Below are 56837 nucleotides of genomic sequence, written 5' to 3' on the forward strand. Positions count from 1 at the left end.
ATGCCGTTTGAATTGCTTGGCATGGGCGTAGCGGGAAGCCATCATGGCCGCGGTCTTGGCAATGCGAAGATAGGACTGCCGCAGCCTGATCCCGTGCTTCCTCGCCAGACGGTTGAGCCCCTTGATCGCCGCGTGCAGCAGCTTGGCATCGGTCGGGAAGGTGATGGCCTTTGGCTGCACCGTGGTATCGACTGTGACCCGCTTGAGGTCTTGGCCGCGTAACGCGCCGGCCTCGTGCGCCACCCGCAGGCTCTCGGCCAGCAGCAGTTCCAGCTTGTCGCCGAGCCGCTTGCGCCAGTGGCTCAGGTCCGAGCGCTCGTGCGGGAAGGCGTGCTGGAAGAACTCTTCGCCGGTGAAGTACTGGAAATATGGGTCGTGGACCCAGCGCTCGCAGACCCCTCATCGGACAGGCCGTAAATGTGCTTGAGCAGCAGCAGCCCGATCACGAAGCGGGTCGCGATGCCGGGCCGGCCGTTCTCGCTGTAGAGCGGCGCGATCTCGCCGTCGATCCAGTCCCAATCGACCTTGCCAGCGAGCTGAACCAGCTCGTGCTTCATGTTGATGATCTGGTCCAGCCTGGCCCGGAACAGATCGCCCGATCCCGTCGTCCTGTGCTTCTTCGGTCGCATCGCCACCTCCGATGCGGCCACCGAATCATGTCTGGCGATCGACGGAATCCTGAAAATGAAATTGCAAGGTTCCGATGCCCGAAGCATCAAAACCCTGCAATCCTAAAACACCCCGCAACCACAAATGCGATTCCAGCTCAATCGCTTAGCCGCTCTTCACGGATGACTATACCTGCGCGATCCGCGCCGGCCAGCTCGGCATCGATACGATCATCGTCGAAGCCGCAAAGCCGGGCGGCACCTGTCTCAACGTCGGCTGCATTCCCTCCAAGGCTCTGATCCATGCCGCCGGCGAGTATGAAACGATCGCAGCTGCCGCCGACGACAAGAGTGCGCTCGGAATTTCCACGGCAAAGCCGTCGCTCGACTTCGCCAAGACCATCGCCTGGAAGGACGGCATCGTCCGGCGCCTCAATGGCGGCGTGGCCGGCCTCCTGAAGAAAGCGAGCGTCAGGCTCATCGCCGGGCATGCTCGTTTTCGTGATGGCAAGTCCGTCAAGGTCGAAACGCAATCCGGCGCGCAGACGATCCATGCCGAAACGGTGGTAATCGCGACCGGATCCGAGCCCGTCGCGCTTCCGCACATGCCATTCGGAGGCCGCGTGATCTCGTCGACCGAGGCGCTGGCGCTCACCGAGATCCCGGGCAAGCTCGTCGTGGTCGGCGGCGGCTACATTGGCCTCGAGCTCGGTACGGCCTTTGCGAAACTGGGCGCGGCCGTCACGGTCGTCGAGGCCGAGCCACGCATTCTGCCGCAATATGATGGGGAACTGAGCGCGCCTGTCGAAAGGCGCCTGAGCGCGCTCGGAGTGACGGTCCTGACAGGTGCGAAGGCGAAAGCGCTGGTCGCTGACGGTACCAAGCTCACGATCGAGACCACCGGCGGCGAGCAGAGGACGCTGGATGCCGACAAGATCCTCGTTACGGTCGGCCGAAGACCGGCGACTTCCGGCTTCGGCCTCGAGAGTCTCGATCTCGACATGGCCGGACCTTTCATCCGGATCGACGACCGCTGCCGCAGCTCGATGCACGGCATCTTCGCGATCGGCGACGTCACGGGAGAGCCGATGCTGGCCCATCGCGCGATGGCGCAGGGCGAAATGGTCGCGGAGATCGTTGCCGGTCACCGCCGCGGCTGGGACCGGGTTTCGATCCCGGCGATCTGCTTCACCGATCCCGAGATCGTCACGGTCGGCCTGTCAGCCAGCGAGGCGAGCGGCAAAGGCTTCGGTGTCAAGACGGATCTCTTTCCGTTCAAGGCCAATGGTCGCGCACTGACACTGGAGCGCGAGGACGGCTTCATCCGGACCGTGGCGCGGGCTGACAACCATGTTCTGCTGGGAATTCAGGGGGTCGGAGCCGGCATCGCCGAACTTTCAGCGGCATTCAGCCTTGCGCTGGAGATGGGGGCACGCCTCGAGGACATCGCGATGACCATCCACGCGCATCCGACCCAAAGCGAAGCCTTTCACGAGGCATCGCTGAAATCGCTGGGACACGCAATTCATATCTAAAATAAAGGGGGGGAGAACCATGAGCCAGACCACGATCATCGCCAGTCCCGCGAGCGGGGCGAAAATGGCAATCGAAAACTCGACCATCCGCGCCATCTCCTGGCGCCTGATTCCGTTCCTGGTGCTGGCCTACTTCTTCTCCTATCTCGACCGCGTCAATCTCGGCTTCGCCGCGCTGACCATGAACGCCGAGCTGAAATTCACGCCGCTGATCTTCTCCTGGGGCGCCGGCATCTTCTTCATCGGCTATTTCATCTTCGAGGTGCCGAGCAACCTCGCGCTGGAAAGATTCGGCGCGAGCCGCTGGATCGCCCGCATCATGGTGACCTGGGGCATCATCTCGGCGCTGATGGCGGTGGTGAGCGGCGTCACCAGCTTCTACGTGCTGCGCTTCCTGCTCGGCGTCGCCGAGGCCGGCTTCTTCCCCGGCATCATCCTCTATCTCACTTATTGGTATCCGGCCGAATATCGCGCCCGCTTCCTCGCGGCCTTCGCCATCGCGGTGCCGGTCTCGACCGTGATCGGCGCGCCGATCTCGGGCCTCTTGCTCGGGCTCGACGGCATGATGGGGCTGAAGGGCTGGCAGTGGCTGTTCATCATCGAGGGCATCCCCTCGGTGCTGCTCGGCATCGTCACCTGGTTCTATCTCACCGACAAGCCGGAGAAGGCGGACTGGCTCTCTTCCGAGCAGAAGGCCTGGCTCAAGGCGAAGCTCGATGCCGAGATCGCCATCAAGCAGGCCGTGAAGCATCCCTCGCTGGGCGAAGCCTTGTCCTCGCCGAAGGTGATCGCGCTCAGCCTGATCTATTTCGGCTTTGTCGGTGCGCTCTATGGCATGCAGTTCTGGCTGCCGCAGATCGTCAAGGCGTTCGGCCTCACCAACGCGCAGACCGGCTTCGTCACCGCGATCCCCTATCTGTTCGGCACCATCGCCATGATCCTGTGGGCGCGGCATTCGGATGCGAGCCGCGAGCGCGTCATGCATGTCGGCGCCCCGCTGCTGCTCACCGCCGTCGCGCTCGGCGTCTCCTCCTATCTCACCGATCCCACCCTCACGATGGTGGTGCTGACGGTGGCCGCGGTCGGCGTGTTCTGCTGCTTCGGCGTGTTCTGGACCCTGCCGACCGCCTGGCTGTCCGGCACGGCGGCCGCCGGCGCCATCGCCCTGATCAACTCGATCGGCAATCTCGCCGGCTTCGGCGGTCCCTATCTGATCGGCTGGGTCAAGGAGGCCACCGGCCAGACCTCGACCGGCCTCCTGGTGCTCGCGGTGCTGCCGTTGATCGCCGGGATCCTCGCCTTCGTCGGCGGCCACGACAGCAAGCACGAGTTCAGCGAACAGAAGCGGTGAGGTCTTTCCGGCCTCGCCCGGGCGCATGCTGAGATTCTGTAGTTGCAGTGATCGAGCGACGGATCCGGCTCGATCTTCAGATGGCGGCGATGTCCAGCTTGGAGCCATCGACCAGACGCGACAGCCGGAACGGTGTGGGATCGACGCAAGGCGTGTCGTTGACGACAAGCTCTGCGGCCAGATAGCCGAGCCCCGGACCCAAACCGAAGCCGTGACCCGAGCAGCCCGCCGCGAGAACCAGGCCTTTCACCCGGTCCACCTGCGATACCACGGGCACGGCGTCCGGCGTGCAATCGACGAAGCCGCCCCAGGCGCTATCGATCTTCATCTCGCCGAGCTGGGGGAATGTTTTCCGGACACTCTCCACCACTTGGCTCACCAGCCATTTCAAGGGTGGAGGATCCAGCACGCGATTCTGTTCGAAGATCCGATCGTCGTTGGTCAGCAGCGCCGGCATCGAATCCGGCCCCGAAACGAACGATCGGCCGACGCCGAGCCTGACGTTCTTCAGGCGCCGCAAGAACTGCGGCATGAATTCCCGGCTGTACCGGATCGCCTGAGGCGTGATTTCGAGGTTCGCCTTACCGCTGATCGCAAGCGTATAGCTGCCGTCCAGTCGGCGCGTGATCGTGCAGTAGGGTGTGGAGACCGCCTCGCCTATGTTGATTGTCGGGGTAGAACGCAGCGCGGTCTGACGGATGCTTGCTTGGGGGAAACTGATCCCGAGCGGCCGAAGGAAGCGCGAGGACCAGGCGCCCGCGGCGCACAGCACCGCGCTGGTCCTGATATAGCCCTTTTCCGTGTGCACGCCCGCGATCTTGCCATTGGCCAGGTCGAGCGCCCGCGCGGCGCATTCCTGGTGAATTGTGGCGCCCAGGACTCTGGCCGCATCGGCGATAGCCGGCGCGGCGAGCCCAGGTTCGGCCTTGCCGTCCCGCTCCGAATAGGTCCCGCCGACCCATTTATCGCGCGCTTCGGGGACGCGCTCGGCCACCTCTGCCCGGCTCAGCACGCGGGTGTCGACGTCGTACTCCCTGGCGACCTCGCGCCACTTTTCCCAGCCGGCGAGCACAGCCTCGTCGTGGGTCGCATAGACGAGACCGCAGCGACGAAATCCGAGGTCCCGATTGATATCGCGCGTGAGCTCGTCCCACAGCCGCATGGAGAGCACCGAAAGCGGCAGTTCGCGCCGGTCGCGGTTCTGCTGGCGGCACCAACCCCAGTTTCGGCTCGATTGTTCACAGGCGACGTGGCCCTTCTCGAGGAGCGCCACGGAGAGGCCGCGCTTCGCCAGGTAATAGGCGGCCGTAGAGCCGATGATGCCGCCGCCGACGATGACGACGTCGGCCTCGGCCGGGAGACGCTCATCGCTGTGAATGCGCTCGACGTGGGGCGACATGTTCCAACGAACCTCGGCTGCCAAGAACGCGAAAGCAAAGTTCCGATCAGCCCTTCATCGCACCGTCCGCGCGATACAATGTGCTGAAATCATCCAGGACTTCGCAAGATGTTCGGGTTTTTGAGCGCTTGAGTGATACGAGCTGCTCAAGTGCGATCGGGTCCCAGTTCGGCGGAGCCCCTGTCGGTTTCGATCCTGACGAAAGCCATTACGGGCTCATCTGGACCGGAGAACCCGAACTGTCAGGGACAGCACACCATCTTGCTCAATGGCTGCAAGAGCAGTGCAAGAGCTTCATTTAAAGCGCGATGCCGCAGCTTCTCGGAACCGATATTGAGCTATCAGTAGAATCCGAGAACCGCCTTCGTCTCAAGATACTCCTCCATGCCCTCGATGCCGTATTCGCGACCGTTTCCGGAACGCTTGTAGCCGCCAAAGGGAGCATTGGGGTCCCAGTCGGGATGGTTGAGATGAACTTGACCAGACTGGATCTGACGGGCGACTGCGCGCACCATCTCCATGTCGGTGCCCTGCACATGGGCGCCCAGTCCGTAGACGGTGTCGTTGGCGATCGCGATCGCTTCGTCCACGGAGTCGTAGGGAATGATCGACAGCACCGGACCGAAGATCTCCTCCTGCGCGATCCTCATGTCGCGACGAACGTTCGAGAAGATGGTCGGCCGTACATAGAAGCCAACCTGAAGGTCGCCGGGCCGCCCGGGGCCGCCGATGACGAGCTTGGCGCCTTCATCCAGGCCGACACCGATCATGGTCTGCACACGCTCGAACTGCGGCCGGTTGGCGATCGGGCCATGGGTCGTGCTTTCCGCAAGGGGATCGCCGACCACCAGTTCTGAAGCAGCCGCTGCCGCCAAGGTCTCGACCTCTTCCATGTGCGCGCGAGACACGAGCATGCGCGTCGGTGCGCTGCAGGATTGGCCGAGATTGCGGAAGGCGGCGCCGACGCCGAGCGGAACAGCACGGCCGAGATCGGCGTCCGGCAAGATGATATTCGGCGACTTGCCACCCAGCTCCTGGGCAACGCGCTTGACGGTGGGCGCCGCCACTTGCGCGACGAGAACGCCGGCCCGCGTCGAGCCGGTGATCGAGATCATGTCCACCTTCGGATGCGACGCCAGAGCGGCGCCCACGATTGGACCTGTCCCATTGACGAGGTTGAAGACGCCGGGCGGACAATCGGCATCGTCCATCAGCTCCGCGAACAGCAAGGCGCTCAGCGGCGACAATTCACTCGGCTTCAACACCACCGTGCAGCCAGCTGCTATCGCCGGGCCCACCTTGGCAGTGATCTGATAAAGTGGCCAGTTCCATGGCGTGATGAGGCCGCAGACGCCAATGGCCTCGCGCATGATCGCGGTGCTGCCGCGCGCGGCGACGAATCGATAATTCGCGAGATTGTCGCGGGCGACGCGGATATGTTCGGCGGCCAACGGCACCTGAGCGCGACGTGCGTAGGTGATCGCAGCTCCCATCTCGCACGTAAGCGCCTGCGCGAACAGCTCCAGCCGCTCCAGAAGCAAAGCATGAATCCGGTCGAGCAGCGCCGCTCTCTCAGCAGGCGCTGTCGTGGACCAGCCGCCGAAGGCTCGTCTGGCGGCTGCGATGGCGCAGTCCACGTCATCGTCATCGCCGAGCGCGACCTCGGCGATCGGCTGCTCCGTCGCCGGATTGACGACGGTTGCTGCTGCCGTGACTGATCCGATCGGCTTCCGCCATTCTCCGTCGATGTAGAATTTTCCAAGGAAACCGGCTTCCGTCAGGTGTCGAAGAGGCGAGGTCATTGGAACCGATCCTTTCGACGGCCTACCAGCCGCGCATCCGGGGCCATTGTGCTTCGATCGCGTCGCTGTCGGCGGAGACGACGCTGTACGACTCGTGTTGCGACGCGGTCGCACAGGCGTGATTGGGGAGAATCCTGACCTTCGCGCCGATCGGAAGATTGGGCAAAGCGTGCGCCGAGCCGGGCCTGACGGCGAGGATCCCGTGCTCCTGGCTTGCTTGCGAAACGATCAGGTCGGGATAGATCTTGCCGACCACGTCGCAGACCAGACCGTATCCCTGGTCGACCGGCTGCGCCGCGGTGCCGCGGTCGCGCGACAGCGCCATCCACCCCGCATCGACCAAAATCCAGCCCTTCTCGGGTTTCTTGCCGATCACGGTGGCGAGCACCGATATGGCAATGTCGTCAGTCGTGCAGACACCGACGCCGTGCATGACCAGATCGAAGAACATGTAGACGCCGGCGCGCATTTCCGTGACGCCGGTCAGGTCTTCGGCGAAATGCGCCGTCGGAGTGGAGCCGACGCTCACGACCGGGCATTCGTGCCCCGTCGCCCGCAACGCCTTCGCCGCGGCGACCGCGACCGCCCTCTCATTCTCCGCGGCGGCGATGAGGGCCTCGGGCGTGAAGAGGCTGTAGGATTCGCCGGCATGGGTCAGGATCCCGGCGAGCTTGACGCCGGCCTCGCCCAGCGCGACCCCGACTGCAATGAGCTTTGGATCGTCAGCAGTCAGCCCGCCGCGGTGACCATCGCAGTCGATCTCGATGAAAGCGGACGGTATCACACCAGCGGCACGACCGGCCGCGCCAAGCATTCTTGCCTGCTCCGGCGAATCGAGCAGCACCTTAAGGTCGACGCCTGCTTTGCGCAGACGCATCGCCCTCGCGGCGGTGTGAGGTGCAAGTCCCACGGCATAGGTGATGTCCCGGAAGCCATGCTGCGCGAAGTACTCCGCCTCCGCCAGGGTTGAGACAGTGATTGGTCCCGCCCCCGACGGATAGGCACGTTGGGCGACGTCAATAGATTTCGCCGTCTTCATATGAGGACGCAGCACGACGCCCTGCTCGGCCATGCGGGAGGACAGACGGGCGAGATTGCGATCGAGCCGATTCTTGTCGAGCAGGAGGGCCGGCGTTGCCAATGTGCCGATCGTTGCGGCCGCCTCGCCGTTCTGGTGATCCGTCCTGTTCATCTCCTCGCGCAGCACGTCGATATCTCCTAGCCGAAAGACTGGTTGGGTATCGCAAAGACACGCGCGGGCCCGCTCGATGGTGCCGGCGTGCCCAAAATCATTGTGGTGGCATCGCCGACCTGCTCCAGGCCGATGCCTTCGAACCAATCCCCGAGTTGCGATGTGGCAGAGGTGTCGATGCGGACAAAAACACTGCCGAGCCGCGCGAGCGCAGCCTCGATCAGCGCCTGTGCATCGGTCGCAGTTTCGGCGACGACAGGACCGATGACATGCCCCCGGCCGAAAAGCCGGGAGATAGCGTAGCCGCGGGCCAAGCCGTCACGCTGCAGGACATAGCCATCACCGCTGTGGAGCAGCTTTTCGAGCATCTGTCGTCTCTCCAAGCCCGTAGCCTCGCGATCGAGTCGCATGGTCGCCTCGAAATCCGAGGCAGCCATTGGCCTGACGAGCCCCGGCGGCGGCGGCTCATGGCGCCCTCTGGGAATTCCCTGATGCTGGTGGATGACCCCGATCGGCACAAAGCCGCGACGCCGGTAAAGTATGGCGCCTTCGGCTGTCGAATTCAGCGCGATGGTCCGCGGGCGCGCGGACGTCAGCAACGCATCCATGAGCCGGGCCCCATAGCCGCGGCCCTGAGCATCCTTCGCGACGATGATCATTCCGGCGGAAGCATATGTGTCGCCGTACGGCCACCAGGCTGCAGTCCCGATCACCGTCCCAGCGCGCTCCAGAACAAAGCCTTGGCCCAACTGCAGCGCGACATTCCAGTCTTCGAGCCGATAAGGCCAGGACATCTCCTGCGAGAGCTTTAAGGCGCCTTCCAGATGTTCCTTGGCGAAAGGAAGCAGGACCACGTCTTCATTGACAAGATCTCCGATTGGATAAGCTGCGGTTGTCATGCTGGGTCGACGTCTCTCGTTGGATTGCCTATCGCTGCACTTGCGATACATGGAGCCTCAGATGATCCTCGCACGTTCCGCAGCGTACCTTCGGCTCGACAGCATTACGCAATCAGATTGGAGCGGAGTTCGGCATAGTATTCCGTTCATGATCCGGCAGAGGGGCCAGTCTGCTGCCGGCCGCTGATCGCCACAGCGCGATCCGGACACTGATCCGGTAGCCCGCAATACTCGTAAGTGTGGATCACGGATTGCGCAGATCGCGGCGACCCATCAACAACTCTGCAGATACCGCCATGCGAAACAGTTCATGATCCGAAAGCGGGCTTTCTGCTGGTCGTACCCTGCATGATCTCGGCGATATAGTTCTTGACCGCGCGTGCATCCGCAGGAAGGACTTTAACCCGGCGCGGCAACTCTTCGATGCCCTCGAAACGTCTCGGACGATCCGGCTCGCGTCCCAACGCTTCCTTGATGGTGGCAGCAAATTTGATTGGCTGAGCAGTTTCGAGCACGATCATCGGCACCTCGGGCGACATGTGCATGCGCGCGACCGTCACGCCATCGGCGGTGTGCGGGTCGATTGTGGTGTCGTAGCGCTCCCAAATGTCACGGATCGCCGCCAACCGGTCAGCATGGGTGCTCTTGCCGCTGCGAAGCCCGAACCGTGCGGCCGCCTTTGCGAAGTCGGGATCTCCACTCAGGTCGAAGAGGCCTCGCTCGCTGAGCTGATCATCAAATAGCGCCTTCGTCCGGCGTGCATCGCGCCCGAGCAAATCGAATACAAAGCGCTCGAGATTCGATGCCTTGGAAATGTCCATCGAGGGGCTCGATGTTTCAAGCGTGTCAGCCCGGCTTCGGACGCGATACATGCCCGTGCGGAAAAACTCATCAAGCACGTCGTTTTCGTTGGTTGCAAGAACGAGACGAGAGATCGGAAGCCCCATCATGCGCGCAACATGACCGGCGCAGATGTTGCCGAAGTTTCCTGAAGGCACGGCAACGCTCACGCCTTCGGGCGCCGTTTCGGATGCTTGCAGGTAACCGGAAAAGTAATAGACGACCTGCGCGACCAACCTCGCCCAGTTGATCGAATTGACAGCCCCGACGTTGTACCGTCGCTTGAATTCCAGGTCGCCTGACACGCGCTTGACGATGTCCTGGCAGTCGTCGAACACGCCGTCTATCGCGATGTTGTAGATGTTGTCGTCCTGAAGGCTGAACATCTGAGCTTGTTGAAAGGCGCTCATCCGCCCGCGGGGCGACAACATGAAGACCCGCACCCCATTCTTTCCGCGCATGGCATATTCCGCCGCGCTCCCGGTGTCGCCACTGGTCGCGCCAAGAACATTCAAGTCCTCGTGCCGGCGCGCCAGCTCGTACTCGAGCAGATTGCCGAGCAACTGCATGGCCATGTCCTTGAACGCCAGCGTGGGACCGTTCGACAGACCTTGCAGGTAAAGCCCTGGCTCCAGCCTTCGCAGCGGCGCGATATCAGGACTACCGAAGACCTCCGAGGTATAGGTCTTTTCACAGATCGCCTTCAGGTCGGCAGGCGGGATGTCGCTGACATAGAGCGACAGGATTTCGAAAGCCAGGCTTGCGTACGGCAAGTTGCGCCACGCCTTCAGCGTAGCGTCGTCCACGCGAGGGTAGCTCTCGGGAACGTAGAGCCCGCCATCCTGCGCGAGCCCCTCAAGCAATATCTCGCAGAACTGCTTGCGGCCCGAATGGCCGCGTGTGGAGACGTAGTGCATCGATTCTCTTCTTTCGAGAGGCGGCGGTGCCGCTAATTGGACGCCATGCCGCCAGCCATCAGCGGCTGGCACGCCACAACGCGATCCGATCACGCATGCGATAGGTCCGCGTCATGTCCCATGAGCTTGCGCGCCGCATGCATGCCGGGCGGCTTCCCACCAATAGGGCGTCGCCTTCTCGACAACTCTCGGCGCGTGCATGGGGTTTGCTCTCACGTGTTACGGGTGGCCTGGCCTTGCGCTCGGATCGCATTCAGGTCGAATGATCAGATATGGTCGTTTCGGACGTCGAGCGCGTCGCGCAGGCCGTCGCCGATGAAGTTGAAACTCGTCACCGCTATCGTGATTGCGGCACCGGGAATGATGGCGAGCCATGGAGCGCTCGCCAGATATTGCTGTGCCCCGTTGAGCATGTTGCCCCAGCTGGGCAGCGGCGGCTGGATGCCGTAGCCGAGGAAGCTGATATAGGCTTCAAGAAGGATCGCGCGGGCGACCGCCAGGCTTGCGGCGACGATGATCGGGCCCACCGCATTGGGCAGGACCTCGCGAAACATGATGTGGCCTCTGCGTAAGCCCACCATACGCGCAGCTTGGACAAACTCGCGCTCACGCAGTGAGCGGACCTCGGCTTCCACGATACGCGCAGTCTCCATCCAGCTGGTGACGGCAATGATCACGGTAATCATCACCGGGCTCGGCCGCAGCGTTGCCGCCAGCGCCAGCACGAGAAAGATCGAGGGATAAGAGAGGAAGCCGTCCACCATGCGCATCAGCGCTGCCCCGACCCAGCCGCCGCGATAGCCGGCCGTCACGCCGACGAGCGTTCCGATCAGCGTTGACAATAGCATCGCCGAGAATCCCACCAGCAGCGAAACCCGCCCAGCCATTAGCAGTCGCACAGCCAGATCACGCCCCAACGGATCCGTTCCGAAGTAGTGCTGACCGGTGAGAGGCGGAGCAAAGCGGGCACGCAAATCTATGTGCAGCGAGTCGTAGGGCAGAGCATGGGGCCCAATGGCGCACGCGAGCACGAGCAGGGTGATCATTGCGATCCCAACAAGCGCCAGATGATGACGCATGAAGCGGTTTACTGCACGGCTGCGCCACCAGCGAACGGGAGCTGCATGGACGACGATGGCGGTCATATCTGCTGCCTCCTGTTACCGGCCGTCCGCGGACTCAGCCCAGGCGAATGCGCGGGTCGACGGTGGCGATGACGATGTCTGCGATCAGATTGCCCAACACGACCAGGATGGCCGAGAAGATCAACAGCCCCATCACGACCGGATAGTCGCTATAGCCGAGGCTATCGAGAAACAGCCGGCCCATTCCCGGCCAGGTAAACACGGTCTCTGTGACCAATGCGCCGGTCAGAATGCTGGGCAATTGCATCCCTGCCAGCGTGATCATCGGCAACAGCGCATTGCCGACGACATGCTTCAGCAGGATGCGGCGTTCGCTCACGCCCTTGGCGCGGGCCGTCTTGACGAAATCCTGACTGAGCGCATCGAGCGTCGCCGTGCGCATGTAACGACTCCAGATAGCGACATGAACGAGCGACAGCACCAGGCTCGGCAGGATCAGGTGATGCAGATAGTCCAGCACCGAGCCGTCGCCGATCGTGTACATGTTGCCTGCGGGCACCCAGCCGAGCTTCAGGGTGAAGATGTAGATGCCGATCAGGCCGAACCAGAAAGTCGGAACCGACAGCGCGACCATGGCGCCGATCGTCGCGCAATAGTCGAACAGGGAATAGCGATGAGTTGCCCCGCGGATGCCGATCCAGGTGCCGACCGCGATCGCCAAGGCTGTGGACGTGCCCATCAGCAGCAGCGTCGCCAGCAGATGGCGACCGATCACCGCAAGCACGGAAGAGCCATCGCGGAATGAGTGTCCCCAATCGCCCTGGAGCAGCCGCCAGGCCCAATCCAGATACTGAATCCATAGCGGCCGGTTCAACCCGAGCTGCGTTGCGAGTCGTTCCACATCCTTCTGGGTCATGCCCGGATCGAGCCCGAACTGCGCGAGAGGACCACCCGGCATGAGGTTGAGAACCGTGAAGCCGATGATCGAGACGATCACCAGCAGCACGATGCTCTGCGAGAGACGATTGAGCAGGAACCCGGACATTCGAGTCACCATGTTGATGTTGACGTTGCAGCATCACTCCAGCGCCGACCTCGCCACAGGGCCTCGGCCGGCAGCACGTCAGCTCGCCCAATACCAGGCCAGCGCATTCCAGGATTCCGTGCGCGTATTGCCGTTCGGCACGAAACCGTTGATCCCCTTCTTGAGACCTTCGACCGCGTTGCTTTGATACAGCGGCAGGAAAGGCAGGTCGCGACGCACGAGTTCCTGTACCCGGAAGTAGATCGCGCGCCGCGCTTCCGGATCGAAGGTGCGTGCGCCCTTGTCGAGCAAAGCATCAACCTCCGGATTGGCGTATTGTGCATTGTTCGAGCCGCGGCCGCCCTTGGCTGCGATCGAGCGGGAGTGCAGGCGATTGGTGACGTCCGGGTCGGCGCCGATCAGATACGAGCTCCCGACGATTACGGAATCGAACTGCGATTGCATCCAGAACTCGCCCCACATCACGGCGGCAGGCAGGTTCGATATCTTCATCTCGACGCCCAGTTGCGCAAACGTCTGCTGCAGGAACTGCTGTACCTGCTCGCGGAGGGGATCGCCGGACGTGGTCGAATTGGTAAAGGACAGACGAACGCCATTCTTGGTGCGAATGCCGTCCCCGCCCTTTGCCCAGCCGGCCTGATCGAGGATCTTGCCCGCGCGATTCACGTCAAATTGGTGAAGCGGCAGATTGGCGTTGAAGAAGAAGGACTGCCGGGGCATGAAGGTCTCCGTCGGGCTCGGCACGCCGTAATAGAGCCCCTGGATGATCGCCTCCTTGTCGATCGCCGCGTACAGCGCCTCGCGAACCGCCAGCTCCTTGAACTGCGGGCGCTCGAGGTTCAGGTAAAAGGACTCGAACGAGGTCCTTGGAACCAGGGTCACCACCCGGTTCGGCAGCGTCTTGGCTTCCGCATAGTGATCAGGCGTGATGTAGGGTTGACCCACGAGGTCAATGTCGCCGCTCTTGAACTGGGTGTAGAGGACGGTGAGGTCAGGGATGTATTTGAAGACCAGCCTCTCGATATGAGGGCCTTCGCCGAAGTAATCGAGGTTCGCCACGAGTTCGAGATGATCGCCGGCGACCCGCTGTCCCCACTTGAACGGCCCGGTGCCGATCGGCGCCTGGTTGAAGGCGGCGCTGTTCGGATTGGCCTCTTTCTCGAGAACGTGCTTGGGCACGATGAAGGTTTCGGTCAGGAACGACAAATATGGCGCAAAGGCCTCTTCCATCCGCCACGAGATCTCCGTGGGCGAGATCACCGTGATGTCGCGCACGAGAGCATGGCCGGCCGTGCGCCAACTGCGGAAGTTGGGATTCATGATGAGTTCGAGAGTGAACTTCACGTCCTCGGCGGTGAAAGGCTTGCCGTCGTGCCAGCGGACATCGTCACGCAAACGAATGCGCCATTTGAGACCGTCCTCCGTAATGCCGCCGTTCTTTTGGTCCGGCACTTCCAGGGCTAGATTGGGTTGAATGACGCCTTGAGGATCGATGCGGAACAGCGCATCGAAAACCGAGAAATGCACACCATCATCGACCTCAATGTGCACCATCAGCGGATTCAAGACGGTCGGCTCTTGACCAAGGCCGACGATCACGCGGCCGGTTGGCTTTGCTGGAGAAGTGCGCGCGAGCGCAGGTTTGTCCAGCAGATTTGATCCGGCAAGGCCGGCCGCGCCGGCGATCATCAGCTGGAGTGCGCTACGCCGCGAATAGATCGATGCAGTCTTTGCTTCAGTCATGACCCCTCCTCATTTGTGGCTATGTCCGGCCAGTGTCGATTGGCTTCCAACGGCGCGGGCGCTGCTTTGCTGCTCGCCGGGGATGGCAGCGACGAGTTCTCGCGTGTAGGCGGATTTCGGATTCAGGAAGATCTGCGATGGCGGTCCGTGCTCGACGATCTGCCCTCGATGCATGACCGCGATTTCATCGCAGATCTGGCTGGCCACGCGCAGATCGTGCGTGATGAAGATCATCGATACGCCGGTCTCCCGCTGAATCTGGTCCAGAAGCTTCAAGATCTGCGCCTGGATCGATACGTCGAGCGCGGAGACCGCTTCGTCAGCGATCAGCAGCTTCGGCTTGAACATCAGCGCCCGAGCGATTCCGATGCGCTGACGTTGGCCGCCCGAGAACTCGTGGGGATAACGATCGAAGGTTCCCGCATCCAGGCCGACATGGGCCAACAGCTCTCGCGCCTGCTCACATGCCGCCTTGTGAGGCACTCCGTGCGCGATCGGGCCGACCGTCAGAATTTGGCCGACCGTTGATCGCGGATTGAGCGAGGCAAATGGATCCTGGAAAATCATCTGGATCTTTGGCCGAACCGGCCGAAACTCGGCTTCGGAGAGCCGGGCAACGTCCCGTCCCTCGAACAGGATAGAGCCGCTGTCGCTGTCGAGGAGCTTGATCAACAATCGACCGAGCGAGGATTTGCCGGAGCCGCTTTCTCCAACAACGCCCAAGGTGCGCCCCGGCGAAAGGTCGAACGACACGCCATTGACCGCTGGTACGATCCGGCGCCTACCGAACAGCGCACTGCCGCTGCGGTAGGTCTTGACCAGACATTCGACCTTCAGAATGGAGGCCGCGGCCGCAGCTTCCGCCGGGACGCGGTCCTTGCCCGTCAGATGCGGCACGGCCGCGATCAGGCGGCGCGTATAGAGATGGCTCGGGGACTTCAACACCTGCTCGGCGCTCCCCTGCTCCACGCAATGACCCTTCTCCATCACCACAACGGAATCGGCAATCTCCGCCACGACTCCGAAGTCATGGGTAATGAACATCACGCTCATTTCCTTGCGGCGTTGAATGTCGCGGATCAGTTGCAGAATCTGTGCCTGGGTCGTCACGTCGAGTGCGGTGGTCGGCTCGTCGGCGATCAGGATCGCAGGCTCCAGAGCCAGAGCCATGGCGATCATCACCCGCTGTCGCTGCCCGCCCGAGAGCCGGAACGGATACTGATGATACATGAGCGGCGGATCCGGCAGGCCCACCTCGGTCAACAGTTCTATGGCGCGGCTACGGCGGGATTTCGGCGTTCCCATGCGGTGCGCCGCCATCACTTCCTCGATCTGCGCGCCCACTGTCATCAGCGGGTTGAGAGCGGATAGCGGGTCTTGGAAGATCATGGAGACAACACGGCCACGGAGGTCGCGCAGACTCTCCGGCGAGAGTCCTACGAGGTCCATGCCTTGCAGACGGATTGCTCCGGAGGACACGCGGATCGACTTGGGCAAGAGGCCCATGATCGCGTTGGCCGTGACCGACTTGCCTGATCCGGATTCGCCTATGATGCAGAGGATCTGGCCGCGCTTCAGTTCAAAGGAAACGTTCTCGACGGCGTGCGCCCGCTCCATGCCTGCCGGCAAGCTCACGGTCAGGTCGCGGACCGCGAGCGCCACATCTTCCGAGGCTAAAGACTGCGGGGCAGAGGTCATCTGAACCTTCTCCCCTTTCAAGCGCGTCCCGTGACGTTGCGGATCGGCTCTTCGGCCACTTTTGCCGCCGCCACGCTCGGACAGGTCAACACCTCGTCGCTCATTCTGCCATTCTCCGCGCGGTGAATACGGCATGATTGAGAGCTGGCTGCCCTACAGGCAAGGCGTCGCTGAGCGCGGGCGAGCGGTCGAATGGATCGCTCGAACGATGAGCGGAGGTCCGAGAGGCTGCCATTGGCGCCTATCGCTTCGGCAAAGGTCTCCTCCCAGACAAGGCCCATCGCGCGTCACTTTTTGAATTCTGCCCGTTGATCGACATTGATCCGGTGTTCATAACTCTGACCGCTTCAACCATCCCGGAGTCGCCGAAACGCGCCAGACAGGCAGCATGAAATTCTAAAAACGAAGCCCGATTTGGCATTTCGGTCTGCGGCTGCCGGCGCACATGTTCGGCTGAGGCTTGCCTGCAAGTCACGAAAACACAGACCTCATTGCAGAGACCACCCGTCAATCTTCACGCCCATGAGATGGCGTGCAATCCAAATATCTTTGCAATAACTGCCTGCACCGCAAGCCGTAAACCGCAGGAAATTCCGTCCAACCACGAAAGTCCGGAGCGCGCCTGCCGCAGCTGCTCGGATACGATACGCCAAGCATCGGAGTCCCCGCCCCCATGAACCCGCCACTCATGCACATCGAATCCAGCCCTTCCCTGCCTCGAGAGGCAGACGTCGTCGTCATCGGCGGCGGGGTGGTCGGCGTGTTCGCGAGCTATTACCTGGCGCGTCGAGGCGTCAAGGTCGCCTTGCTGGAAAAGGGCCGCGTCGCCGCCGAGCAATCCAGCCGCAACTGGGGATGGTGCCGCCAACAGAACCGAGACGCGCGCGAGTTGCCGATTGCAACCAAGAGCCTCGATCTCTGGGAGAAAGTTGCCCATGAGACCGGTGAAGATACCGGCTTCCGCCGCTGCGGCCTGTTGTATTTGTCGAACGACGAAAGCGAGCTTGAGGGCTGGGCCAAGTGGCGTGACTTCGCCAGGACTGTAGGCGTTACGACGCACATGTTGAGTGCGGAAGAAGCCAGCGAGCGAGGCAAGGTCACGGGCCGCAGGTGGAAAGGTGGCGTCTTCTCTCCCACCGACGGGACGGCGGATACTTCAAAGGCCGTGCCCATCGCCGCGCGTGCGATCATGGCGGCGGGTGGCACGGTGCACCAGCAATGCGCGGCGCGCGGCTTGGAGCTCAGTGGCGGCCGGGTCAGCGGGGTCGTGACCGAGGCCGGCACGATCCGGACGAAGACGGCGGTCATGGCAGGAGGCGCGTGGGCATCTTCGTTCTGCAACCAGCTGGGAATTCGTTTCCCACAGGCGTCCGTGCGCCAGTCCATTCTCGCTTTGGCTCCTGGCGCTGCCGGCCTGCCTGATGCCCTTTACACCGGGCTCGTCTCGCTGACCCGGCGTGGCAATGGCGGATACACGCTCGCTATCAGCGGGCGCGCGCGAGTTGACCCCACGCCGCAGCAATTCAGATTCGGCCGCGAATTCCTGCCGATGTTCGCCCGCCGGTGGCGAAGTCTCAGCCCTGGGGCTTTCGAGGGCCTGCGGCAAGGCCATGAATCCCTGGCGAAATGGCGGCTCGACGAGGTGACCCCCATGGAGCTGAACCGAACGCTCGATCCTCGCCCTGACATGAGGCAGATTAGGGCAACGCATCGACGAGCTTGCAAGCTCGTGCCGGAACTTCAGCGCGTCGAAATCTCGAATGTCTGGGGCGGTTACATCGACAGCACGCCCGACGGCATCCCCGCAATCGGCGAAGTTCAGTCGATTCCGGGTTTCATCCTGGCAGCGGGGTTCAGCGGCCACGGCTTTGGAATCGGCCCAGGCGCGGGGCATATGATCGCAGACATCATTACGGGCAGCGCGCCAATCGTCGACCCTCACCCCTACAGGCCGGAGCGGCTGAAAATGAGCGCCTGGGGCAAGGTCAGCGACTTCTAGAATCCAGTTTCCGCCCCGGTTGGGAAAAGATGCTGGTTGATGTTATGACAGTGCGCGTGACGCTGAAGCCTCGGAGCCTTGACGCCGTTGTCTCACCCCATCTCGTGGCATTGCTATGAAGCTCGATAAGATCGACATCCGGATTTTATGCGAACTGCAGAAGAACGGGCGGATTTCCAACGTCGAGCTCGCAGAGCTGATTAACCTATCCCCGAGCCCGTGCCTGATGCGAGTCAAGAGGCTCCAGTCGGAGGGCTTCATTACCGGCTATTCCGCCCAGATCGACGTTGCGAAGCTCGGACAAACTCTGACTGTGTTCGCCGAAATCACCCTCAAGAATCACCGGCAGATCGATTTCGCGCGCTTCCTCACAACGATCGAAAAGGTCGATTCCGTTGTCGAATGCCATCTCGTCTCGGGCGGGTACGACTATCTCGTGAAATTCATCACGGCAGGGATCAGCGAATACCAGGCGATCATGGAGCGCCTGGTCGAGATGGATATCGGTATCGACAAATATTTCAGCTTCGTCGTGCTGAAGTCCCCGATCGTGAAATCCCATCTGCCGCTCGAAAGCATCTTCAACGGCTAGGGGACAGGCGCCGTGGCTTATCCTTTCATCGCTGCGCGGACGTCCTTGTCCTCGAGCGTCTGGTCGAGCGTAGTTCTCGTCCGCTCAATAATGGCATCGATGTCGCCATCCGTGCAGCAGAGCGGTGGCGCATAGCCCAGCACGCCCTGGGCAAAAGCGCGGATGACGAGGCCGTTGTCCCATGCGCGGTCGAAAATGCGGCGCGCCGCGTCGGCTTCCGCCGGCAGAGGCGTCTTGCGCTGCTTATCGGTGACGAGTTCGATTGCCGCCAGCATGCCGCGACCCCTGATATCGCCGACGAGGGGATGATTGGCCAGCGCGCGAAGACCTTCCAGCAGACGTTGCCCGGCCTTGCGGCCGTTCTCGAGCAAGCCGTTTTCGTAGAGGTCAAGGCACGCGAGTCCCACGGCTGCGCTGACGGGATGGGCGGAATAGGTGTAGCCGTGACCCACGGCCGCCTTGCCGGCACCATCGGCAATGGTGTTGTAGACGCGGTCCGACATCAGAACGGCCCCCATCGGCACATAGCCCGAGGTCAGTCCCTTTGCCGTGGTCATGAGATCCGGCACGACATCGTCCTCTTCACAGGCGAAGAGCGGACCGACACGGCCAAAGCCGGTGATGACCTCATCGGCAACGAACAGAATGTCTTGCTCCTTGCAGACAGCATGCATGGCCTTCAGCCAGGACGGCGGCGGAACGAGCACGCCTCCGGACCCCTGTATCGGCTCGACATAGAAGGCGGCAACGCGATCGGCGCCGAGCTCGGCGATCTTCTCCCGCAAGGCCGCGACCGAGGCGGCAATGATGGCTTGGGGATGAGTCCCGACAGGATTTCGATAGGCATAGTGCGATGGAATCTTGTGTTGCCAGCTATAAGGCACTCCGAAGCCCGCATGAAAGGCAGGCAGCGCCGTCAGGCCAGCCCCTGCCGTCGACGATCCATGATAGCCGGATTCGACGGAAATGAACTGATCCTTCTGTGGCGTACCCTTGGCATGATAATAGTAACGGATGAACCGGATCGTACTATCGACGGCATCGGAGCCACCCAAGGTGAAATAGACATGGTTCAGATCGCCAGGCGCCAATTCAGCCAGCCTTGCGGCCAACCGGATGGCCGGGTCCGAGCCCAACCCGAAATAGCCCGTCGCATAAGGCAGTTCGCGGAGCTGCCTCGAAGCCGCTTCAATGATGCTGTCCTGTCCGTAGCCGGCATTGACACACCACAAACCCGCGAAGCCATCGAGCAACTGACGCCCCGAGACATCGGTCAGCGTCGCGCCTTTCGCTGATTTCAGCACGCGGACGCCCGTGGTCTCGTGGCTGCGATAGGATGAGACCGGGTGAATCAGATGCGCACGATCGAGTTCAATCAGCGAGTTGCTCAACATGTCGTCCTCCAGATCAACCGCAACGTCTGTGCGGCCACCGCGATGTCTTCAGGCTCAACCTAGAGTGCCGAAGACAGCAGTTGCTCCCGGGCCGGACATGGACGGAAGGCATTTTGACTTTGATTGACGACCGACTCGACATCTTATGCCGGGATTGAGCGGCGCACGGCAGCGTGGATCAGCGCGGAGAACCTTCTTCCCGCAACTCTCTACCACAGCTCCGATCCCATACGACACAATCTGCTCCCGGCCGCCGCGACATCGGCGCTTTGTCTTGTCTGCTGCTCGCTATGATGCTTGTCGTACCGGCAAGCGGTGCGTGAGATCGCAAGGATTGGAGCTATGGCGACGTTCAGACCCAAATACATCACCTTCGACTGCTACGGGACGCTGACCAACTTCGACATGGCCGGCGCGGCAAGGAGAGTCTATGGCTCCGAGCTCTCGTCGACGGCCATAGAAAAGCTCATCAAGGATTTTTCGGCCTATCGCCTGGACGAGGTTCTCGGCGCGTGGAAGCCCTATCTCGAAGTCGTGCACAATGCACTGGAGCGCGCCTGCAAGCGCAACGGCATCGCATTCCGGCCGGAGCATGCCGAGCGCATCTATGACGAGGTGCCGACATGGGGCCCGCATCCCGACGTTCCGGCAGGCTTGGCTCGGGTTGCAAAGGAAATCCCGCTCGTCATCCTGTCAAACTCGATGAAGAACCTCATCATGTCGAACGTCGAAAAGCTCGGCGCTCCCTTCCACATGGTCATCACGGCAGAGGAAACCGGCGCCTACAAGCCGCACATGAAGGGCTTCGAATATATGCTGGACAGGCTGGGCTGCGGGCCGGACGACATTACGCACGTTTCCTCCTCCTTCCGCTACGACCTGATGACGGCTTACGATTTGGGCATCAAGAGCAAGGTGTGGGTGAACCGCGGCCACGAGCCCGCCAATCCCTTCTATGAATATACCGAGGTCGCTGGCATCGACTGGCTTGCTGCGGCAGTCGGCCTGGAGCCCCTGCGCAAAAGCGCGTGAGCGCAGTTCTTTTCAGGATCTCTCGCGGCACTTCAGTTCTTGGAAAGCTTCGATAGAGATCTGCGCTGCAAAGGAAAAAGGGGGCGGTTCAGCCGCCCCCTTTCCTTGTTTCAGATGCAGATCCGAATGCAATCATGGGCTTGCTCCTTCTTCGGGCCAGCCCTGCCATCACGGCCTGGATGTGCGATTGGCGAGGCGAAGCCGTCTCATGCGAGCAATACAGGACCGCACGCCGCATTTTTCATTGAGAATGAAGTAACTGGCCGCGTTGAAGCTGGTCAGACGCGGCCTCGCAAGTCGAATATTCTGAGCGCCGCTCAATAGCGGCCCTCAGCATCGTCTCAGTCATAATGGCAGACGTAGATCTTCCGCACGGTTTCGATCGTGCGCCAGACCCCGACGAAGCCAGGTTTCATCACGAAGCTGTCGCCGGCGCGGTACCTCCTGGTCTCGCCACCCTTTTCCTCGATTTCGATCAGGCCCGAGAGGATGTGGCAGAACTCGAAAGTGGTACCCTTGATGGAGTGGGTCTCGCCGGGCGTTGCCTCCCAGACGCCGGTCAGCACCTTCTCGCCCTTCGAGGCATCCTGCGCCCAGGTCTTGAAGGATGGATTGCCAGAAATGAGCCGTTCCGGAGCAGGCAAGGCGTGCTTCGGTGCGAAATCCGGATTGGTGTCGATGGTGACCAGAAGCGACATGGTGTTCTTCCTGTTAGTAGCCGCGTGTTCGATCGACGAGGCCGATCGGGTTTTGTCCAGCGCGGTGGCGCCGGATGTTCTCTATGACCGATTGTGCCGCCGTATGCGGTTGCGTCACGGACGCGATATGCGGCGTGATGATCACCTTCGGATGGGACCAGAGTGGATGACTCTCCGGCAGTGGCTCGGGATCGGTGACGTCGAGCATGGCCGCTGCAAGATGGCCGCTGTCCAGCGACTCGATGAGTGCGCTCTGGTCAAGCTGCGGGCCACGGCCGACGTGCAGCAGCCTTGCTCCCGTCGGCAAGAGCGAGAAAAGCCTCGCATTCAGGATGCCGCTCGTTTCCTTTGTCAGGGGCAGAAGACAGACGAGGATGTCCGTTCCTTTCAGAAAGCTGCCAAGCTGATCGTCGCCGTGAAAGCAGGTGATACCCTCGACCGTTCTTTTGCTGCGGCTCCAGGCGGCAAGCGGAAATCGAAACGGTTTCAGGCGATCGATCGCAGCTTGCGCCAGCATCCCAAGCCCGAGGAAGCCCACGCGCCGATCGGTCGACTGAACACTTGCAAGGGCTTGCCATAGGCCCCTTCCCTGCTGCTCCCGGTAGGCCAGCATCTCCCGATGGAGAGTCAGCACCCCAAGCACCACGTATTCCTGCATCATGCGTATGATGCCGTCCTCGACCATGCGCACGAGCTTCACGCGCTCGGGTATCGTCTCAGGCTTGAATTGATCGACCCCCGCACCGATGGAAAAGAGCACTTCCAGATTTCGAAACCGCGCGACATCATTGGGTACGTTCCAGGTCAGCAGGTAGCGTACCTTTTCCGGATCGACGCATTCACCGGAATGATGGAATTCGAGATCAGGGAGTTCGCGCGCAAAGGCCTGCCGGAAAATTGCCCCCCGAGCAGCATCGGAATTGAAAAGGAACGCCATCGACGGGGTCCTCTCAGGTCCTCACCTGGGATGCTGGACATTGAGACCGGCCCGGCCGGCCACTGAGGGCTGGAAAGGCGGCGATATTCACTGGGGCTCACCCTGCGTGCTGTTGCAGGATATCGATAGGCCGCAATCAGGAGCTTTCCCTGCTGAATCGAGTTGCGCTTGCGGTTGAACATTCCGAATACCGCCTGCCAAACAGGCGAAACCTGCTGGCCTTCCGCGTTATGCTGCTGCAAAACAGGGCTTGTGCGGCACGAAGCAGAAGGCCGGCGAGGCCCCCAAGGTTTGGGGGCCGCAAAGAAACGGATGAGCTGAATGGGACGAACGGTACGCGTGAAGTCCTTTGAACTGGTGGCCAAGGACATCAACGACGTCGATGTGAAGCTGCTCCACGCGCTTTCGATCGGTGTCGGCTGGCCGCACCGCCCGAAGGATTGGGATTTCCTGCGCCGCGCCGGCCACGGCATCGTGGCCGTGGATGGCATAGGGCGCGTCTTCGGCAGCGCGATGTGGTTCCCCTATGGCCACGAATTCGCGACGATTGGCCTGGTGATCACATCACCCCGAACCCAGGCACAAGGTACTGGCCGCTGGCTCATGGAGCAGGTTTTCGAGCGTTGTGGCGATCGGAATTTGACCCTCAACTCAACCCATGCCGCCTATCATCTGTATCTGTCGCTGGGGTTTACGAAGGAAGCCACCGTGTATCAGTGGCAAGGAGAGGCCGTCTCACCACCTCCGCCGTTGCCGGCTCTGACCGGTGAATTGAGCTCGCTGTCCACTGCGAACATCGGAGAGATCGCGGCACTGGATGAACGCGCGTTCGGAGCTAACCGGCAGAAGCTGCTCGCATTGCTTTCTGAAGGTGCCGCAATCTCCGTCTTGCGCCGCGGCGGGGAGGCCGTCGGTTTTTCCATGAAGCGCGAATTCGGGCGCGGTCATGTGATCGGCCCGATCGTCGCCAGCAATGATTGTGACGCGATCCATCTCACGGCCGTGCATCTCAAAGATCTCGCGGGGCAATTCGTCCGCGTCGATACGCGGGAGCAGACGGGTCCGTTTGCGGACTTCCTTCAGCAGAGCCGCCTCGGGATAAACGACACCGTCTCGACCATGTCGAAAGGAAAGCGATTTCTGAACCGGAAGGAAAACGAGCCGTGGGTGTACGGGCTAGCCGGTCACGCGTTGAGCTGAGGCCATGAAGCGAAGCTCCGTGGGGAATGGTGTCAAAGGCGCCGATCGCGCCCCTGCAGAGAATGGGCCATGGCTACGGCGGCTAGCAGAGGGGACGAGCCGCTCGCGACGCCCCAGAGAGACGGACCCGAGCACACGAAATCGTAGATTGGCGCAGATAACCTTGAACAAAATTCATGCCTGGTTTGGCGGGACAGTCGCGAGCATCACTCTCTGGCAGGCTTGGGAGCTCACGTCCGAGGTTCTGTCCGGCAACGCGTCGACGCGCCGGGTGTTCGAAAAAGTCCGACTTCAGAATTGCGCGAAGTGATGATCCGAAGACGGTGCGGCTGGTTCTCGATCTCGGCTCCGCGCATCCCGCGTGAGCCTCATCTCAACGCGATCGTGAACTGACTGAGATTGGTGGCGGCCCGGAACGGAATGATCGGAAGCCTTGACGCAGATCAAAGGAGGATCGTCGCCGGGTCCCATCATCCGTGCACCGCCCTTGTGCCAACGTGGGGCGACCGGGAGTTCAATCATGAAGGCCGTTTCCGTCGAAGAAGCCGTTGCGATGATCCCGGCGGGCGCCAGCGTGATGGTTGGCGGCTTCATGGGCGTCGGCACTCCGGAGCGGCTGCTCGATGAAGTCGTGCGCCAGAACAAGACAGACCTGAGGCTGATTTCGAACGACGCAGCGACACCGGGCAAGGGCGTCGGCAAGCTGTTCGACAAGACGCTGGTCTCGAAGCTGACGGCAACCCATATCGGCCTCAATCCGAAAGCCCAGCAGCAGATGCTGGCGAACCAGATCGCCGTCGACCTGGTGCCGCAAGGCACCTTCGTCGAGCGCATCCGCGCCGGCGGGTGCGGTCTCGGCGGCGTCCTGACGCCGACGGGGGTCGGGACGCTCGTCGCCGCAGGCAAGCGTCAGATCGAAGTCGACGGCCGGCCATTCCTGCTGGAAACGGCGCTGCGCGCCCAGTTCGCCCTCGTCCATGCCTTCCTCGCCGACTACCTCGGCAACCTCGCCTACGCCCTCACTTCGCGCAATTTCAATCCGGTCATGGCAATGGCGGCGGACACCGTCATTGTGACGGCGGAGCATATCGTGCCGGTCGGCGTGATCGCGCCGGATCATGTCGTCACGCCCGCGCCGCTCGTCGACTATCTCATTACCAACGGGTGAGCCATGGATCCGCAGATCGTCATCGCCCGGCGCGTTGCCCAGGAATTGAAGAGCGGCAACCTCGTCAACCTTGGCATCGGCATTCCGACGCTGGTGGCCAACTACGTCCCATCCGAGCTCAAGGTCTTCTTCCAGTCGGAGAACGGCCTGATCGGCACCGGCCCGATTCCCGAGCAGGGCATGGCGCATCCGACGCTCACCGATGCCGGTGGCCGCCCGATCAGCGCGCTGCCGGGCGCCTCGACTTTCGACAGCGATGTCGTTCGGCCTGATCCGCGGCGGTCATGTCGACGTCACCGTGCTCGGCGGCCTCCAGGTCGACGCGCAAGGTCATCTCGCCAACTGGATGATTCCCGGCAAGATGGTGCCGGGCATGGGTGGCGCGATGGATCTCGTCAGCGGCGCCAAACGGGTCATCGTCGCCATGCAGCACGCGGCCAAGGGCAAGTCGAAGATCGTGGCCAAATGCTCGCTGCCGCTGACCTCGGCGCGTCCTGTCAATCTGGTCGTCACCGACCTGGCCGTGATCGGCTTTCCCGAGGGCAAGGCGACGCTGCTGGAGACCGCGCCCGGCGTCAGCGTCGGCGAGGTCCTGGCGCTGACGGAGGCCGAGCTCGCCATACCCGACAATGTTCCGGAGATGAGGCTCTGAGCCCATGCGGATATTCAGCGACTTCGACGAGATCAAATCAGCCGTCGGCTCCGAGATCGGTGCCAGCGACTGGATCGAGAGATGAGGAGAATGTCCGACGGCCTGCTTGAAGGCGCGGGCAAAATGGTATCGGCTCAGACAGGCGATCGAAGCCATGCCATGCATAACATCGTTGCGACCCACGGCACCGGATCCGGATCGGATACGCGCTCGACCTCATCGATCAGCTTGCGTGCATCCTGCGAATGATCGGAATAGACGGCCGCTTCGACAAAGTCGGCCAGCGCGAAGAATTGCAGGCCAGAGTTGAAAGCCGGATCGGCCGGCGCAAACAGCCGCTGCAGATGCTCGAAGGCCTCCAAATGCCGACCGGCACCGATGGCCGTTATGCCGCGCCCCAACTGCAGCATCGCAAGCAGGAAACTGGCGCCAGTCGACAAGACCAGGCGCTCCGCTTCCGTCGCGCATGTCTCGGCCTGCTCAAGCCTGCCCTGCATGCCCGCAAGCTGCGCTTTCACGATCGTGGCCGCTGCCGTCCATACTGCAGATCCGGTCTCCTCGGCAAAACGGGCGGCTTCCTCAGCTTCTCGCCTCGCCCCGATCCAATCGCCGACTTCCATTTCAGCCCATGCCTGAGCGAACAACGCTCGCGCCAAATTGCCGATTCGCCCCTGTTTGCGCAGCCCCGCGGTAGACTCAGCCAGGAAACTTACACCAAGATCAAACGCGCCGATGACGTTTGCAGTGCTTCCCAGGATTCGCGCAACATGAGGATCGTGGCCGCCCTTTTGCGAAAGCAGCTTCAGCCCCGCGTATACCTCGCTGCTTCGTCGAAGCGGGTCGGAATAGGCGGATATGGCGATGCCGCGCGGGTCGAGCTCCGATAACTCGAGTGATCTTGCGGCGGTGAGGACGCTCGCGCGAAGCTCGCTACCCGCGTTGCTCCACCAGCAGCGTTGCGCCGCTCGCCAGAGAAGATTGCTCGCCAAGTCCTTCGCGCCAGCCGCGCGCGCCTGGTCGGCAAGATTTACGAGGGCGGAAATCCTGCCGAGATCATTGACCATAAGAGGTTGACTCATCTCGCGGCACCAGCCGACCCGGGCGCCGCCCAGCCTATATGACGGCTCCACCTCGGCTTCCCGCAACAGATGCTCCAGCAACCCCGGTCGACCAAGGTCGGTTGCAATTTCGGCGGCCTGCAAGAATCGTTCTCTCCTGGCCTTCGCCGTGCTGCTCAGCTTTGCCGCGATCTGCAGAACCTCCATGGCCATGGTGTTGGCGCCCCGGCTCTGCGCACGGCTCGCCATGAGATCGAGTTCGGCGGCCAGGTCGTCGTCGGGCCCCACGGTCGCCGCAGCACGATGCCAAAGCCGGCGGTCTTGATCCTCGATGACCGCCGCAAGCGCGGAATGAACCCTTTGGCGCGTTGCAACGTCGGCGGTTCGATGGATCGCGGATCGCACGAGCGGGTGTCGAAACCGAACCTGCATTGCATCGAGATCGATCAGCTGGGCGGAGGCGGCGGGCGCAAGGGCGTCGACTCCGATATTCTGGGCCAGCAGCACTTCGCCGGCGCGCAGGATTTCGTGGAGAGACGTTCCGTCGTTTTCAGCGGCAACGTTCAACAGCATCTGAGTGGCGCCCGGAAGACCGGACAAGCGGCTGGAGAAGGTGCGTTCAAGTCGCTCCGTCAAGGGAAGCCATGGAGCTTCCCCGTCGTCCTCAGTTCGCAAGTTGTGCGGCAACTCTACCAACGCCAATGGATTGCCGGCGGCTTCCTTGAGAAAGCGGTCGCGCAGCTTCCCGGAGAGGTCAGGGGCCCGGATGTCGAGCAGGCCAAATGGAAGGGAAAAACCCTCTCGTAGAGCGAGCAGCAGAACGATCGAATCCGCACTCAGACGCCGGGAGACAAACGACAGCACGTCACGCGTCGCTTCATCCAGCCATTGCGCATCGTCAACGACCAGGAGGATCGGTTTGTGAGTTGCGCTTTCAGTGAGCAGCGTCAGCGTTGCAAGCGCGACCAGCCAGACATCGGGTGGTTCAGCAGCTTCCTCGCCCAGCCCGAACGCATTCAGCAAGGCAGACTGCTGGCGGGGCGGCAACGCCTTTGCCAGCTTCATGAGTGGACGCAACGCCTGCTGAAGTCCGGCAAACGCCAGATTAACTTCAGCGAGCACGCCGGTCATGCCCAATACGACGATGTCCCGTTCACGGGCCCTATCTTTGGCCTTCTCGAGCAGCGCTGATTTCCAATCCCCGGTGCCCCGCTGATAAAGAGAGTTGCCCCGCCGTCATGGATCCTGTCGAGAAGCTGATCGATGAGAGCAATTTCAGTTTCTCGCCCAAGCAGTGAAAGTTCTCCCGAACGCGGGGCGCGCGCGCGCTGATTTTGCTGCGGTGGCGCAGTTTTTGTCAGCCGTTTCGCCATTGCCCGTTCCGGAGCAATCCGTTCGGGTGATCTCTCAACCAGAACTCTGGGCAACATCCTAGCATGCGCCGGCGACGAGGGCATCGGGGTGCTATCCAACTGCTTAGGCGGCGAGGTCGGAAATGCCTGGGTCTTGCTGCCCACCCTTGCTGTTCCGGGCTTCGATGGCCTTGACGGAGTTTTCAAAAGCCTTTTCCAGAACACCCCTGCCGATGGTCCCGAGCACGAAGCCGAGCAGCCGACCCGTCAGGTTTCTGCCGTCGCGTATCACGACCACATCAATGTCGGTCGTGCCGTCGGGTTTACGGGTAAAAGTATAGGTGTGACCCGAGGCGCCACTCCACACATTGGAGTCGGTTGTCGTGAGGACGACGTGCTCAGGATCAGACCAGTCATAATGCAGGCGCTCCCAGATTCCGCCTGAACCTTCAGTGACATCGGCATGCGAGCCGGTCCGATGATGCACCTTGAGATACGCATCGCTGCTGTTGTCAAACAGCTTCGAGCGGCCGGGCCCGAAATCGGTCAGGCCGGCCACGTACTGCTCGGGCGTCGCCGTGGTAGTTCGATGAAGGTGGATGGTCGACATATGCAGTTTTCCTTGGCGGTGCTCCTTGGTGAGCGCAGCCGTTCAACTCGGGTTCAGTTCGAGGCTGTGTTCGGTTTGCGAACGAGCACGCTGTCCCCTTCCCGGCTGATTTCGATCACGCCCGCTGGCTGCGGTGTCGAGAGCAGCAGGCGCTGACCAGGTGTGAGAAGAGATACGACGCGGAACGGTGTTCCTGTCTCGCCTTGCGCCAGAGTGGCGACCACGCGAAATCCATCGCGCTCGACGGTGTAGTAGGCGACCCCCGATATCCCGCCGAGGTTAATGCTCTTGGCCTCAATGGGACGCAGCCCTTCTGCGTGGGCCGCCGTCAGAGAAGCGATACCGAATGCAGCGGCGAAAAGCGTGTTGCGGATTGACATGACGATTGCTCCTAATGATTGGCGATCGAGCACGGCGAAGTCGTTGATCACGACAGCGGTTCGCCGCCCCGATGAATCCAGGTTCCGTTGATGGCGATCGGTGTGCTGTCGGGCTGCCCGTTGACCGGATCAGCCGGCGGGAAGACGCTGTCGTAGATTGACCGGGCTTCTCGTATCAGGCGGAGCCGTTCGCGCTCGGCCTTCGGGATAAATTGGATGACTTCACCCATGTTTCGCCTCCAGTTCGTGACGCCGTTTCCGGCAGGTCGTGACTGGGAGGTGGGGCGAAAGGCCCGGGTCAACAGGCGGGGAAACCGGGAGTCATCCTTCCGGATTTTGGAAGCTCGACAGCGGAGTGAGCACCGCCTCGGTTTACTCCGCGAAAACCCGCTTCAGCCGCGGGGCTGCAAAGTCCAGAAACGCTCTGACCTTGATCGGCAGAAACCGGTTCGCTGTGTAGACGAGATTAACCGGCATTGGCGGTGGCTGGAATTCATCCAGTACGGTCATCAATGCTCCCGCTTCCGGACCAGCTTCGAGTTGGTAGGCAAAGGCGATGGAAATTCCCACGCCAGCGCGGGCTGCCGTACAAGCCGCTTCCGCGCTGCCGACGGTGAGCCGCGTATGCACCGGCGCCGCGATGGTCGCCTTGCCTCTGACGAATGTCCAGACATCCGGTGGCGAGAAGCCAGGATAGCTGATGCAATCATGTCCGGCCAAATCTTCCGGCGTGCGCGGCGTTCCGCGCGCCGCAAGATAGGCGGGACTGGCGCACACCACCCGGCGCGTCCTGCCGAGCCGCAGCGCGACCAGGCTCGAGTCCGGCAATTCGCCGATGCGCACCGCGACATCGATTTGCTCCTGGGCAAGGCTCAGCTTCTGGTCGGTGGGGATCATCCTGACCTTGATGTCCGGGTAGGTCTTGAGGAAGTCCGCAATGATCGGCATCAGAATGATGCGCCCAAGGCCCAATGGGGTGGTCACGGCCAGCTCGCCCGTCGGCGTGGTATACTCGCCGGAGGCGGTACGCTCCGCTTCGAGCACATCGGTGAGAATGCGCTTGCAAGCCGCAACGTAGGACGTGCCTGCATCCGTTAGCACCAGCTGCCGGCTCGATCGGTTGAAGAGCTTCGTCCGCAGGTGAGCCTCGAGCTCGGATACGTTGCGACTGACTGTTGTGAGCGGCGTTTTCAACCGCCGCGCCGCCGCGGACAAGCTGCCCTGCTCGACCACGGTCAGAAAGGTCGACATCGCTTCCAGGCGATCCATCGGATCCCTTCCATAATTCGGGAGGATACCTTCCGATTTTGCCATATCACCCCGGACTGCGGAAGACGGCATCGCCGGGGGTGATCCGGATGGCCCTTCGAGCGAAGCGAGCCTTCCGCTGCCTGGAAGGACCCTTTCCACCTATGGCCCTTTCTGAGGTGGGCTCTCCGATCGATGTCTTTGGATGATGACGCGAGAAGCGCCGCCTTCAAAACAGGAGAGTTCAATGACAAGGCATCTCGAATCCTATCGGTACGAAATCCAGTACAGCGACGACGCCGACTTCGTCACGTATCAGCGCAAGTCGAGCGACGGCGTTTGGCAGACAGTCTCAGCGTGGATGATTCTAAATTCGGCGGATGACTGAGTGTTGGCCCACCATTGCGCAGCCGACCAGTCGTTCCTGTTCGGACATCCAACGACGCACCGGCGAAACTCTCCAGATTGTACTCGGTTCAATGTTTTTATTGCACCGAGTAATGTCTCGGATCATTCTGTCAACCAAGCTCGTAGAGGGGCCAGCATTCAAAGCCGTTTCACGGCGGGTTGACAGCGCCAGCCATGAATGTTGCTCGGAGCATTGAGATCCTCACTCGGAGCATTGGAGACCAAAATGCCTGCGGTAGTCTCGACGATCATCCTGCCTGCTGCCATCAAAGGGGCCGGGATAGCTTCTCGGCTGCTTGCCGGCGGTTGCGAGAGGTTCGCGGGCTATCTCGGCCGACGGACCGCCATTGCCTGCCTTCACGATCTAGACGACCGCGCACTGCGGGACATCGGCATCCGCCGTTTTCAGATCGAGGCCGCCGTCGACGGTCTCATCACATTCTCTGCACAAGCGGACGAAGGGATGGTGAGCGCCGCAGCGGTAGCGATTTCGCGCGAGCGCCGGCGCGCTCCAACCCTGGAGTCACAGCCATGGAGCTGACCGTAGCCACGATCCTGATCACCTTTGCCGGCATGTTCCTGATCTGCTTCATGAAGGGCGCGTTCGGCGGCGGATTCTCGATTGTGGGCATTCCGCTATTGTCTCTCGTGATGGATCCCGTTACCGCCGGCGGCCTTCTCGCGCCGTTGTTCATCGCGATGGACTTGTTCGCCCTTCGCTACTGGAAGCCTTCGACCTGGTCGAAGCAAGATCTTCTGCTGCTGTTGCCGGGCCTCGTGACCGGGATCGGACTGGGCTATCTGCTGTTCCGCTTTCTTGACCACCGCGCCATCGCGATCGCGATGGCCGCGACCACCTTGATCTTCGTGGCGCTGTGGCTTGCTGCAGGCGCGGAGGTGATAACGCGTCCGCGTTCGACGCCGAAGGCCATCACGGCCGGCCTCGCCTCGGGCGTGACGACCATGGTCGCGCATTCGGGCGGACCGCCGCTCGCGATGTATCTGCTGCCCCTCGGCCTCAGCAAGGAGGTCTACGCAGGAACGACAAGTCTGTTCTTCACTGTCGGCAACGCGACCAAGGCCGTCCCGTGGCTCTTGCTAGTGAGGCCGACGGGAAACGTCTGGACGTTGATGGCGATTTGCCTGCTCGCCATTCCCGCTGGCGTGTGGGCGGGTTGGCGGCTTCACGGAAGCTTGGACCAGCGCCAGATCTATCGGGTCTGCTACGGATTGTTGGTCGTGACGGCGCTGAAATTGTTATGGGATGGAGTTTCCGGCTACCTCATGTGAACCGGCTGTTCCCGCGGCTTGGTGTGGGACTCGCAAACACTAACAGCCCCTAACAACCAATAACGAGCAAATTGCGCTGCCTGTGCCAAGTTAGCTTCGCAACAATGATGAATGCGATCCTGGAGCGCCACATGGAGATGCAATCAGAGCAGCCGGCCGCCGCAGGCCGCTATGAGCAGTGGCCGCACCGTGGCGTTTGGGATCGGCACTGTCCAGGCGAGCTGCTGCTGTCTTCGACGGATCGGGGTTGGTCCGGCCTGTCGGCCGAATTGTGCACTGCTAGAAGAGGCGTTGGCCCGTGGAGGACCCCACCATCCGATATCCGGATTTGCGTGGCCACCCGTAGCAATCAAACGATTCTCACGCGGCGGGCGCCGGGCATCGAAAGTCGGATAGTCGCCGAGCGAGGTACGGTTTGGCTCTCTCCTCCCGGCTTGCAGGAGGGTGCGGTTGATTTCGCTGGAGATCTGCCGGAATTCTTGCACATCTATCTTCCGCTAAGCCACTTCGCGTCGAGCAATTTCCACAACGAGACCGGTGAATCGGCAATCCACGCGCTAAACTACGAAACGGCTTTCGAAGATCCGCTGCTGGCCGAGATCGGATTTGCCGTAGCCTCCGAGCTAAAGATTGAAACTTCAGCCGGCAGTCTGTTCGTCGAATCCCTCGCATCTAGTCTGGCGGCGAGGTTGCTTCAAAAGCGAGCCAGCGTATCACGCACTCAACTTTTTCCTCGTCGTGCTCACCATGGGCTCGATCAGCGCAGACTCTTTCGTGTGCTGGACTACATTGATGCGAACCTGGAGGGTGACCTCAGCCTTGAAAGTATGGCAAGGATCGCGTGTCTAAGCAGATACCATTTTGCGCGAGCCTTTCGACAAGCCGTCGGAGAATCTCCCCATCGCTACGTCAGTGCCAAGCGCCTGGAGCGGGCGAAAGCCCTATTGACACGTGGCGATCGGCCCTTGGTGGACATCGCGTTGACGCTCAACTTTTCCAGCCAAGCCAATTTCACGCGAGCCTTCAAGCAGGCGACCGGGCAGGCGCCAGGTCAATATCGTCAAACGGCGGGATCACAAGCATCCAAATCCTCTCTGATGGACGCCAGGCATTCACTTTCGGTTTTTGCCTGAGCCTGCATATCGTTTGCGAGCCAGCGGCAGCAACACATGACAAGACGAGAGCACGCGCTGCAAAGCACGCGGGCCGTCATACGACTATCTTCGCCGGGCTAGTCATTCACTGAAAGGCCGCTCGACGTGCCGATACGTCAATACTTCGTGTGGGTGGGAGGCGCCCTCCTCGTGTTGCTGTTTGCGGCTGACTGGCTGCTCCCAGCGCCTCCTGCATATTCACATTCCGCGGTCGCTCCGAGCGAACGGGCCAACCTGCGCATCACTTCGGACCAAAAATGGCCGGAGCGGGTGGTGTTCGACACCGCTCACGCGCCAGTGACACACTACATTGCTGAGTCTGGCCTCGCGGCGAACCTCGTCCCCGAAGTCTTTTCCCAGACTTCGTGGCGCAGCCCACGCGATGCCTTCGCTGCGGTGGAAGAAGCTGCGGCCCCTGCCCCGACAGCAAGAAATGAAAATGCATCGGCAATCCGTGCAAAGCCACAGCAGCCCAGAACTCGCATGACTAGTGCGGCCAAGATCCATTGATCGAGAACCAACATGAAAGACGCTCTGTGCCTCGCCGTGTTCGCTGGCAAAATCCTGTGCCTCGCGATGTTCGTGACGGTTCTGAAGCCGGACGCCATCGGCGTCATCCAGACGTCGGCGCGTCCTGTCGACTGCAGGATGGAACGTTCAGGGCTGCAGCAATGCGTTTCGAACGTATTTGCGAGAGCTTCGCTAGCCGACGCGACGTCATGCATCGCACATAGAAACCCCGCTCACTGCTGACGCAACGGTCCGCCGACGCCATGACCCAAGCTGCCTCATTCCGGGATCGACATGCCGCCCTCATCTTCGCGCTGCGGACCTTTGCAGCGGCGATGCTGGCGTTCTCGATCGCGCTGTTGCTGGACATGCCGCGTCCCTATTGGGCCATGGCATCGGTCTACATCACTTCGAACCTATTCACGGGGGCAACCACCTCCAAGGCCGTCTACCGCATCCTGGGCACGCTGATCGGCGCGGCGGGGACCATCGTGCTGGTCCCGAACCTCGTCAATGCGCCGGAGCTGCTCAGTCTCTGCATCGCGCTGTGGGTCGGCATCTTTCTATATCTCTCGCTGATCGACGGCACGCCACGCAGCTACGTCTTCATGCTGGCCGGCTACACCGTGGCGCTGCTCGGCTTTCCCATCGTCTCGACGCCCCAGTCGGCCTTCGACATCGTGGTTTCCCGCGTGCAGGAGATCATGCTCGGAATCGTCTGCGCGAGCGTCGTCGCGATGCTCGTGCTGCCCCGCAGCGTGGCCTCCGGCGTCACCATACAAACCGATGCATGGCTCGCCGGCGCGCGCCGGCTCGCTGCGGACGTCCTGACGGGCCGCGGCAGCGATCGGGAGCATGACGGCGAACGCATACGCCTCGCCGCCGCCGCCGCCGAAATCGACCAACTTGGGCGACATCTCGGCTTTGAGGCGACCACGTCCACAAGTATCGGGCTAGGGCTGCAATTGCTCCGGCAACACATGCTGTCGCTGCTGCCGCTTCTCGGATCGATCGAGGATCGCAAGCTGCCTCTGGGTCCGCACGACGAGGCGGCTGCGCGCATTTCGTCTATGTGCACAAGAATAGCTGCATGGCTCGAAGGGGGCGGCCGCGATGGACAGGAAGCCGATGCGTTGCGCGCAGCGCTTGATAAAGCACGACCGGTGCTGAGCGTGGACGCCGGCTGGATCGAGATCGCGATCTCAGGTCTCATCGTACGGCTGCGCAACCTCGTCGATGTCATGCAGGATTGCCAGCTCCTGCGCGAAGCCCTCGCCGAGGGGCGCAATCCCGAATCGCTTCATCTCGTCGTCTCTCATGGCGCTACGGCTGTTGCCGTCCCGCATCGCGACTACTGGTCTGCGCTCCTGGCGGCCGGGTCTGTAGCCCTTGCGGTGCTGTGCTGCAGTTGCTTCTCCATTGCTACTGGCTGGTCGGACGGGGTTGCCGCACCGCTTTTCGCAGCTGTCGTCGGCAGCTTTCTGGCGGGCGCGGACGATCCGCTGCCGGCGTTCCGCAATTTCTACGGACTATTCCTCGTCGTGATCGCCGTCCATGGCATCTACCTGTTTGGCGTGTTGCCGCGGATTACGGCTCTCGAGGTGCTCATCGTCGCATTGATGCCGCCTTTCGTGCTGTTCGGCTGGATGGCTGCGCGGCCCGCGACCGCGCGTATCGGCGCCATACTTGCCATCTACCTCTCGGTGCAACTAGCGTTGACCGAGACCTATTCGGCCGATTTTATCACCTATGCCAACTCCAGCGTTGCGCTGATGCTGGGTGTGGCGCTGACAGGCGTGACCTGCGGCATCGTTCGCATGGCCGGAGCCGACTGGATCGCAAAGCGATTGCTGCAAAGCAATTGGACCGCGCTTGCATCAGTCGCCGAGCGCACCTCGGATCAGGACCCCTTTGCGCTTGCCAGCCTCATGCAGCATCGCCTCGCCCTGCTTGCTGCGCGTATCGCCGTCGTCCCCGCCGACGCAAGGAACGGCGCCGCCAATCTTCGTCAGCTTCGGACGGCGCTCAACATTCTCGGCGTGAGGCGCTCGAGCTTGGGGCTGTCACGCTGCGCAAGAGCGGCCACCGAAGCGTTCTTTGCTCGTCTTGCCCCGATTTGCCGGACCCACACTGCGGGGGCGCTCCCCGACGACCTGGTGGGACAGCTCGACGGCACCATCGCACTAACGTTGCAGGAATCAAGGAGCGAAGCCCGCGATGACGTGCTGGTCGGTCTCACCGGCGTACGTTCCGGGCTCTTTCCGGAGTCGCCGGCCTATCAACCGCAGCAAATCGAATCCGGGACGATCGCCGCATGAATAACCAACTTGACCTATTCGGCGTGCTCGTTCCGACGCTCCTGCTCTGGAGCGTGGTTGCCTACGCGCTTGCGCGCCTCGTCAGCAAGCTGATTGCTCGTATCGGCCTCTATCGATGGATCTGGCATCCCGCACTCTTCGATTTCGCGCTTTTTATCTGCCTGGTCACCGGCCTCGTCTTAGGCTCCACGGAGTTATTCTCATGACAGCACCCGTTTCGTTCCAGAAAGCCTTATGGCGCGGGTTCACGATGAAGTGCCCGAACTGCGGTCATGGCCATCTGTTCGGCCGCTTTCTCAAGGTGGTCGGCAACTGCGAGGTCTGCGGCGAAGATTACACGCCGCAACGCGCCGATGACCTTCCGGCCTATCTCGTGATCGCGATCGTCGGCCACCTCGTCGTGCCAGGGCTTCTTGCCGTCGAGATGGCCTATTCACCTCCGGCCTGGCTTCAATTGCTGATCTGGCTCCCTGCCACCGGATTTTCGGCGCTCTTTCTGCTGCAGCCCGTGAAAGGGGCAATTGTTGGGCTGCAATGGCAGACCGGCATGCACGGCTTCGAGGCCGCCAGACGTTGCCGGGATCGAGAAGCCGCAGATGGCGTCCCGCCCGTTCCTCACCTCGCCTCCAAGGAGTTGGTGTCATGAAAGCCGTCGTGAAGTCGCTGCGTCCTTTCGCGCTGACCGGTCTCATCGTGCTGGTCGCGATTTGGGCCGGTTACAAGCTGTGGGATTACTACTTTGATGCGCCCTGGACCCGCGACGGACACGTACGGGCCGACGTGGTGCCCGTGGCTTCCGATGTTTCCGGCTTTGTGAGCGAGGTTCTGGTTCGGGACAATCAGCAAGTCCAAAAGGGCGACGTGCTCTTCCGGATCGATCGGGCGCGCTATGATATCGCGCTCAAGCAGGCAGAGGCGGTACAGGAAGGCAAGCGCGCCACGCTCGACAATGCCAATGCAGATTTGAAGCGCTACAGTGCGCTGACGCCCGGCGTCGTGGTTTCCACGCAGCGGATGGACCAGGTTGTCGCCACCCAGGGCTCGGCCCAGGCGGCGTATGACCAAGCCGTCGCGGACGTTGCCCTTGCGAAGCTCAACATCGAACGCAGCGAGGTGCGGGCCTCGGTCACCGGCATTGTCACCAACAATGAGCTGCGGCCGGGCGCCTACCTCACCCCCGGAAAGGGCGTGATGGCGCTGCTCGACACCGGCACGCTGCATGTCCAGGGCTACTTCGAGGAAACCAAGCTGCAGCGCATCCATATCGGCGATCCCGTCAACGTGCGGCTGATGGGAAGCAGCCGTGCGTTGCCTGGAAAAGTGGAGAGCGTTGCAGCCGGTATCGAAGACCGCGACCGCAGCAACGGTTCGACCCTGCTTGCCAACGTAAATCCGACCTTCAACTGGGTGCGGCTGGCGCAACGTGTCCCGGTCCGGATCGCGCTAGAAGGCACCGAGCGAAACGAACTCGTTGCAGGAGCTACTGCGACCGTCGAAGTCCTCGGCCCCGGATCACGCAATTATGCGACCGCAGTCAAAAATGAACGCAGGACAGCACAGCCTTGCCACATGGTGCAAACTGCGATCGTGGTCGCCCCCTCATGCGGCTGAAAGCTGAACAGATAAAGGCTCTATCAAGATGTTGGTTGCGTTTCTGGCAATGCTGAGTACCAGTATTTTCGCGGCCCATATTTTCGAAGCGCTGCACGCGAGACTCATGTCGGTACGCATTCGCGAACGTAGCATGGCCGATCGTAAGCGATGGCCGGATGCCGCTTCCGCTTCGCGAATGCCGCGTCAGTCAGGAGGGCCTTTCACGGAGTCAGTTTAGTGCATTTGGCTACGATCATTGTGCTGGTACCAGCGCCGGAGCGCCCTTGTCCTTGATCAAGAGCACCAGGAATTTCGCGGGCTGGGTGGCACTTGCGTTCCGGTCAACGACATGAACGTCGGAAGGGCCTTCATAGAAAGACTGTCCCGGCGTTAGCGTCACCTCTTGTCCGCCCTTCAGCTGCATCACGAGCGAGCCCTCGAGCACGTAAACAAACGCATGGGCATTGTGCCGATGCATCGCGCTCGAGCCGCCGGGCGCATGCTCGACCGCGATCATCAGAGCTTCCCTGCCGGGGCTCTCCGCAAGAGAACAGTTGGATTTGAAAGCGATTATCGGTGATCTCAGCGACTCGCTTGACGAAGTGTTCGGCAGCGCCATGAAGAGAGTCGAGCGACTTCGGGAAGCTCGACCCACTGCGTCAGATATGGAGAGCATTGCGCGCCAGTGAGGTCAGCGCTCAACGCGCCGGTGAGCAATAGAACCTTTTGCTTTCAAGCGAGAGCGTGCGCAGGGCGAAGGCCACACTGGAGTTGGGAACGTCGACGATAGTGTCGACACCTTCGCGTTCGAACGATCGCCGCGCCGTGCTGGCACCGACATCGGCTTTCATCTGATGATCGGCGAAGATGATTTCCGCGGGCTGTCCCAAAATCGGCCCAGCGTCCTCGACCGCCATCTTGGCAGCTTCGACCGAGCCTTGTCCGCTTGCGTCAGAATAGACGGACGCCATATCGGTTAGCACCCCTATCCTAACCGGCTGTGTCTGGGCGAATGCGCTCGTAGTCGCGAGCGCAATTGAGCCAACGAGCCATAGGTGCGGCAAACTCCCGCGACGCATGTCCCCCTCCCTTGATCCCTTGCCTCTTTCATGTGAGGCCCAGGGCGTCATTTTGTTTCTACGGAAACTCGTCCCGCTCGCGATGGAACTGTCTGTCACCTATGAGTGTGACAGGCCGTGGTAAGCTTAGGGGACCAGCAGATCGAACGTCCTTGTAGAGCATCGACCTACGCGAGCGGTCTAGCTCTTCGGCAAGCGCGCCGTCACCGTCAGCAACTGGTAGGATGCTGCCGTCTCTCCCGTGGCTGTCGTCACTTCGACGTCCCACGTAACCTCGCCGAGCTTATCGCTACGAGGGAACTTCTCCTTCACCGTGAGGCGGACCTTGATCGTGTCTCCGGGCTCGACCGGCTTCACGAAACGCAGGGAGTCGAGCCCATAGTTGGCGAGAACCGGACCCGGCGGCGGATCGACAAAGAGGCCGGCGGCATACGACAGCACCAGATACCCGTGCGCGACGCGGCCCTTGAAGAAGGGATGGCCTTTGACCGCCTCCTCATCCATGTGGGCATAGAAGGTATCGCCTGTGAGATGTGCAAATTTCTCGATGTCGTCCAGCGTAATCGTGCGCTCGCCGGTGATGAACGTCTGGCCGAGATCGAGTTCTTCGTAATGGTAGCGGAAGGGATGCTTGTCCTTCACAATCTGCCGGGCACCGCGTACCCAGCTTCCGGCGAGGCTGGTGATCCTTCCCGGCGATCCTTGCAAGGCGGTGCGCTGCATGTAATGGCTCAGGCTGCGAACGCCGCCCAGTTCCTCCCCGCCTCCGGCTCGTCCGGGTCCGCCATGTACAAGATGGGGCATCGGCGAGCCGTGGCCAGTTCGTTCCTTCGCGCAATCGCGATCGATAAAGGCGATCCGACCGTGCTGAGGTGCGATCCCAAAAGCAATGTCTGAAGCCGTTGCCGGATCGTAGGTGTAAACGGACGCGACAAGACTACCTCCTCCACGCCACGTCGAACCGGTCGCAGGCGCTCTCCAGAAGCCGCCGGGCGGCGGCGATTTCGGCGCTGGATTCGGCCACCCGCTGCTGCATGTTGGCGTTCGCGCTCTTGGACGCCCCCGTCACGTCGCGGCGACTCTTCGTGTGCCCGATGAAAGCCTCCAGCCCGGCTTCAGCCATGCCGAGCACCGAACCGGACAGCATGCACGGCAGCCCCGCGAACACCGGAAGGCGGTAGGTCGGAGCGGTGGCATGGGGGCTCTGGCCAATGAAGGTCGGGTAGGTCGGCACGGCGCGATGGTCGGGGACCAGGACGTTACGGGCGACGAGGTCCTTCGATCCGGTGCCGCGCATGCCGAGCGTGCGCCAGGTGTCGTCGATCTCCATATCGGACTGCCGCACGACCACGTGGTAGGTAAGGTAGCCGCCCGCCTCCGGATTGGCGACGCGGGCGCCCATCAGCAACCAAGGCGAGTGATCGCATCCACTGCCGAACTGCCAGCGGCCATTCAGCCGCCATCCCTCCGGGGTCCGTTCGAGCGTTCCTTGCGGAGCGAGGGCTCCGGCGATCAGGTTGTCCGCATCGCCCTCGTAGACCTCCTTCTGGCAGGCCTCGGGGAAGCGCCCGATGACGTAGTCGTGCGCGACGCACACCATCAGCACCCAACTCGCCGCGGCGCACCCATGGGCGACTTCCGCACACGCGCGGATATGGGCGCTGGGCGACATTTCCAGCCCGGCGAACGCCCGCGGCGTGATCACGCGAGCCAGGCCCGATCCACGAAGCAGCGAAGCGGCCTCGTCGTCAAGCCGACGAAGCTGTTCGCTACGTTCCGAGATGGCCGCCAGGCGCGGAACGATCGCCCTGGCCGCGGCGATGGAATCGAAATTCAGGGCGATGGACGGCGCGGCTGAACCGGCGCGGGTCGAGGTAGACATGTCGGTTTCCTCCCGTCGTTAAATCGACGCGATGACGACTTACGGCGCCTTTTCTTGTTGCTCTGATTATCGAACGAGCGGGCCTAGGCCACAACCAATTCACGCAAACTGTTCGCAACGCGAACATGACGGAACGCTCGTTAGTCTAGCGGCGATGGCTGCGGACACGTGCGCCACCCGCAATCTCTCAGCGACTGCGGCCGATCTTCGAAGTCGCCGAGCCGGTCGCAAGCAGAGTAGCCTGTTCGTCGTGGAGTTGGCCTTCCAAGAAGCAGATCGAGCGCCCCCGACTCACGATACGACCGGTGCCGAAGATTCGGCCGACTTTCGCCGGCGAGACGAAGTTGACTTTGATCTCGAGCGTCGGCGCGAATTCACCGGGCCCGAGGGTCGCAGCAAGAGCGGGCGACAGCGTCTCATCCAGCATCGCGGCCAACATGCCGCCATGGATGAGGCCAGCCGGATTCAAGAACTCCGGCCGAGCCTGCATCTCGACCTTGATCACTTGCTGCTCGGCGTCGAAGTCAACGAACTTCCACCCCAGCAGCGTCGCGATCGGCGCCTGAGGAAGCTCTCCTCTCACAATCTTCGCAAAGAACCCACTCCCGTCCATTCAGTCTATCCCAGATTAGCTGATAACAATGGGCGCTAATAAGTTGCTCTCCCCCCGGATAAATCGAACACCGCCCCCGTGCTGAACGAGCACTCCTCGCTCGCCAACCAGCAGACGAGCGACGTCGCCTCCTCGATCGCCCCGAACCGTCCGAGCGGAATCTTCGACAGCATGAACTCGATGTGCTGGGGCGTCATCTGATCAAACAGCGGCGTTTTGATCGCCGCCGGCGTGATGCAGTTGACGCGGATGTCGGTCGCAGCCGTTTCCTTGCCGAGCGATTTGGTGAGCGCAATAAGGGCCGCTTTGGACGCACTGTAGGCGGACGCGTTCGGATTGCCTTCCTTTCCCGCCACCGAGGCGACGTTCACGATGCGGCCGTAGCCACTCTTCTCCATGATGCGGACGGCGGCACGGTTACTGTAAAAAGCTCCGTTGACATTGACATCGAACACCTTGCGCCAATCGCTCGCCGAATAGTCCTTCACGGCTGCGTTCGGCCCCGTGATGCCAGCGCTGGCGACCAGAATGTCGAGCCGTCCGCCCAGTTCGTCGATGCTCCGCCGCATGGCCGCGTCGACGGCATTTTCTACGGCGATGTCGACTGCTTGCGTGTGAGCGGCGCCGACTTCCACCGCTGCGGCGGCAAGGACGGAGGCGTTCAAGTCCCACATGGAAACACGGGCGCCTTCGGCCGCGAGGCGACGCGCCACGTCGCGGCCGATGCCGGAGGCCGCTCCGGTGACTATGGCCGTTCGTCCTTCGAACCGTCCGCTGTACATGGTCACGTCCACGGCCCCGTAGGTGGCGACCACTCGCGGGTTTGCTGGCGCTGCGTTCCGAGTCCCTCGATACCGAGCGTCATGACATCGCCCGGCTTGAGATAGATCGCTGCAGGCTTCTTGCCCATGCCCACGCCGGGCGGCGTGCCGGTCGCGATGACATCGCCGGGCATCAGCGTCATGAAGCGGCTGACGTAGCTGACGATCTCGGCGCAATCGAAGATCATGGTCCGGGTGTTGCCTGCCTGCATGCGTTGCCCGTTGACGTCGAGCCAGACGCCGAGTGCCTGGGGGTCGGTGATCTCGTCCGTCGTCACCAGCCATGGTCCGACAGGACCAAAGGTGTCGCAGCCCTTGCCCTTGTCCCACGTGCCGCCTCGTTCCATCTGGTACTCACGCTCGCTCACGTCGTTCACGATGCAGTAGCCGGCAACGTGGGCGAGCGCGTCGGCGCGGTCGACGTAGGAAGCCTGAGTGCCAATGACGATCCCGAGTTCCACTTCCCAGTCCGACTTCGTCGAACCCTTCGGCAGAACGACATCGTCGTTCGGTGCGCTGAGCGAGGTGATCGCTTTCTGAAAGACGATGGGCTCGGACGGCAGTGGAAGATTCGCCTCTGCGGCATGATCGGCGTAGTTCAGGCCGATCGCTATGAACTTTCCGACGCCTGCAATCGGGACACCCAAACGCGGCTCGCCAGTGACGAGCGGCAGTGCGGATGGCGAGATCGCCGCGAGATTTTTCAGCGCTGAATGCGACAGGGTGCCTGGCGTGACGTCGGCGATAATATTTGACAAGTCGCGCAGGCGCCCCTGATCGTCGATGAGCCCCGGCTTTTCGGCGCCGGGATTTCCAAAGCGAACTAGCTTCATTGGGTGTTCCTCGAACGTGCCTAGGAGAATCGCGCCGAGACGGATCCAAGGCCAGCGATGTTGGCCTCGAACACATCGCCGGCGCTCACCGGCACCATCGGGCCGAGCGCTCCGGAGAGCACGACGTCGCCGGCGCGCAGCGGCCGTTTGCGGCGGGCCAGCTCGCCGGCGAGCCAGGCCATCGCGTTGAGCGGATTGCCGAGACAGGCCGCGCCGGTCCCTTTCGAGACGACCTCGTCCTTCCTCGTCATCTGCATCTGGAGAGCACGGAGATCCAACCCATCCAGCCGGCGGACGGGCCCTCCGAGAACGAAGAGGCCGGACGACGCGTTGTCGGCGACGGTATCGACGATGCCGATATCCCAATTGGTGATGCGGCTCCCGACGATCTCGAGGGCCGGCATCGCGTAGGCCACCGCCCTGAGAACGTCGGCCACCGTGGGCACCTCGACCTCGACGTCCCGATCAAGAAGGAAAGCCACCTCCGCCTCGATCTTCGGCTGAAGAACACGCCCCGCAGCGACGGGCTCGTCCTCGCCCACGATCATATCGGCGAAGAGAACTCCGAAATCAGGCCTGTCGACGCCAAGCTGCTTCTGTACGGCGCGCGATGTCAGCCCGATCTTGCTTCCGACCACGCGCCGACCTTCCTTCTCCCAATGCGCGGTGTTCTCCTGCTGGATGGCGTAGGCCCCATCAACGTCGAGGTCCGCCAACTGGGGTCGAATGGGCGCGATCGGGACGCCGGCGTAAGCGCCACGGATCTGTGCGGCGAGTTCGCTGTGCTTGGCTTGCTGGTTCATCTGAACGATCCTTATTTGCCGGTCCGGAGGAATTCGATGTGGAGCCGATTGAACTGCTCGGCGTCCTCGAACTGGGGCCAGTGGCCGCAGCGGTTCATGACCACGAATTTCGAACCCGGAATCATGTCCGCGATCTGCTTTCCCTCCTCGGGCGTCGCGGTCGGATCGTGCGAGGTCCACACGACCATCGTGGGCGCCTTGATCGACCGGTATTGGTCGGCGGTGATCATGTTGGGCTGGCGGATTTCCATCTCCTGCAGGCACATGATGCGCTTCATCGTGTCGGCGAAACCCGGCTGCGCGTAGATCGCGCGGCGGGTCTCGATCAGATCGTCCGAGACCATGCTCTTGTCGCACATCAGGAATTCGAGGCGCGCCTTGATCCGCTCCCAGGAGGGATCGGATGCAGCCTCGTTGGACAGCTTTTTCAGCCGCTCCATCACCTGGGGGTGCGCTGTCCAGCCGCCGGCGGTGTTGAGGACGAGCTTCTCGACCGCAGCGGGACGATGCACGGCCAGATAGGTCGCGACCCAACCGCCCAACGATTCACCGCTGATCATCGCCTTGTCCCTGCCGAGCGTCTTGAGGACGGCGAGCACATGGTCAGCGTAGTCTTTGACCTGGTAGTCGATAGCCGGCTTGTCGGTCCATCCGTGGCCCAGCATGTCGATGGCGACGAACCAGAAATGATTGGCGTGCGGACCGAAGTTTCTGGAGTATGCCTCGGCATGGCCGCCGACGCCGTGCAGCGCCAGTACGAGCGGTTTGGACGGATCGCCCGACTCGATACAGCGGGTCCGAATTCCGCCGGCGTCGATGAAGTGCTGCTTGAAGGAAACGCCCCTCAGATCGGCCCAGACGCTGGAAAAGTTCTCTGGTCTTGTTTCACTCATAGCTGAATCTCGTTCGTTGGCGTGTCAGGCGAAAAGCGGCGTGCCGCTGGGCTTCGACGGAGAGGATGGTTTTTCGCGGGGGATGGCCGAGAGGTCCGGAAGATCCAGGACCGTCCGGATGGCTGCACTGAGCCGGTCGAGAGCCACGCTTGCGTCGGACGTCCCATCCATGTCGCGCCAGGCGACCACGCCGTCCGGCCGAACAAGCAGAACTCCCGCTTCCTCGATCTCGCGAATGCGCTGCCACTCGCAATAGAGGTCCTGCGCATCCGGCGAGCCCGTCACCACAACGTGGAGGAATGGCAGATCGAGGCGCAGCGCCGCTTCCTTCCACGCCTCGCCGGCGAGGCCGGTCACGACGGTGAAGAGGCCCTTTCCGGTCACGTCGAGCGTCGACACGCGCAAGCCGTCACGGTCGACGAGCCATGCATGCGGGATCTTCGCCCCAGGGCGCGACGTTGGCTGATTGTAGAGGCCGCAATCTCGCCGCCACTCCTCCGGCTTGGCGCCGACGTCGGGGATCACGGCCGAAGATTCGTACCGCTGGTTCATCTCGGTGCCTTGGGCATTGAACTCCGTTTGCTTCAGGTCCAGCGCGGCCTGCGCCGCTTTCCGGGCGGCCACACCGTCCGGACCCGGATCGCGGAAGCGCGCGATGCCTGCAGCGACCGGGTTCTCAGCGCCTTGCACCCTGAAGCATGCGTTCAGCGGGGCGTAATCGAGCCGGGATTGGTTTGCCCGCAGCACGATCTGCTTGCCGACCGGCGCCCGCTCTTGCGAGTAGCTTTCCAGCAGCTTCGGACCGGCCCACCCCTTCACCGAGTAGGCGAGCTTCCAACCGAGGTTATGGGCGTCCTGGACACAGGTGTTGTTGCCCAATCCGCTCGATGGCGGATGCCGATGGACCGCATCGCCGCCGCAGAGCACCCTGCCCTTCGAATACTGGGTCACGTAGGCCTGGTTCACGTACCAGATCGACGTCCGGACGATGTCGATGTCGACCGATGGATCGCCGATCAGCACCTTGATCTTCGGAATGATGGCTTCCGGAGATAAGTCCGGTTCGCCCTTGCTGATGTCGAAGCCCCAACCGGCGATCCACTGCGTCCAGGGATGCACGGCCCGCAGCAGGCCCATGCCGATTTCGCCGAAGCTCGCATCCGGCGTCACGATCCAGTTCAGGATGCTCGGCCGGTGTTTGCTATATTTGGTCAGGTCACAGTTGAAGACGGTGTAGACGGTGCCTGCGCGCGCCATCTGTCCTTCGATCGGCAGGCCCAGATGGTCAACCACCATCGAGCGCGCGCCGTCCGCGCCGACCATGTAACGCGCGCGGACGGTGTACTCTCGCCCGTCGAGACGATCGCGCAGCGTGGCCGTCACGCCGTCCGCATCCTGCTCATGCCGGACGTATTCGGTGTTGAACGCGAAGGTCGCGCCCTTCTCGGCCGCCTTCTGGAACAGAATTGGTTCGAGCAATGGTTGGATGATGTCGACCATGCCGCAGGGGCTTGCGCGCAGATAATCGCCGCGGCGGTCGTCGCCGGTCCCCCACGTCCGCATCCGGATCAGCTCTGAGCCGGCCAGGCTGGTCGTGAAGGTCGTGTCGCCCATGAGCTCCCAGGGGCTCGCGTAGCGGGCCACGTCGTCCGCTATCCCGAGATCGCGGAAGACCTCGTTGGCGCGCTGGTTCGTGATGTGGGCGCGCGGGCTGTCGGCCATCCAGTTGCCGCGCGAAACGATGTGACTGCGAACGCCGCAATTGGCGAGCGCCAGGGCGGTCGTCGAGCCCGTGGGGCCGGCGCCGATGATGAGCACGTCCGTTTCGTATGCCATTTGCCTGCTCCGCGATGCTTCCGCATTCGCGCGGGGTTAGTCGATCAATGAGCGCCGTCGACCTGCTTGGCCGCCATCATCGCCATGCCGGCGATCCAGCCCGGAATCGCTTCGTAGAATTCCTGGTCCATCTTGAAGTGGCCGCCCGCGGAAAAGGCGCCGAAGGCGGCGACCCATGCGAGCACCTCGTTGGCGCCGCGCCCTGCGACTTCACGGACCTTGCCGGGATCGAGCGCGTCGGCGCGCCAGATCTGGCCGCTGCGAAGGATCTCCATGAATTCGGCGTCCCACTTCGGATTGAGCGGCTGGCACGGCCCTTTGCCCGCCTCGGCGAGAACACCCGCCTCGAGCACGCGCTTCTCGCGGGCTTCCTTGGCCTCGGCTGTCGGATTCCGGCCGTTGATCAGCCGCTCGCGGATTTCGGGCGGTGCATCCTTGATCGACGGGAGCGGTGGATCGTGCGAGAGTCCGCCGGACGCGGCAAACAGCACCCGCTTGCCGGACCGCATCGCGAAGCGGCCAACGGATTCACCGAGTTGGCGGGCCCGGCGATAGGTCGGCACCGGCGGCGCGGCGGCGTTCACGAAGATCGGCAAGATCGGGATGGACTTGAAGTCCCCGAACATCGCTTCCCACAACTGGACGAAGCCGTGATCGACCGGCATGCGGTAGGACATTGCGACGTCGAAATCCTCGCCCCGCAAATGGTCGATGAGTTCGAGCGCCGTCTCCTCCGGAACGTCCAGCGGGCCCGTCCCGCCGCCCCAGTCGCCCAGGGACACGGCTCCGGCTCCGACGCAGAATGAGGGCATCAGGTCGTAGAAGAAGCCGTTGAAGTGATCCGGCGCGAACTGGACGATGTAGTCAGGCGCGAACTCTTTCACGAAGCCTCCGAGACGTCCGAACGCGGTTCGGACGCGCTGCTCGGTCTCATTGCTGGCAGGCCCCTTGTACATCAGGGGAGTATGGGAAGCGCAGACAACGGCTACTGACATGACCGGATTCCTTCCAACGCCTAGTTGAATTTGTCGAAAAGTGGCTGCGGCAGGCTACTTCTTCACCAGCGGGCACGGGCTTTCGGAAAGCGGGCGGTTGAGGGATTCACCTGGCAGCGTCTGCACGACGTTGTAGAGATCCCAAGCGCCCTTGTTCTCTCCGGGCTTCTTCACCTGGAGCAGGTACATGTCGTGGATCATCTTGCGATCTTCGCGGATGTAGCCGTCGGCCGCAAAGAAGTCGTGTACCCGCTCCTTTTCCATCTGCTTCATCACCGTCGGAGCGTCGTCGGTGCCCGTCGCCTTGACCGCTTTGAGGTAGTGCGCGACGGACGAGTAGACGCCGGCATGGAAGCTGGTCGGCATTTGCTTCGCCTTCGCGAAGAATTTCTCGGCCCAGGCGCGCGTTTCGGGCGTCCGGTCCCAGTAGAACGGGGAGACTTCGTAGGCGTCATGCGCGATCTTAAGGCCCACCGCGTGCACGTCCGTCAGCACCGATTGCAGGGGCACAATCTTGGCTTTTGCGCTCAGCCCGAATTCATCGGCCTGCTTCAGCGCCGTCACGGTATCGCCGCTGGAAGCCGCGATCGCGATGACGTTGGCGCCGGCGCTGGAGGCGGTCAGCAGAAAGGATGCAAAGTCGGACGTGTTCGGCGGAAACACGGAGTTTCCCACCACCTGGCCGCCGTTGAGCTTGACTTGCTCTGACGTATCGCGCGTCAAGGCATTGCCGTACGCCTGATCGACAGTCAGGAAATACCACTTGGTTCCACCTGCATCGATCACGGACTTGGCTGCGCCCTTTGCGAGATTGTAGGTATCGACCGTCCACTGCACCGTGAGCGGCGAACAGGCCTTGCCGCTGAAATCCGACGAGGTCGATCCCGAGAGCAGCATGATCTTGCTCTTCTGCGCGGCCATGTTCTGCACGGCGAAGCCGATCGGCGAGCCCTGCATGTCCGCGACTGCATCGACGCCTTCCACGTCGAACCAGCGGCCAGCGATCTGGGATCCGATGTCGGGCTTGCCGGAATGGTCGGCCGAGATCACTTCGACATTCAGGCCGGCGCCGAAGTCTTCGGCGGCCATCTGGGCGGCGGCGACCGAGCCCTTGCCGTTCGCCATGGATGTCGGACCGGCGATGTCGGTCAGAACGCCGATCTTGACCTTGCCATCGCTGAGCTTCGGGGTGCCTCCGGCGGTCTGCGCCGCCGCTGGCGCCGTCAAGGCCAGACACACGGCCGCGGACAAATAAAGGCTTGAATGGACCATCGTTTCCTCCCATCGCCACTTGTTTGGGCGTGCGGGTGTTGGATTGCCGCCGATTGAACTATGATTCCAGCTGAGTCTGTGAAATGTTCGCGGTGCGAACACGTCCAGAGGTGATCATGCACCGCAATGTCAGGGCACTTTCCCGAGGGTTGGCGCTGATCAATGAGCTCAATGCGAGCGGGCCATCGAACGTCGTGCAGCTCGCGAAGAGGACCGGTCTCAACCGGACGACCTGCTATCGCTTGCTCGATACGCTGCGCCAAGACGGCTACGTAACGTTGGACGAGACCAACGCCCTATTCGCATTGACGCCGCAGGTGCGCACCCTGAGCGAAGGCGTGTCTTCACGCGACCTATCGAGCCAGGCGGCCCTGCCCGCGATGTTCGGTCTCTTGGATGATGTCTCTTGGCCCAGCGACTTCGGGGTCTTCGAGCTCGGCTCGGTGCTTATCCGCGAGAGCACCCATCCCTTCAGCCCGTTCTCTGTTCACCGCTCGATGGTCGGCCGCAGAAGGTCGTTAGTCCGGAGCGCCCTGGGAAAGGCGATCCTGGCCGCCTCAACGCCCGCGCTGCGCCGCGAGATGCTCGAGCTGACGGCCTCTCTTGTCGAGGAAGACGCAGGGCTGGCGAAGGATCGTCGCTTCATCAACGAAATCCTCTTGAAGACGAAAGAGGACGGATACGCCTCATCGGTGGGCGGATCAGAGGCTGGCATCAGTGCTATCGCGCTGGCCATCCCGGGGGGCGGTCCGGTGCTCGGCAGCCTCAACCTGATCTTCTTCTCGTCGTCAATGACGCCGGAGGTGGCCGCGCGAAAATATCTGCCAAGCATGAAGATGGCAGTAAAGGACATCGAACGTCGGTGGTCAGCCGCAAACAAAGCTCGTGGAAAGCTCGCTTAATCGACGGCTATCGAACGTATGCGCGAGAGCAGAGGGCCCACACGATGGCTCGCTTTTGGCCTTCGGGCGACCTCAAGCTTTCAGCGGCCCTTGGTTTGCCTACCCTAACTTTTGCAGCCTGCAGCGCGCCGCAATACTCCCGGTGGGAAAGGCACATTGGAATGTCGAACTCGAGCAGGATAGTTCGAGACTACCGGTCGTCGTCATGGATCGACGACGGATGCCGGCACAGCGGCGTGACCCGGATCTCCATGAACGGAAACAGCGGCAGGCTGGACAGAATGTCGTGCAATTCTTGCGCGCCCGAGACGTCGAATATGCTGACATTGGCGTAGCGCCCGGCCACCCGCCACAAATGGCGCCAGGCCCCTGTGCGCTGCAGCTCCATAGCGCGAACACGCTCCGCCTGCTTCAGAGCGTCGGCTCGCTCAGTCGGCAGAGCGGGATTCGCACCTCCATTTCGACGTGAAAAAGCATGACGATGAACTCTTTCTGCAAGGATAAAGCGACCGCGCAAAAATGGCGTGGAGCCGCGGCGCGATCGCGGCGGCTCCCTTGATCGTCTTTATCGTCAGCCCTGTCGTCAGCCCTGCACCAGTCCGCGGCTGACGAGGTTGATGTCATCGGGATTAACCAGATCCTTCGCCGTCCAACCGGAGACGTCGTAGTCGCTCATGCAGTTGCGCACGAAATCCTGCATGGCGCCGAGGTCGCCGGTGGCGGCCGCGGCGTTCAGCGTCTCGACCCGCAGGTTCTCGTAATTGCCGGCATAGTTGCGCTCGTAGAGCTCGTGCCTGCCACCGAATTCGGAGCCGACCGCGTCCCACAGCAGCTTGAGCAGCTTGATCCGGTCGATCGCGGCATAGCCGTTCGAGCCGCGCACGAAGCGGTCGAGATAGGGCCGGATCGCATCGCTCTCCAGATCGGCCGAGCTCGAGGGCAGATAGATCAGGCCGCTCGCGACGTGGCGCTCGATCAATTCCTTGATCCGCGGATAGGCCATCGGCGCGAACACACGATAGGCCAGCCCGTAGTTTAGATTGGGCAAATTGTAGCCCTCGGTGCCCTGCCAGGCGATCGGCGATTTCACCATCGCGTCCGCAATGCCGTGGAACAGATTGCGCCAGGCGATCACCTCCCCCACGGCCGTCTGCACGCCGCGGAAGTCCTTGGAGCCGGTCGCCTCGACGGCCATCGAAAACAGGCCGGCGATGAAGTCGAGCTTCACGGCCAGCCGCGTCACGCCATGCAGCGTGAACCGCGGGATGAAACCGGACGCCGGGAAGAACTGGTTGATCTTGGCGACGTCGCCATAGATGAAGACGTTTTCCCAAGGCACCAGCACCTTGTCGAATACGAGGATCGAGTCATTTTCGTCGAAGCGGCTCGACAGCGGGTAGTCGAACGGCGAGCCGGTCGCCGCCGCCGTGAATTCGTAGGACGAGCGGGCGATCAACTTGACGCCCTTGGCATCCATCGGCGCCGTGAAGATCAGCGCGAACGACTTGTCCTTGATCGGGATGCCGTAGTGCGCGATGAAGTTGTAGTGCGTCAAGGCCGAGCCGGTTGCGACCACCTTCGCCCCGGAGACGATCAGGCCGGCGTCGGTCTCCTTCTCCACATGCATGAAGACGTCGCGCACCTCCTCGATCGCCCGATCGCGATCGATCGGAGGGTTGACGATGGCGTGATTCCAGAAGTCGAGCCGTTCCTGGGTCCGGGCATACCACTTCCTGGCGTTGCCGGCGTAGTCGCCATAGAAGCTCGAATTCGCCCCCAGCGTGCCAAGGAAAGATGCCTTGTAATCAGGTGAACGGCCCATCCAGCCGAACGCAACCTTCTGGAGTTCGGCGATCGCGTCGCGGCCCTTGATCAGATCGTCGGCCGTCTTCGAGCCGAGGAAGAACGGATGGGTCAATTGTCCCGACCCGGTGTCGGTCAGGACGCCGATCTGATCCTTCTTCTCGTGAAAACGGTCGTACCAGCGCGCCACCATCCGCGCCGAATTGCGAAAGGCGGGATGCTGGGTGACGTTCTTGACGCGCTCGCCGTAGATGTAGATTTCTCTTCCGTCCTGGATGCTGTCCAGGAATTCCGCGCCGGTATAGACGCTGGTGGTCGACGCAGGCATGTCGGCTCGCAGGGCGGCTGCTGTAGTCATGGACACTTCTCCTCCGTTTGTGTCGCTGGACCGGCGGCATTGCAACACCGGCCCGAGACCAATCCCGTCACGCTCTTGGTCGGCGCGACATCGGAGGGAACGCTACGCGCTCACAAGGAGCGGGCGAAAGGTATCACACCATACCGCGCGGACCGGCCCAAGTGGGGCTATGACTCGATGGCACGACCGGACTGCAATGATCGTCCGGCCGACGCAACGCCGCAGCTGACGGAGCACTCGCGCAGCACGGCCAGGGAGCGAAAACCGGAGCGAGCCATGGCGACGGGTTTGGGCAAGGGTTTTGACAGCAGCGCTGTCGCTTTCCATCGTGATGGGGAGCTGGCCCTCGACGCCTGCGTCGTGACGATCGGCGCGTTTGACGGCGTCCACCGCGGCCATCAGGAGCTGCTCCGGCAGACAATTGCGGCAGCGCAACGCCGCGGCGTTGCCGCCGTGGTCTACACCTTCGATCCGCCGCCAAAGGTGTACTTCGGCCAGGCCGAGCCGTTGATATCGCTGCGCGAAAAGCTTGCGCGCATCGCAACATTCGCGCCGGACCACATCATCGTCGCCGACTTCAACCAATTCTATGTGCGGCGCACCGCGGCGGATTTCCTCGCCGAGCTGCAGCGGCTGCAGCCGCGTGAAGTGATCGTCGGCGAGGATTTCCGCTTCGGGTCCTGTAAGGGCGGCACTGCGCTGCTGTTGCGGCAACACGTCAACACCCGCATCCTGCCGCCGGTGCGCTGCGGCAATGGCGAGGTCGTCTCCAGCAGCCGGATCCGGAGCTTGCGGCGATCCGGCCTTGCTGCTGCCGCGGCGACGCTGGAAAACTGGCGAGACATCGTGACCGCGCCACCGGCCAATCGATCCGATCTGGCCCAAGCCGAGGCCGCAGGCCAATGACCGCGATCGATCCGCGCGAACTGCGCGATGCGTGTGGGCAGTTCGGCACCGGCGTGACCATCGTCACGACGCATTGCGAGGGCCGCGACCATGGCATGACGGCCAACGCCTTCATGTCGGTCTCGCTCGATCCGCCGCTGGTCGCCATCTCGATCGCGAAAAGCGCGAAGATGCTTCGCAACATCCAGAACAGCGGCCGCTTCGCAGTCAGCGTCCTCGCCGAGGGAATGGAGGATTTCGCGTGGCATTTCGCCGGCAAGCCGAGGCTCGACCTTTGCGACATCTTCGAACGGCGCAACGAGCTACCCGTGATCGCCAACGCGGCGGCCTATTTCGTGACCGATCTCGCCGACGAGATCGTCGCCGGGGACCATACCATCTTCCTCGGCCGCGTCCGCGAGATGGCGCTGGAGCCCAGCAAGAAGCCGCTGCTGTTCTTTCGCGGCCGCTTTGGCGGCCTTGCCGACGCGCAGCCTGCGCCCGCGATGCTGGAGAATGCTGCTTACGAATTTGTGTGGTGAAGCCAACAACCGATATTCCCGAAAACGGGATGCAAGTTTGATCAACCTGCAACAAGAGGAGGAAATGACCATGCTGAACGTCACCAAGGACACCATCACCGACCACGTGATCGCCGCGCTCTCGAAGGACATTCCGGATCGCAACCGCCAGATCATGACTAGCCTGATCCGCCACATGCACGCGTTCTGCAAGGAGGTCGACCTGACCTTTGCCGAGTGGTTCGCGGCTTGCGAATTCCTGCGGCGCGCCGGCGACATCTCGGACGAGAAGCGCAACGAGTTCATCCTGATCGCTGATATCCTCGGTGTCGAGGTGCTGGTCGATATGCTCGACCACCGAGTCACGGACGGCGAGAGCGAGTCCACCGTGCTTGGGCCGTTCTACCGGGAAAACCCGCCGGTACTGCCGAAGGGCGCCTCCATCATCAAGAAGACGTTCGACAACGCGCAGACTGTCAAGGTCAGCGGGCGCATCAGCGACACCGCAGGGCGGCCGATCGAGGGCGTCACCATCGACGTCTGGGAAGACGCGCCGAACGGGCTCTACGATCTGCAGGATCCGGAGCAGCCGGCCTACAATCTGCGCGGCCGGTTCACTACCGACGCCAACGGCGAATACGCGTTCGTGGCGCTCCGCCCCGAGCCCTATCCGATCCCCTATGACGGCGCGGGCGGCGAGCTCCTGAAGTACATGGGGCACCATCCCTGGCGCCCGGGTCACATCCACTTCATGCTCGCGAAGGACGGCTATCAATCGCTGATCTCGCAGATCTACGATTCCGAGACCAAGTATCTCGACAACGACTCTGTCTTCGCCGTGAAGCAGAGCCTGATCGGCAAGTTCAACAAGGCACCGGCCGGTGCCGACACCGATCTGGTTCTCAACTTCGACTTCAAGCTCAAGAAGGCGGCCGTCGAACGGCTCGTCGCGGCCGAGTAATACCGTGATGTCCTGCCAGGCCCCACCAGCCTGGCAGGGCTCATTCTGAACTTACCTGTGAGGATATATGAGTCGTGCCGTGATCGAAGTCGCCGAGCCTGTGGAGCGAGTGCAGGCTCACACAAAGGACACCGCGATCCGCAGCATCCGCGCCACCATCGTGGAGGCCCCGACCCGCCGTCGGCACAAGCTGTCGAACACGGAAGTCACGCATCAGGGCTACGTGCTGGTGCGCGTCCTGCTCGACAACGGCGTGACGGGCATCGGCGAAGCCTCGACGCTCGGCGGGCCGCGCTGGGCCGAGGAGAGCGTGGAATCGATCAAGGCCGCGGTCACGAATTATCTGGGGCCGGCGCTGCTCGGGCAGCCTGCCCTCGCCTTCGAGGCCAATGCGCTCCGCATGGGCAAAGCCGCGACCCGCAATTTCGCGGCCAAGGGCGCGATCGAGTCCGCCCTGCTGGATGCCGCGGGCAAGACACTCGGCCTCCCCGCCAGCGCCTTGCTCGGTGGTGCAATACACGAACGCATCGAGGTGATCTGGGCGCTGGCCTCGGGCGACAGCGGCCAGGAGGTCGAGGAAGCCAGCGAGAAGCTGCGGCGCCGCGAACACCGTCAGTTCAAGATCAAGTTCGGCTTCAATCGGCCACAAGCCGATCTGAAGCGGCTGCAGGCGCTGCGCGCCGGCCTGGGCGACGAGGTCCGCCTGATCGTCGATGTTAACCAGGGCTGGACCGAGGCCGAATGCATCCGCTTCATGCCCGAGCTGGAGGAATTGGATGTTGCCCTGATCGAACAACCGGTGTCGGCGCTGCAGCTGGACGCCATGGCACGCGTCGCGGCCCGCACGTCCATCCCGCTGCTGGTCGACGAAGCGGCCTTCACCAAGGAAGAGATCGCCCGTGCAGGCACGATGGGCTGCGGCAGCGTCTACTCGCTGAAGCTCGTGAAGAGCGGCGGACTGTTTGAGATGAAGTGCGCCGCTGCGGTCGCCCGCGCGCACGGCCTCGAGCTTTATGGCGGCTGCCTGCTGGAGAGCAGCATCGGCGCAGCAGCGCATCTCGCCGCATTCGCCACGCTGCCCAAGCTCGAATGGGGCACCGAGCATTTCGGCCCGCGGATCCTCATGGAGGACTTGGTCGTCAACCCGATCAGATTCGAGGAGTTCGAGATCTGCGTTCCCGACGGTCCCGGTCTCGGCGTCGAGGTCGACGAGGACAAGATCCGCGCCTTCGCCCGGAAGGACTAGGCAGGCGGCGTCGTTCCGCGGACAATTGACAACCCGGGGACCTACGCCCAGTCTTTACGCTGGAACCATCGTCTCGATCGTGCGCTGATGACCACGCGATACCAAACCAGGCAGGACCTCCAGGCCGCTTCCGCGGAAGCGCGCGAACAAGCGTCCGGCTGACCGTGACCGATCGCGACGACGTCATGGATCTCAGGCGACTGGTCTATTTCGTTGCCGTCGCCGAGGAACTGCATTTCGGCCGTGCCGCCTCGCGGCTCGCGATCGCGCAGCCGCCGCTCAGCCGGCAGATCGCGCAACTCGAGAGCGATCTCGGCGTCATGCTGATCGACCGGAGCCGAAGCCAGATCCGGCTGACCCAGGCCGGCAGCGTGCTTCTGGAGCGTGCGCGCGACGTGCTGGAGCGACTCGACCGAACGCATCGCGAGATCAAGCGGATCGGAGAAGGTTTTTCGGGACATCTGCGCGTCGCCTTCGTTGGATCGGCGACCTATGGCGTGCTGCCCAATGTGATCAAGGCGTTTCGCTCCGCCTATCCCGACGTCGAACTCGCGCTGTCGGCGATGAACAACGCCGAGCAGAAACGCGCGGTGATCCAGCGCGAGATCGATATCGCGATCGCCCGCCCCTCGCTCGACGACGAGGAATTGAAGTCGGAGCCGCTGCTGCAGGAGCCGTTGATCCTCGCGCTGTCCGACACATCGCCTTTGCTCGAACAAGCGATCACAAGGTTGTCGGCGCTGAAGGCGGAGACATTCATCCTCTACCCGCGCAAGCCACGCCCGAGCTTCGCCGACCACATCCTCAACATCTGCCTCGAAGAGGGCTTCATTCCAAAATCGCAGGTGCTGGCCCAGGACTATCAGACCGCGATCAGCCTGGTCTCGGTCGGCGTCGGCATCGCGCTGGTGCCGAAATCGGTCTCGGAGGCGGAACGCCCCGGCGTCTCCTACCGCGCCTATGAGGGACATAATCCAGGGACCGCGCTGTCGCTGAACTACCGTCGCGACAACCGGATGCCGCATTTGTTCAATTTCCTGAAGATCGCACAAGACGTCACGCGGCGGCAGCGCAAGCCATAGTCTCGCGCTCTCAGGCCGCGACCGGCGCGAGTGCGCGATCGTCGACGCGTGCGATCGCATCGGAAAACACGTCGATCCTCGCACCCAGCCGCACGCCGTTCTCCGCGAGGTGCCAGCGGAACGCGCGCCGGGGACGCCATGGAAGGCCCCGACGAAGTGACGCGCGATCGAAAGCAGCCGCGTGCCGTCAGCCGACCGCGGTGCGGGCGGCCAACAAGCCGTGGCAGAGGAGGTCGGAACTCCCGCCAATGAGAGTACGAAATCCAGAAGGCAAGCCGGAAGCTCGCTTCGTCGTCCTTCTTCAGAGGCCCGGCGGACGATCCGGTTCTTCATCGACCTGCGAGA

At 62.3% G+C, this 56837-nt stretch carries 50 protein-coding genes and 7 pseudogenes (2 of these 57 running past the window's edge); 22 read left to right on the forward strand and 35 right to left on the reverse strand.

The features are described from left to right. Positions 1–629: pseudogene (locus P6U28_RS24190) on the reverse strand (IS5 family transposase) (it extends 717 nt beyond the left edge of the window). Between the two features lie 167 nt (positions 630–796). Between P6U28_RS24190 and lpdA the strand changes: the two are divergent. Next, a pseudogene (gene lpdA / locus P6U28_RS24195) lies at positions 797–2143 on the forward strand (dihydrolipoyl dehydrogenase); the annotation flags it as partial. Between the two features lie 19 nt (positions 2144–2162). Then, complete coding sequence (locus P6U28_RS24200; protein WP_407120084.1) at positions 2163–3494, forward strand: MFS transporter; 1332 nt, start codon at positions 2163–2165, stop codon at positions 3492–3494. Between the two features lie 76 nt (positions 3495–3570). On the opposite strand, the gene P6U28_RS24205 is transcribed toward P6U28_RS24200, so the two are convergent. The 9 genes from P6U28_RS24205 to P6U28_RS24245 form a co-directional block, all read right to left on the reverse strand. After that, complete coding sequence (locus tag P6U28_RS24205) at positions 3571–4893, reverse strand: NAD(P)/FAD-dependent oxidoreductase (protein ID WP_407120085.1); 1323 nt, start codon at positions 4891–4893, stop codon at positions 3571–3573. Positions 4894–5234: 341 nt separating this feature from the next. Beyond that, positions 5235–6695, reverse strand: coding sequence for an aldehyde dehydrogenase family protein (locus P6U28_RS24210; RefSeq protein ID WP_407120086.1), 1461 nt, complete (start codon positions 6693–6695; stop codon positions 5235–5237). Positions 6696–6717: 22 nt separating this feature from the next. Then, a complete protein-coding gene (locus P6U28_RS24215; RefSeq protein WP_407123110.1) occupies positions 6718–7887 on the reverse strand; it encodes an alanine racemase in 1170 nt (389 codons plus the stop codon). Between the two features lie 26 nt (positions 7888–7913). Further along, a complete protein-coding gene (locus P6U28_RS24220) occupies positions 7914–8786 on the reverse strand; it encodes a GNAT family N-acetyltransferase (RefSeq protein WP_407120087.1) in 873 nt (290 codons plus the stop codon). Between the two features lie 308 nt (positions 8787–9094). After that, entirely contained in the window at positions 9095–10543 is a 1449-nt protein-coding gene (gene thrC, locus P6U28_RS24225; protein WP_407120088.1) for a threonine synthase, read from the reverse strand. Between the two features lie 266 nt (positions 10544–10809). Next, positions 10810–11688 carry an ABC transporter permease gene (locus P6U28_RS24230; protein WP_122401753.1) on the reverse strand — a complete coding sequence of 293 codons (879 nt, stop codon included), beginning with the start codon at positions 11686–11688 and terminating at the stop codon, positions 10810–10812. A 34-nt stretch (positions 11689–11722) separates the two neighbouring features. After that, the gene (locus tag P6U28_RS24235; protein ID WP_122401752.1) at positions 11723–12673 is read right to left on the reverse strand and encodes an ABC transporter permease; all 951 of its coding nucleotides are present in this window, start codon (positions 12671–12673) and stop codon (positions 11723–11725) included. Between the two features lie 78 nt (positions 12674–12751). After that, positions 12752–14416, reverse strand: coding sequence for a peptide ABC transporter substrate-binding protein (locus tag P6U28_RS24240; protein ID WP_407120089.1), 1665 nt, complete (start codon positions 14414–14416; stop codon positions 12752–12754). 9 nt (positions 14417–14425) lie between these two features. Next, positions 14426–16114 (reverse strand): ABC transporter ATP-binding protein, encoded by a 1689-nt coding sequence (locus tag P6U28_RS24245; protein ID WP_407120090.1) that lies wholly within the window; start codon positions 16112–16114, stop codon positions 14426–14428. A 673-nt stretch (positions 16115–16787) separates the two neighbouring features. On the opposite strand from P6U28_RS24245, the gene P6U28_RS24250 reads away from it, so the two are divergent. Both P6U28_RS24250 and P6U28_RS24255 read left to right on the forward strand, forming a co-directional pair. Then, complete coding sequence (locus P6U28_RS24250) at positions 16788–18113, forward strand: FAD-binding oxidoreductase (protein ID WP_122401749.1); 1326 nt, start codon at positions 16788–16790, stop codon at positions 18111–18113. Between the two features lie 115 nt (positions 18114–18228). Further along, positions 18229–18705, forward strand: a complete 477-nt coding sequence (locus P6U28_RS24255; RefSeq protein WP_122401748.1) for an Lrp/AsnC family transcriptional regulator — start codon at positions 18229–18231, stop codon at positions 18703–18705. A 17-nt stretch (positions 18706–18722) separates the two neighbouring features. Here P6U28_RS24255 and P6U28_RS24260 read toward each other — a convergent pair whose 3' ends face one another. After that, positions 18723–20099 (reverse strand): aspartate aminotransferase family protein, encoded by a 1377-nt coding sequence (locus P6U28_RS24260; RefSeq protein WP_129144668.1) that lies wholly within the window; start codon positions 20097–20099, stop codon positions 18723–18725. A gap of 342 nt (positions 20100–20441) precedes the next feature. Here P6U28_RS24260 and P6U28_RS24265 point away from each other — a divergent pair, with 342 nt between their 5' ends. After that, complete coding sequence (locus P6U28_RS24265) at positions 20442–21131, forward strand: haloacid dehalogenase type II (protein WP_407120091.1); 690 nt, start codon at positions 20442–20444, stop codon at positions 21129–21131. 341 nt (positions 21132–21472) lie between these two features. Here the strand turns inward: P6U28_RS24265 and P6U28_RS24270 are convergent, their stop codons facing one another. Further along, a complete protein-coding gene (locus P6U28_RS24270; RefSeq protein WP_122401745.1) occupies positions 21473–21829 on the reverse strand; it encodes a cupin domain-containing protein in 357 nt (118 codons plus the stop codon). Positions 21830–21842: 13 nt separating this feature from the next. After that, entirely contained in the window at positions 21843–22766 is a 924-nt protein-coding gene (locus P6U28_RS24275; protein ID WP_407120092.1) for a 2-hydroxyacid dehydrogenase, read from the reverse strand. Between the two features lie 321 nt (positions 22767–23087). On the opposite strand from P6U28_RS24275, the gene P6U28_RS24280 reads away from it, so the two are divergent. From P6U28_RS24280 to P6U28_RS24290, 3 genes and pseudogenes are all read left to right on the forward strand, one after another. Then, entirely contained in the window at positions 23088–23966 is an 879-nt protein-coding gene (locus P6U28_RS24280) for a GNAT family N-acetyltransferase (RefSeq protein WP_407120093.1), read from the forward strand. A 520-nt stretch (positions 23967–24486) separates the two neighbouring features. Then, positions 24487–25134, forward strand: a complete 648-nt coding sequence (locus P6U28_RS24285) for a CoA transferase subunit A (RefSeq protein ID WP_407120094.1) — start codon at positions 24487–24489, stop codon at positions 25132–25134. A 3-nt stretch (positions 25135–25137) separates the two neighbouring features. Then, a pseudogene (locus P6U28_RS24290) lies at positions 25138–25786 on the forward strand (3-oxoacid CoA-transferase subunit B). Positions 25787–25920: 134 nt separating this feature from the next. On the opposite strand, the gene P6U28_RS24295 reads toward P6U28_RS24290, so the two are convergent. The 5 genes from P6U28_RS24295 to P6U28_RS24315 form a co-directional block, all read right to left on the reverse strand. Beyond that, positions 25921–28029: a LuxR family transcriptional regulator gene (locus P6U28_RS24295; RefSeq protein ID WP_407123111.1), complete on the reverse strand. Its 2109-nt coding sequence runs from the start codon at positions 28027–28029 to the stop codon at positions 25921–25923. A 291-nt stretch (positions 28030–28320) separates the two neighbouring features. Then, entirely contained in the window at positions 28321–28806 is a 486-nt protein-coding gene (locus tag P6U28_RS24300) for a hypothetical protein (protein ID WP_122401661.1), read from the reverse strand. Between the two features lie 53 nt (positions 28807–28859). Then, positions 28860–29237, reverse strand: a complete 378-nt coding sequence (locus tag P6U28_RS24305; protein WP_244607920.1) for a hypothetical protein — start codon at positions 29235–29237, stop codon at positions 28860–28862. Further along, positions 29234–29416 carry a hypothetical protein gene (locus P6U28_RS24310; RefSeq protein ID WP_122401660.1) on the reverse strand — a complete coding sequence of 61 codons (183 nt, stop codon included), beginning with the start codon at positions 29414–29416 and terminating at the stop codon, positions 29234–29236. The genes P6U28_RS24305 and P6U28_RS24310 overlap by 4 nt, the downstream gene beginning before the upstream one ends. Before the next feature lie 142 nt (positions 29417–29558). After that, on the reverse strand, positions 29559–30455 hold the full coding sequence (locus P6U28_RS24315; protein ID WP_122401659.1) for a LysR family transcriptional regulator: 897 nt from the start codon (positions 30453–30455) through the stop codon (positions 29559–29561). Between the two features lie 226 nt (positions 30456–30681). Here P6U28_RS24315 and P6U28_RS24320 point away from each other — a divergent pair, with 226 nt between their 5' ends. The 8 genes from P6U28_RS24320 (at position 30682) to P6U28_RS24355 (ending at position 37725) form a co-directional block, all read left to right on the forward strand. Then, on the forward strand, positions 30682–30822 hold the full coding sequence (locus P6U28_RS24320; protein WP_164937136.1) for a hypothetical protein: 141 nt from the start codon (positions 30682–30684) through the stop codon (positions 30820–30822). Positions 30823–31068: 246 nt separating this feature from the next. Further along, positions 31069–31383, forward strand: a complete 315-nt coding sequence (locus P6U28_RS24325) for a DUF1127 domain-containing protein (RefSeq protein ID WP_122401658.1) — start codon at positions 31069–31071, stop codon at positions 31381–31383. Beyond that, positions 31374–32132, forward strand: a complete 759-nt coding sequence (locus tag P6U28_RS24330) for a sulfite exporter TauE/SafE family protein (protein WP_122401657.1) — start codon at positions 31374–31376, stop codon at positions 32130–32132. The genes P6U28_RS24325 and P6U28_RS24330 overlap by 10 nt, the downstream gene beginning before the upstream one ends. 131 nt (positions 32133–32263) lie before the next feature. After that, positions 32264–33265, forward strand: coding sequence for a helix-turn-helix domain-containing protein (locus P6U28_RS24335; RefSeq protein WP_407120095.1), 1002 nt, complete (start codon positions 32264–32266; stop codon positions 33263–33265). A 794-nt stretch (positions 33266–34059) separates the two neighbouring features. Next, a complete protein-coding gene (locus P6U28_RS24340) occupies positions 34060–36114 on the forward strand; it encodes an FUSC family protein (protein ID WP_122401655.1) in 2055 nt (684 codons plus the stop codon). Beyond that, positions 36111–36320, forward strand: coding sequence for a DUF1656 domain-containing protein (locus tag P6U28_RS24345; protein WP_407120096.1), 210 nt, complete (start codon positions 36111–36113; stop codon positions 36318–36320). Before P6U28_RS24340 ends, P6U28_RS24345 begins: the two co-directional genes overlap by 4 nt. Beyond that, positions 36317–36760 carry a DUF983 domain-containing protein gene (locus P6U28_RS24350; RefSeq protein ID WP_122401653.1) on the forward strand — a complete coding sequence of 148 codons (444 nt, stop codon included), beginning with the start codon at positions 36317–36319 and terminating at the stop codon, positions 36758–36760. Before P6U28_RS24345 ends, P6U28_RS24350 begins: the two co-directional genes overlap by 4 nt. Then, positions 36757–37725 (forward strand): efflux RND transporter periplasmic adaptor subunit, encoded by a 969-nt coding sequence (locus P6U28_RS24355; RefSeq protein WP_407120097.1) that lies wholly within the window; start codon positions 36757–36759, stop codon positions 37723–37725. The genes P6U28_RS24350 and P6U28_RS24355 overlap by 4 nt, the downstream gene beginning before the upstream one ends. Before the next feature lie 235 nt (positions 37726–37960). On the opposite strand, the gene P6U28_RS24360 is transcribed toward P6U28_RS24355, so the two are convergent. The 13 genes and pseudogenes from P6U28_RS24360 to P6U28_RS24420 all read right to left on the reverse strand — a co-directional run bounded on the left by P6U28_RS24360 (position 37961) and on the right by P6U28_RS24420 (position 48734). Beyond that, on the reverse strand, positions 37961–38224 hold the full coding sequence (locus P6U28_RS24360; protein WP_407120098.1) for a cupin domain-containing protein: 264 nt from the start codon (positions 38222–38224) through the stop codon (positions 37961–37963). A gap of 19 nt (positions 38225–38243) precedes the next feature. Beyond that, positions 38244–38366 (reverse strand): annotated as a pseudogene (locus tag P6U28_RS24365) (ABC transporter substrate-binding protein); the annotation flags it as partial. Between the two features lie 39 nt (positions 38367–38405). After that, positions 38406–38837: an ABC transporter substrate-binding protein gene (locus P6U28_RS24370; RefSeq protein WP_407120099.1), complete on the reverse strand. Its 432-nt coding sequence runs from the start codon at positions 38835–38837 to the stop codon at positions 38406–38408. A gap of 129 nt (positions 38838–38966) precedes the next feature. Continuing rightward, positions 38967–39743 (reverse strand): annotated as a pseudogene (locus P6U28_RS24375) (MaoC/PaaZ C-terminal domain-containing protein); the annotation flags it as partial. Then, positions 39724–40668, reverse strand: coding sequence for a hypothetical protein (locus P6U28_RS24380; RefSeq protein WP_122401648.1), 945 nt, complete (start codon positions 40666–40668; stop codon positions 39724–39726). The gene P6U28_RS24380 and the pseudogene P6U28_RS24375, both read right to left, overlap by 20 nt. A 187-nt stretch (positions 40669–40855) precedes the next feature. After that, the gene (locus P6U28_RS24385) at positions 40856–41281 is read right to left on the reverse strand and encodes a PaaI family thioesterase (protein WP_122401647.1); all 426 of its coding nucleotides are present in this window, start codon (positions 41279–41281) and stop codon (positions 40856–40858) included. A gap of 35 nt (positions 41282–41316) precedes the next feature. After that, positions 41317–42063 carry an SDR family NAD(P)-dependent oxidoreductase gene (locus tag P6U28_RS24390; RefSeq protein ID WP_122406469.1) on the reverse strand — a complete coding sequence of 249 codons (747 nt, stop codon included), beginning with the start codon at positions 42061–42063 and terminating at the stop codon, positions 41317–41319. A 2-nt stretch (positions 42064–42065) separates the two neighbouring features. Further along, positions 42066–42935 (reverse strand): fumarylacetoacetate hydrolase family protein, encoded by an 870-nt coding sequence (locus tag P6U28_RS24395; protein ID WP_407120100.1) that lies wholly within the window; start codon positions 42933–42935, stop codon positions 42066–42068. Positions 42936–42955: 20 nt separating this feature from the next. Continuing rightward, positions 42956–43738, reverse strand: coding sequence for a 2-keto-4-pentenoate hydratase (locus tag P6U28_RS24400; protein WP_407120101.1), 783 nt, complete (start codon positions 43736–43738; stop codon positions 42956–42958). An 11-nt stretch (positions 43739–43749) separates the two neighbouring features. Beyond that, complete coding sequence (locus tag P6U28_RS24405) at positions 43750–44631, reverse strand: alpha/beta fold hydrolase (protein ID WP_407120102.1); 882 nt, start codon at positions 44629–44631, stop codon at positions 43750–43752. Positions 44632–44655: 24 nt separating this feature from the next. Beyond that, positions 44656–46467: an FAD-dependent monooxygenase gene (locus tag P6U28_RS24410; protein WP_407120103.1), complete on the reverse strand. Its 1812-nt coding sequence runs from the start codon at positions 46465–46467 to the stop codon at positions 44656–44658. Positions 46468–46511: 44 nt separating this feature from the next. Then, entirely contained in the window at positions 46512–47462 is a 951-nt protein-coding gene (locus tag P6U28_RS24415; protein ID WP_407120104.1) for a 3-carboxyethylcatechol 2,3-dioxygenase, read from the reverse strand. A 54-nt stretch (positions 47463–47516) separates the two neighbouring features. Then, entirely contained in the window at positions 47517–48734 is a 1218-nt protein-coding gene (locus P6U28_RS24420; RefSeq protein ID WP_407120105.1) for an ABC transporter substrate-binding protein, read from the reverse strand. A gap of 116 nt (positions 48735–48850) precedes the next feature. Between P6U28_RS24420 and P6U28_RS24425 the strand changes: the two genes are divergently transcribed. Continuing rightward, positions 48851–49636 carry an IclR family transcriptional regulator C-terminal domain-containing protein gene (locus tag P6U28_RS24425; RefSeq protein WP_160118792.1) on the forward strand — a complete coding sequence of 262 codons (786 nt, stop codon included), beginning with the start codon at positions 48851–48853 and terminating at the stop codon, positions 49634–49636. Positions 49637–49826: 190 nt separating this feature from the next. Here P6U28_RS24425 and catC read toward each other — a convergent pair. Beyond that, positions 49827–50113, reverse strand: a pseudogene (gene catC, locus P6U28_RS24430) (muconolactone Delta-isomerase). Between the two features lie 106 nt (positions 50114–50219). Continuing rightward, positions 50220–51797 (reverse strand): 4-hydroxyphenylacetate 3-hydroxylase N-terminal domain-containing protein, encoded by a 1578-nt coding sequence (locus tag P6U28_RS24435; RefSeq protein WP_244607914.1) that lies wholly within the window; start codon positions 51795–51797, stop codon positions 50220–50222. A 276-nt stretch (positions 51798–52073) separates the two neighbouring features. Here P6U28_RS24435 and P6U28_RS24440 point away from each other — a divergent pair, with 276 nt between their 5' ends. The 5 genes from P6U28_RS24440 (at position 52074) to P6U28_RS24460 (ending at position 56492) form a co-directional block, all read left to right on the forward strand. Then, complete coding sequence (locus P6U28_RS24440; protein ID WP_407120106.1) at positions 52074–52703, forward strand: FAD synthetase; 630 nt, start codon at positions 52074–52076, stop codon at positions 52701–52703. Continuing rightward, positions 52700–53224, forward strand: a complete 525-nt coding sequence (locus tag P6U28_RS24445) for a flavin reductase family protein (protein WP_122401639.1) — start codon at positions 52700–52702, stop codon at positions 53222–53224. The genes P6U28_RS24440 and P6U28_RS24445 overlap by 4 nt, the downstream gene beginning before the upstream one ends. Before the next feature lie 70 nt (positions 53225–53294). Then, entirely contained in the window at positions 53295–54164 is an 870-nt protein-coding gene (locus P6U28_RS24450; protein ID WP_129145361.1) for an intradiol ring-cleavage dioxygenase, read from the forward strand. Between the two features lie 79 nt (positions 54165–54243). After that, on the forward strand, positions 54244–55410 hold the full coding sequence (locus P6U28_RS24455; RefSeq protein WP_245509634.1) for a muconate/chloromuconate family cycloisomerase: 1167 nt from the start codon (positions 54244–54246) through the stop codon (positions 55408–55410). A gap of 185 nt (positions 55411–55595) precedes the next feature. Then, entirely contained in the window at positions 55596–56492 is an 897-nt protein-coding gene (locus tag P6U28_RS24460) for a LysR family transcriptional regulator (RefSeq protein ID WP_122406465.1), read from the forward strand. A 10-nt stretch (positions 56493–56502) separates the two neighbouring features. Here the strand turns inward: P6U28_RS24460 and P6U28_RS24465 are convergent. Both P6U28_RS24465 and P6U28_RS24470 read right to left on the reverse strand, forming a co-directional pair. Then, a pseudogene (locus tag P6U28_RS24465) lies at positions 56503–56684 on the reverse strand (tRNA dihydrouridine(20/20a) synthase DusA); the annotation flags it as partial. Between the two features lie 109 nt (positions 56685–56793). After that, positions 56794–56837, reverse strand: partial view of a hypothetical protein gene (locus P6U28_RS24470; RefSeq protein ID WP_209295033.1) — the 3' end only. 772 nt of this gene lie beyond the right edge of the window; only the last 44 of its 816 coding nucleotides appear in the window; the start codon falls outside the window, past its right edge; it ends in the stop codon at positions 56794–56796.

The sequence above is a fragment of the Bradyrhizobium sp. STM 3561 genome (assembly GCF_045571455.1).
GTDB classification, from domain to species: Bacteria; Pseudomonadota; Alphaproteobacteria; order Rhizobiales; family Xanthobacteraceae; genus Bradyrhizobium; species Bradyrhizobium vignae.

Excerpts from the sequence above, each read along its gene's own strand:
- P6U28_RS24200 (WP_407120084.1), top strand. The coding sequence starts at position 2,163 with ATGAGCCAGACCACGATCATCGCCAGTCCCGCGAGCGGGGCGAAAATG.
- P6U28_RS24205 (WP_407120085.1), bottom strand. The coding sequence starts at position 4,893 with ATGTCGCCCCACGTCGAGCGCATTCACAGCGATGAGCGTCTCCCGGCC.
- P6U28_RS24210 (WP_407120086.1), bottom strand. The coding sequence starts at position 6,695 with ATGACCTCGCCTCTTCGACACCTGACGGAAGCCGGTTTCCTTGGAAAA.
- P6U28_RS24215 (WP_407123110.1), bottom strand. The coding sequence starts at position 7,887 with ATGAACAGGACGGATCACCAGAACGGCGAGGCGGCCGCAACGATCGGC.
- P6U28_RS24220 (WP_407120087.1), bottom strand. The coding sequence starts at position 8,786 with ATGACAACCGCAGCTTATCCAATCGGAGATCTTGTCAATGAAGACGTG.
- thrC (WP_407120088.1), bottom strand. The coding sequence starts at position 10,543 with ATGCACTACGTCTCCACACGCGGCCATTCGGGCCGCAAGCAGTTCTGC.
- P6U28_RS24230 (WP_122401753.1), bottom strand. The coding sequence starts at position 11,688 with ATGACCGCCATCGTCGTCCATGCAGCTCCCGTTCGCTGGTGGCGCAGC.
- P6U28_RS24235 (WP_122401752.1), bottom strand. The coding sequence starts at position 12,673 with ATGTCCGGGTTCCTGCTCAATCGTCTCTCGCAGAGCATCGTGCTGCTG.
- P6U28_RS24240 (WP_407120089.1), bottom strand. The coding sequence starts at position 14,416 with ATGACTGAAGCAAAGACTGCATCGATCTATTCGCGGCGTAGCGCACTC.
- P6U28_RS24245 (WP_407120090.1), bottom strand. The coding sequence starts at position 16,114 with ATGACCTCTGCCCCGCAGTCTTTAGCCTCGGAAGATGTGGCGCTCGCG.
- P6U28_RS24250 (WP_122401749.1), top strand. The coding sequence starts at position 16,788 with ATGAACCCGCCACTCATGCACATCGAATCCAGCCCTTCCCTGCCTCGA.
- P6U28_RS24255 (WP_122401748.1), top strand. The coding sequence starts at position 18,229 with ATGAAGCTCGATAAGATCGACATCCGGATTTTATGCGAACTGCAGAAG.
- P6U28_RS24260 (WP_129144668.1), bottom strand. The coding sequence starts at position 20,099 with ATGTTGAGCAACTCGCTGATTGAACTCGATCGTGCGCATCTGATTCAC.
- P6U28_RS24265 (WP_407120091.1), top strand. The coding sequence starts at position 20,442 with ATGGCGACGTTCAGACCCAAATACATCACCTTCGACTGCTACGGGACG.
- P6U28_RS24270 (WP_122401745.1), bottom strand. The coding sequence starts at position 21,829 with ATGTCGCTTCTGGTCACCATCGACACCAATCCGGATTTCGCACCGAAG.
- P6U28_RS24275 (WP_407120092.1), bottom strand. The coding sequence starts at position 22,766 with ATGGCGTTCCTTTTCAATTCCGATGCTGCTCGGGGGGCAATTTTCCGG.
- P6U28_RS24280 (WP_407120093.1), top strand. The coding sequence starts at position 23,088 with ATGGGACGAACGGTACGCGTGAAGTCCTTTGAACTGGTGGCCAAGGAC.
- P6U28_RS24285 (WP_407120094.1), top strand. The coding sequence starts at position 24,487 with ATGAAGGCCGTTTCCGTCGAAGAAGCCGTTGCGATGATCCCGGCGGGC.
- P6U28_RS24300 (WP_122401661.1), bottom strand. The coding sequence starts at position 28,806 with ATGTCGACCATCCACCTTCATCGAACTACCACGGCGACGCCCGAGCAG.
- P6U28_RS24310 (WP_122401660.1), bottom strand. The coding sequence starts at position 29,416 with ATGGGTGAAGTCATCCAATTTATCCCGAAGGCCGAGCGCGAACGGCTC.
- P6U28_RS24315 (WP_122401659.1), bottom strand. The coding sequence starts at position 30,455 with ATGGATCGCCTGGAAGCGATGTCGACCTTTCTGACCGTGGTCGAGCAG.
- P6U28_RS24320 (WP_164937136.1), top strand. The coding sequence starts at position 30,682 with ATGACAAGGCATCTCGAATCCTATCGGTACGAAATCCAGTACAGCGAC.
- P6U28_RS24325 (WP_122401658.1), top strand. The coding sequence starts at position 31,069 with ATGCCTGCGGTAGTCTCGACGATCATCCTGCCTGCTGCCATCAAAGGG.
- P6U28_RS24330 (WP_122401657.1), top strand. The coding sequence starts at position 31,374 with ATGGAGCTGACCGTAGCCACGATCCTGATCACCTTTGCCGGCATGTTC.
- P6U28_RS24335 (WP_407120095.1), top strand. The coding sequence starts at position 32,264 with ATGGAGATGCAATCAGAGCAGCCGGCCGCCGCAGGCCGCTATGAGCAG.
- P6U28_RS24340 (WP_122401655.1), top strand. The coding sequence starts at position 34,060 with ATGACCCAAGCTGCCTCATTCCGGGATCGACATGCCGCCCTCATCTTC.
- P6U28_RS24345 (WP_407120096.1), top strand. The coding sequence starts at position 36,111 with ATGAATAACCAACTTGACCTATTCGGCGTGCTCGTTCCGACGCTCCTG.
- P6U28_RS24350 (WP_122401653.1), top strand. The coding sequence starts at position 36,317 with ATGACAGCACCCGTTTCGTTCCAGAAAGCCTTATGGCGCGGGTTCACG.
- P6U28_RS24355 (WP_407120097.1), top strand. The coding sequence starts at position 36,757 with ATGAAAGCCGTCGTGAAGTCGCTGCGTCCTTTCGCGCTGACCGGTCTC.
- P6U28_RS24360 (WP_407120098.1), bottom strand. The coding sequence starts at position 38,224 with ATGATCGCGGTCGAGCATGCGCCCGGCGGCTCGAGCGCGATGCATCGG.
- P6U28_RS24370 (WP_407120099.1), bottom strand. The coding sequence starts at position 38,837 with ATGACGCCCTGGGCCTCACATGAAAGAGGCAAGGGATCAAGGGAGGGG.
- P6U28_RS24380 (WP_122401648.1), bottom strand. The coding sequence starts at position 40,668 with ATGTCTACCTCGACCCGCGCCGGTTCAGCCGCGCCGTCCATCGCCCTG.
- P6U28_RS24385 (WP_122401647.1), bottom strand. The coding sequence starts at position 41,281 with ATGGACGGGAGTGGGTTCTTTGCGAAGATTGTGAGAGGAGAGCTTCCT.
- P6U28_RS24390 (WP_122406469.1), bottom strand. The coding sequence starts at position 42,063 with ATGTACAGCGGACGGTTCGAAGGACGAACGGCCATAGTCACCGGAGCG.
- P6U28_RS24395 (WP_407120100.1), bottom strand. The coding sequence starts at position 42,935 with ATGAAGCTAGTTCGCTTTGGAAATCCCGGCGCCGAAAAGCCGGGGCTC.
- P6U28_RS24400 (WP_407120101.1), bottom strand. The coding sequence starts at position 43,738 with ATGAACCAGCAAGCCAAGCACAGCGAACTCGCCGCACAGATCCGTGGC.
- P6U28_RS24405 (WP_407120102.1), bottom strand. The coding sequence starts at position 44,631 with ATGAGTGAAACAAGACCAGAGAACTTTTCCAGCGTCTGGGCCGATCTG.
- P6U28_RS24410 (WP_407120103.1), bottom strand. The coding sequence starts at position 46,467 with ATGGCATACGAAACGGACGTGCTCATCATCGGCGCCGGCCCCACGGGC.
- P6U28_RS24415 (WP_407120104.1), bottom strand. The coding sequence starts at position 47,462 with ATGTCAGTAGCCGTTGTCTGCGCTTCCCATACTCCCCTGATGTACAAG.
- P6U28_RS24420 (WP_407120105.1), bottom strand. The coding sequence starts at position 48,734 with ATGGTCCATTCAAGCCTTTATTTGTCCGCGGCCGTGTGTCTGGCCTTG.
- P6U28_RS24425 (WP_160118792.1), top strand. The coding sequence starts at position 48,851 with ATGCACCGCAATGTCAGGGCACTTTCCCGAGGGTTGGCGCTGATCAAT.
- P6U28_RS24435 (WP_244607914.1), bottom strand. The coding sequence starts at position 51,797 with ATGACTACAGCAGCCGCCCTGCGAGCCGACATGCCTGCGTCGACCACC.
- P6U28_RS24440 (WP_407120106.1), top strand. The coding sequence starts at position 52,074 with ATGGCGACGGGTTTGGGCAAGGGTTTTGACAGCAGCGCTGTCGCTTTC.
- P6U28_RS24445 (WP_122401639.1), top strand. The coding sequence starts at position 52,700 with ATGACCGCGATCGATCCGCGCGAACTGCGCGATGCGTGTGGGCAGTTC.
- P6U28_RS24450 (WP_129145361.1), top strand. The coding sequence starts at position 53,295 with ATGCTGAACGTCACCAAGGACACCATCACCGACCACGTGATCGCCGCG.
- P6U28_RS24460 (WP_122406465.1), top strand. The coding sequence starts at position 55,596 with ATGGATCTCAGGCGACTGGTCTATTTCGTTGCCGTCGCCGAGGAACTG.